45 protein-coding genes and 7 tRNA genes (2 of these 52 cut by a window edge) are annotated in these 57,671 nt (G+C 64.1%); 23 read left to right on the forward strand and 29 right to left on the reverse strand.

What is annotated here, in order from left to right; all coding sequences use genetic code 11:
* Positions 1-176, reverse strand: partial view of an Mth938-like domain-containing protein gene (locus BI347_RS10880; protein WP_071112591.1) — the start only. 193 nt of this gene lie to the left of the window's left edge; the window shows 176 of its 369 coding nt (coding positions 1-176); the start codon lies at positions 174-176; its stop codon lies beyond the left edge, outside the window.
* A gap of 236 nt (positions 177-412) precedes the next feature.
* Here BI347_RS10880 and BI347_RS10885 point away from each other — a divergent pair, with 236 nt between their 5' ends.
* From BI347_RS10885 to thrC, 4 genes are all read left to right on the forward strand, one after another.
* The gene (locus tag BI347_RS10885; RefSeq protein WP_071112592.1) at positions 413-1,645 is read left to right on the forward strand and encodes a pyridoxal phosphate-dependent aminotransferase; all 1,233 of its coding nucleotides are present in this window, start codon (positions 413-415) and stop codon (positions 1,643-1,645) included.
* A gap of 120 nt (positions 1,646-1,765) precedes the next feature.
* A complete protein-coding gene (locus BI347_RS10890; protein WP_071115875.1) occupies positions 1,766-3,076 on the forward strand; it encodes a homoserine dehydrogenase in 1,311 nt (436 codons plus the stop codon).
* Positions 3,069-3,401, forward strand: a complete 333-nt coding sequence (locus BI347_RS10895) for a hypothetical protein (protein ID WP_071112594.1) — start codon at positions 3,069-3,071, stop codon at positions 3,399-3,401. The genes BI347_RS10890 and BI347_RS10895 overlap by 8 nt, the downstream gene beginning before the upstream one ends.
* Positions 3,401-4,810: a threonine synthase gene (thrC, locus tag BI347_RS10900; protein WP_071115876.1), complete on the forward strand. Its 1,410-nt coding sequence runs from the start codon at positions 3,401-3,403 to the stop codon at positions 4,808-4,810. Before BI347_RS10895 ends, thrC begins: the two co-directional genes overlap by 1 nt.
* Before the next feature lie 81 nt (positions 4,811-4,891).
* Here the strand turns inward: thrC and BI347_RS10905 are convergent, their stop codons facing one another.
* Positions 4,892-6,997 (reverse strand): autotransporter outer membrane beta-barrel domain-containing protein, encoded by a 2,106-nt coding sequence (locus tag BI347_RS10905; protein WP_083338821.1) that lies wholly within the window; start codon positions 6,995-6,997, stop codon positions 4,892-4,894.
* A gap of 144 nt (positions 6,998-7,141) precedes the next feature.
* Here BI347_RS10905 and flgA point away from each other — a divergent pair, with 144 nt between their 5' ends.
* The 6 genes from flgA (at position 7,142) to BI347_RS10935 (ending at position 11,650) form a co-directional block, all read left to right on the forward strand.
* Positions 7,142-7,819: a flagellar basal body P-ring formation chaperone FlgA gene (gene flgA / locus BI347_RS10910; protein ID WP_239690863.1), complete on the forward strand. Its 678-nt coding sequence runs from the start codon at positions 7,142-7,144 to the stop codon at positions 7,817-7,819.
* Positions 7,820-7,895: 76 nt separating this feature from the next.
* Positions 7,896-8,195: a flagellar biosynthesis anti-sigma factor FlgM gene (gene flgM / locus BI347_RS10915; RefSeq protein WP_071112597.1), complete on the forward strand. Its 300-nt coding sequence runs from the start codon at positions 7,896-7,898 to the stop codon at positions 8,193-8,195.
* 42 nt (positions 8,196-8,237) lie between these two features.
* Entirely contained in the window at positions 8,238-8,702 is a 465-nt protein-coding gene (locus BI347_RS10920; protein ID WP_071112598.1) for a flagella synthesis protein FlgN, read from the forward strand.
* Between the two features lie 143 nt (positions 8,703-8,845).
* Entirely contained in the window at positions 8,846-9,766 is a 921-nt protein-coding gene (locus BI347_RS10925) for a CobD/CbiB family protein (protein ID WP_071112599.1), read from the forward strand.
* 122 nt (positions 9,767-9,888) lie between these two features.
* Positions 9,889-11,253, forward strand: coding sequence for a DEAD/DEAH box helicase (locus tag BI347_RS10930; RefSeq protein ID WP_071112600.1), 1,365 nt, complete (start codon positions 9,889-9,891; stop codon positions 11,251-11,253).
* A 127-nt stretch (positions 11,254-11,380) separates the two neighbouring features.
* Positions 11,381-11,650: a hypothetical protein gene (locus BI347_RS10935; protein ID WP_139166932.1), complete on the forward strand. Its 270-nt coding sequence runs from the start codon at positions 11,381-11,383 to the stop codon at positions 11,648-11,650.
* Positions 11,651-11,716: 66 nt separating this feature from the next.
* Here BI347_RS10935 and BI347_RS10940 read toward each other — a convergent pair whose 3' ends face one another.
* From BI347_RS10940 to BI347_RS10950, 3 genes are all read right to left on the reverse strand, one after another.
* On the reverse strand, positions 11,717-12,001 hold the full coding sequence (locus tag BI347_RS10940; protein ID WP_071112602.1) for a hypothetical protein: 285 nt from the start codon (positions 11,999-12,001) through the stop codon (positions 11,717-11,719).
* Positions 12,002-12,127: 126 nt separating this feature from the next.
* Complete coding sequence (locus tag BI347_RS10945; RefSeq protein WP_071112603.1) at positions 12,128-13,060, reverse strand: cation diffusion facilitator family transporter; 933 nt, start codon at positions 13,058-13,060, stop codon at positions 12,128-12,130.
* A 133-nt stretch (positions 13,061-13,193) separates the two neighbouring features.
* On the reverse strand, positions 13,194-13,454 hold the full coding sequence (locus BI347_RS10950) for a hypothetical protein (RefSeq protein WP_071112604.1): 261 nt from the start codon (positions 13,452-13,454) through the stop codon (positions 13,194-13,196).
* 113 nt (positions 13,455-13,567) lie between these two features.
* Between BI347_RS10950 and BI347_RS10955 the strand changes: the two genes are divergently transcribed.
* Complete coding sequence (locus BI347_RS10955; RefSeq protein ID WP_071115878.1) at positions 13,568-14,557, forward strand: serine/threonine protein kinase; 990 nt, start codon at positions 13,568-13,570, stop codon at positions 14,555-14,557.
* Positions 14,558-14,580: 23 nt separating this feature from the next.
* Here the strand turns inward: BI347_RS10955 and BI347_RS10960 are convergent, their stop codons facing one another.
* The 9 genes from BI347_RS10960 to BI347_RS11000 form a co-directional block, all read right to left on the reverse strand.
* Entirely contained in the window at positions 14,581-15,666 is a 1,086-nt protein-coding gene (locus BI347_RS10960; RefSeq protein WP_071112606.1) for a protein-glutamate methylesterase/protein-glutamine glutaminase, read from the reverse strand.
* Complete coding sequence (locus tag BI347_RS10965; protein ID WP_071112607.1) at positions 15,663-16,256, reverse strand: chemotaxis protein CheD; 594 nt, start codon at positions 16,254-16,256, stop codon at positions 15,663-15,665. Before BI347_RS10965 ends, BI347_RS10960 begins: the two co-directional genes overlap by 4 nt.
* 91 nt (positions 16,257-16,347) lie before the next feature.
* Positions 16,348-17,961, reverse strand: coding sequence for a methyl-accepting chemotaxis protein (locus BI347_RS23965; RefSeq protein WP_071115879.1), 1,614 nt, complete (start codon positions 17,959-17,961; stop codon positions 16,348-16,350).
* 40 nt (positions 17,962-18,001) lie between these two features.
* Complete coding sequence (locus BI347_RS10975) at positions 18,002-18,547, reverse strand: chemotaxis protein CheW (RefSeq protein ID WP_083338822.1); 546 nt, start codon at positions 18,545-18,547, stop codon at positions 18,002-18,004.
* An 18-nt stretch (positions 18,548-18,565) separates the two neighbouring features.
* Entirely contained in the window at positions 18,566-20,170 is a 1,605-nt protein-coding gene (locus BI347_RS10980; RefSeq protein ID WP_071115880.1) for a methyl-accepting chemotaxis protein, read from the reverse strand.
* Positions 20,167-22,344, reverse strand: coding sequence for a chemotaxis protein CheA (locus tag BI347_RS10985; protein WP_071115881.1), 2,178 nt, complete (start codon positions 22,342-22,344; stop codon positions 20,167-20,169). Before BI347_RS10985 ends, BI347_RS10980 begins: the two co-directional genes overlap by 4 nt.
* Positions 22,328-22,630 (reverse strand): STAS domain-containing protein, encoded by a 303-nt coding sequence (locus BI347_RS10990; protein ID WP_071112612.1) that lies wholly within the window; start codon positions 22,628-22,630, stop codon positions 22,328-22,330. Before BI347_RS10990 ends, BI347_RS10985 begins: the two co-directional genes overlap by 17 nt.
* Before the next feature lie 12 nt (positions 22,631-22,642).
* Positions 22,643-23,011, reverse strand: coding sequence for a response regulator (locus tag BI347_RS10995; RefSeq protein ID WP_071112613.1), 369 nt, complete (start codon positions 23,009-23,011; stop codon positions 22,643-22,645).
* 18 nt (positions 23,012-23,029) lie between these two features.
* The gene (locus BI347_RS11000; RefSeq protein WP_071112614.1) at positions 23,030-23,947 is read right to left on the reverse strand and encodes a hypothetical protein; all 918 of its coding nucleotides are present in this window, start codon (positions 23,945-23,947) and stop codon (positions 23,030-23,032) included.
* A gap of 231 nt (positions 23,948-24,178) precedes the next feature.
* Between BI347_RS11000 and BI347_RS11005 the strand changes: the two genes are divergently transcribed.
* The 4 genes from BI347_RS11005 to BI347_RS11020 all read left to right on the forward strand — a co-directional run bounded on the left by BI347_RS11005 (position 24,179) and on the right by BI347_RS11020 (position 25,722).
* Positions 24,179-25,405 (forward strand): aspartate kinase, encoded by a 1,227-nt coding sequence (locus tag BI347_RS11005; protein WP_071112615.1) that lies wholly within the window; start codon positions 24,179-24,181, stop codon positions 25,403-25,405.
* A gap of 61 nt (positions 25,406-25,466) precedes the next feature.
* Positions 25,467-25,560: transfer RNA gene (locus tag BI347_RS11010), tRNA-Ser, on the forward strand.
* Between the two features lie 6 nt (positions 25,561-25,566).
* Positions 25,567-25,643: transfer RNA gene (locus BI347_RS11015), tRNA-Arg, on the forward strand.
* 4 nt (positions 25,644-25,647) lie between these two features.
* Positions 25,648-25,722: transfer RNA gene (locus BI347_RS11020), tRNA-Glu, on the forward strand.
* 153 nt (positions 25,723-25,875) lie between these two features.
* Here BI347_RS11020 and BI347_RS11025 read toward each other — a convergent pair.
* The 5 genes from BI347_RS11025 to BI347_RS11045 all read right to left on the reverse strand — a co-directional run bounded on the left by BI347_RS11025 (position 25,876) and on the right by BI347_RS11045 (position 29,319).
* Positions 25,876-28,584, reverse strand: coding sequence for a TonB-dependent receptor plug domain-containing protein (locus BI347_RS11025; RefSeq protein ID WP_083338823.1), 2,709 nt, complete (start codon positions 28,582-28,584; stop codon positions 25,876-25,878).
* Positions 28,585-28,993: 409 nt separating this feature from the next.
* Positions 28,994-29,068, reverse strand: a tRNA-Glu gene (locus tag BI347_RS11030).
* 8 nt (positions 29,069-29,076) lie between these two features.
* Positions 29,077-29,153: transfer RNA gene (locus BI347_RS11035), tRNA-Arg, on the reverse strand.
* A 5-nt stretch (positions 29,154-29,158) separates the two neighbouring features.
* Positions 29,159-29,233: transfer RNA gene (locus BI347_RS11040), tRNA-Glu, on the reverse strand.
* Positions 29,234-29,242: 9 nt separating this feature from the next.
* Positions 29,243-29,319 (reverse strand) — tRNA-Arg (locus BI347_RS11045).
* Between the two features lie 193 nt (positions 29,320-29,512).
* Between BI347_RS11045 and BI347_RS11050 the strand changes: the two genes are divergently transcribed.
* Positions 29,513-30,919 carry an exonuclease domain-containing protein gene (locus BI347_RS11050; protein WP_239690864.1) on the forward strand — a complete coding sequence of 469 codons (1,407 nt, stop codon included), beginning with the start codon at positions 29,513-29,515 and terminating at the stop codon, positions 30,917-30,919.
* Between the two features lie 72 nt (positions 30,920-30,991).
* Here the strand turns inward: BI347_RS11050 and BI347_RS11055 are convergent, their stop codons facing one another.
* Genes BI347_RS11055 through flhB form a run of 6 tightly spaced genes read right to left on the reverse strand, consistent with a single transcriptional unit; the run spans position 30,992 to position 38,140 of the window.
* Positions 30,992-31,741, reverse strand: a complete 750-nt coding sequence (locus tag BI347_RS11055; RefSeq protein WP_071112616.1) for a flagellar motor protein — start codon at positions 31,739-31,741, stop codon at positions 30,992-30,994.
* 59 nt (positions 31,742-31,800) lie between these two features.
* Positions 31,801-32,547: an RNA polymerase sigma factor FliA gene (locus BI347_RS11060; protein WP_071112617.1), complete on the reverse strand. Its 747-nt coding sequence runs from the start codon at positions 32,545-32,547 to the stop codon at positions 31,801-31,803.
* Positions 32,544-33,428, reverse strand: a complete 885-nt coding sequence (locus tag BI347_RS11065; protein WP_239690865.1) for a MinD/ParA family ATP-binding protein — start codon at positions 33,426-33,428, stop codon at positions 32,544-32,546. The genes BI347_RS11060 and BI347_RS11065 overlap by 4 nt, the downstream gene beginning before the upstream one ends.
* Positions 33,419-34,879: a flagellar biosynthesis GTPase FlhF gene (gene flhF / locus BI347_RS11070; protein WP_071115882.1), complete on the reverse strand. Its 1,461-nt coding sequence runs from the start codon at positions 34,877-34,879 to the stop codon at positions 33,419-33,421. Before flhF ends, BI347_RS11065 begins: the two co-directional genes overlap by 10 nt.
* Positions 34,880-34,885: 6 nt before the next feature.
* Positions 34,886-36,967 carry a flagellar biosynthesis protein FlhA gene (gene flhA / locus BI347_RS11075; RefSeq protein WP_071112620.1) on the reverse strand — a complete coding sequence of 694 codons (2,082 nt, stop codon included), beginning with the start codon at positions 36,965-36,967 and terminating at the stop codon, positions 34,886-34,888.
* A gap of 6 nt (positions 36,968-36,973) precedes the next feature.
* The gene (flhB, locus tag BI347_RS11080; RefSeq protein ID WP_071112621.1) at positions 36,974-38,140 is read right to left on the reverse strand and encodes a flagellar biosynthesis protein FlhB; all 1,167 of its coding nucleotides are present in this window, start codon (positions 38,138-38,140) and stop codon (positions 36,974-36,976) included.
* Positions 38,141-38,278: 138 nt separating this feature from the next.
* Here flhB and BI347_RS11085 point away from each other — a divergent pair, with 138 nt between their 5' ends.
* The 5 genes from BI347_RS11085 to BI347_RS11105 all read left to right on the forward strand — a co-directional run bounded on the left by BI347_RS11085 (position 38,279) and on the right by BI347_RS11105 (position 46,476).
* Positions 38,279-39,073: a thymidylate synthase gene (locus tag BI347_RS11085; RefSeq protein WP_071116398.1), complete on the forward strand. Its 795-nt coding sequence runs from the start codon at positions 38,279-38,281 to the stop codon at positions 39,071-39,073.
* On the forward strand, positions 39,070-39,567 hold the full coding sequence (locus tag BI347_RS11090) for a dihydrofolate reductase (protein ID WP_071112622.1): 498 nt from the start codon (positions 39,070-39,072) through the stop codon (positions 39,565-39,567). The genes BI347_RS11085 and BI347_RS11090 overlap by 4 nt, the downstream gene beginning before the upstream one ends.
* A 271-nt stretch (positions 39,568-39,838) precedes the next feature.
* Entirely contained in the window at positions 39,839-43,294 is a 3,456-nt protein-coding gene (locus BI347_RS11095) for an alpha/beta fold hydrolase (protein ID WP_071115883.1), read from the forward strand.
* 76 nt (positions 43,295-43,370) lie between these two features.
* The gene (locus BI347_RS11100) at positions 43,371-45,257 is read left to right on the forward strand and encodes a c-type cytochrome (protein ID WP_071112624.1); all 1,887 of its coding nucleotides are present in this window, start codon (positions 43,371-43,373) and stop codon (positions 45,255-45,257) included.
* Positions 45,258-45,288: 31 nt separating this feature from the next.
* Positions 45,289-46,476, forward strand: coding sequence for a metallophosphoesterase family protein (locus BI347_RS11105; protein ID WP_071112625.1), 1,188 nt, complete (start codon positions 45,289-45,291; stop codon positions 46,474-46,476).
* A gap of 44 nt (positions 46,477-46,520) precedes the next feature.
* On the opposite strand, the gene BI347_RS11110 is transcribed toward BI347_RS11105, so the two are convergent.
* From BI347_RS11110 to BI347_RS11120, 3 genes are all read right to left on the reverse strand, one after another.
* Positions 46,521-47,189, reverse strand: a complete 669-nt coding sequence (locus BI347_RS11110; RefSeq protein ID WP_071112626.1) for a GntR family transcriptional regulator — start codon at positions 47,187-47,189, stop codon at positions 46,521-46,523.
* A 369-nt stretch (positions 47,190-47,558) separates the two neighbouring features.
* On the reverse strand, positions 47,559-48,260 hold the full coding sequence (gene ubiG, locus BI347_RS11115) for a bifunctional 2-polyprenyl-6-hydroxyphenol methylase/3-demethylubiquinol 3-O-methyltransferase UbiG (RefSeq protein ID WP_071112627.1): 702 nt from the start codon (positions 48,258-48,260) through the stop codon (positions 47,559-47,561).
* Positions 48,261-48,264: 4 nt separating this feature from the next.
* Positions 48,265-49,584, reverse strand: coding sequence for a TRZ/ATZ family hydrolase (locus BI347_RS11120; protein WP_071112628.1), 1,320 nt, complete (start codon positions 49,582-49,584; stop codon positions 48,265-48,267).
* A gap of 257 nt (positions 49,585-49,841) precedes the next feature.
* Here BI347_RS11120 and BI347_RS11125 point away from each other — a divergent pair, with 257 nt between their 5' ends.
* Together BI347_RS11125 and BI347_RS11130 are read left to right on the forward strand one after the other, a co-directional pair.
* A complete protein-coding gene (locus tag BI347_RS11125) occupies positions 49,842-52,652 on the forward strand; it encodes an EAL domain-containing protein (RefSeq protein ID WP_071112629.1) in 2,811 nt (936 codons plus the stop codon).
* A gap of 219 nt (positions 52,653-52,871) precedes the next feature.
* Positions 52,872-57,227 (forward strand): EAL domain-containing protein, encoded by a 4,356-nt coding sequence (locus BI347_RS11130; RefSeq protein WP_071115884.1) that lies wholly within the window; start codon positions 52,872-52,874, stop codon positions 57,225-57,227.
* Positions 57,228-57,230: 3 nt separating this feature from the next.
* Here BI347_RS11130 and BI347_RS11135 read toward each other — a convergent pair whose 3' ends face one another.
* Positions 57,231-57,671 carry the 3' end of a hypothetical protein gene (locus tag BI347_RS11135; protein WP_071115885.1) on the reverse strand. The gene runs 561 nt beyond the window's last position, so the window shows 441 of its 1,002 coding nt (coding positions 562-1,002); its start codon lies off the right edge, out of view — the gene reads right to left on this strand; it ends in the stop codon at positions 57,231-57,233.

Genomic DNA, 57,671 nt, shown 5'->3' on the forward strand with positions numbered 1-57,671 from the left:
AGCGTCTCGAAGTGCTCCGCGGCCAGGCTGGCGAAGTCCGGCGCGCTCCAGGCGGCAAGCTGATCCGAACTGACGATCAGGTTGCCGTCGTGGCGCTGGGCGTTGATCAGCACATGGCCGGCGCCGTAGCCGGTGAACAGGTTTTTGCCTTGTCCCAGCGACTGGTGCATTTTCATCGGAATGGCTCCCTTGGCAGTGGTTTGCGGCCACCGCGCGGCGCATCTGGCGGCGCTCGTGCAGTGCACCAAAGATTGGGATAGGATTATACCCAGACCCGGGGCTCAAGCGACCACGCCCTGAATGTGGCTTTAGCCGCCGGGCGGAACAAAGAGATCCCATGAAACAGCAACCACACCGCCACAAGCATGCCGTCCCGTCCGGCGGGCGGCCAGATACGGAAGTCGCCGCCGCCATGCAGCCCGTACATAAATCGCAGAAACTCGCCAACGTCTGTTACGACATCCGCGGCCCTGTGCTCGAGCATGCCAAGAAGATGGAGGACGAAGGTCACCGCATCATCAAGTTGAACATCGGCAATCCGGCGCCGTTCGGCTTTTTCGCGCCGGACGAGATCATCGAGGACGTGATCGTCAACCTGCCGGCGGCGTCGGGCTATTCCGACTCCAAGGGCCTGTTCGCCGCGCGCAAGGCCATCATGCATTACGCGCAGCAGAAGCATCTGCCGAATGTGGCGATGGACGACATCATCGTCGGCAACGGCGTGTCCGAGCTGATCGTGATGGCGATGCAGGCGCTGCTGGACAACGGCGACGAAGTGCTGGTGCCGGCGCCGGACTACCCGTTGTGGACCGCCGCGGTGAGCCTGGCCGGCGGCAAGGCGGTGCATTACCTGTGCGACGAGGAGCAGGGCTGGTTCCCCAGCATCGCCGACATCCAGGCCAAGATCACCCCATCCACCCGCGCCATCGTCATCATCAACCCCAACAACCCCACCGGCGCGGTGTATCCGCCGGCATTGTTGCAGCAGATCGTCGAAGTGGCGCGAGCGCACCAGCTGATCATCTACGCCGACGAAATCTACGACAAGGTGTTGTACGACGCGGCCAGCCATACCTCCATCGGCTCGCTGGCGCCTGACTTGTTCGTGGTGACCTTCAACGGCTTGTCCAAGAACTACCGCGCCTGCGGCTACCGCGCCGGCTGGATGGTGCTGTCCGGCGAGAAGAAGCACGCCCGGGACTATATCGAAGGCCTCAATATGCTGGCCTCGATGCGGCTGTGCGCCAATGTGCCGTCGCAGTATGCGATCCAGACCGCGCTGGGTGGTTATCAGAGCATCGAAGACCTGGTGTCGCCGGGCGGGCGGCTGGCGCGCCAGCGCGACCTGGCCTACAAGTTGCTGACGGAAATTCCGGGCGTATCCTGCGTCAAGCCGCAGGGCGCGCTGTATCTGTTCCCCAGGCTCGATCCCAAGGTCTATCCGATAGGCGACGACCAGCAGTTCATCCTGGAACTGCTGCAGCAGGAGAAGGTGCTGCTGGTGCAGGGCAGCGGCTTCAACTGGATTGCGCCGGATCACTTCCGCGTGGTATTCCTTCCCAATACGGACGATCTGGTGGAGGCCATCGGCCGCATCGCCCGTTTCCTGGAAAACTACCGCAAGCGCCACGGCAGCGCCGTGTAAGCGCCGGACGGCGGGGAGGCCGGCGGGCCTTTCCCCGCCCGAGGACCGTCCGGACAGGACGCGCCTGTCCAGACGGCCTTTGGCCGGAACAAGAATCAAGGGACTAAACGGAGACATAATATGAAACCGATCAATATCGGCCTGATGGGCGTGGGCACGGTGGGCGGCGGCACCGCCACGGTGCTCAAGCGCAACGCCGGCGAGATTTCCCGCCGCGCCGGGCGCGAAATCCGCCTGATCCAGGCGGCCAACCGCGACCGCGCCCGCGCCCAAGCGGTGCTGGGGCCGGATGTGCCGGTGGTGGCCGACGCGCTGGAAGTGGTCAACAACCCCGACGTCGACATCGTGGTCGAGCTGATCGGCGGCGACACCATCGCCAAGGAACTGGTGCTGAAGGCGATCGCCAACGGCAAGCATGTGGTCACCGCCAACAAGAAGCTCCTGGCGCTGCACGGCACCGAGATCTTCGCCCGCGCGCAGGAAAAGGGCGTGATGGTGGCGTTCGAGGCGGCGGTGGCCGGCGGCATCCCCATCATCAAGACGCTGCGCGAAGGCCTGGCGGCCAACCGCATAGAGTGGATCGCCGGCATCATCAACGGCACCTCCAACTTCATCCTGACCGAGATGCGCGACAAGGGCGCCAGCTTCGCTGACGTGCTGGCCGAGGCGCAGAAGCTGGGCTATGCCGAGGCCGATCCCACTTTCGACATCGAGGGCCACGACGCCGGCCACAAGCTGACCATCATGGCGGCGCTGGCCTTCGGCATCCCGATGCAGTTCGACCAGTGCTATCTGGAAGGCATCAGCCAGCTCGACGGCCGCGACATCCGCTACGCCGAGGAACTGGGCTACCGTGTGAAACTGCTGGGCCTGACCCGCCGCACCGACAAGGGCGTGGAGCTGCGCGTGCATCCGACGCTGATCCCGGAGAGCCGGCTGATCGCCAATGTCGACGGCGTGATGAACGCGGTGCTGGTCAAGGGCGACGCGCTGGGGCCGACGCTGTACTACGGCGCCGGCGCCGGCGCCTTGCCCACCGCCTCGGCGGTGGTGGCCGACATCGTAGACATCACCCGGCTGCTCACCTCCGACCCAGAGCACCGCGTGCCTCATCTGGCTTTCCAGCCGGATCAGCTGCAGGACCTGCCCATCCTGCCGATAGCCGAGGTGACCAGCTCGTATTACCTGCGCATCGGCGCGATAGACCGCGCCGGCGTGTTGGCCAACATCACCCGCCTGCTGGCGGAAAACGGCATCTCGATCGAGGCGCTGATCCAGAAAGGATCGGTGTCCGACGGCACCGCCGAAGTGGTGATCCTCACCCACCGGGTGCAGGAAAAAGCGATCAACCATGCCATCGCCGGCATAGAGGCGCTGGACAGCGTGGCTGGCAAGGTGGTGCGTTTGCGGATGGAAGAATTGAATGACTAGGTATTGGCAAGCCGGCCTGTGCGCCGCATTGTTCACCGGTTTCGCCGCGGCCACGCCGCTTAGCCCGGGGCAGCACCAGCTGCTGCAGGGCTTTCTGATGCGCGGTTGCGTCAAGCGCACGCCGGCCTCGGACGGTGTCGGCCTGCCCGGCAACGAGCAGGTGCAGCGCTATTGCCAGTGCGCCAGCGAAAAGCTGGCCAGCACCTTCACTTCGGAAGAGGTGATGGGGGTGGTCACCGGCCAGATCAAGAAAGACGATCCGCGCGGCAAGCAGCGGCTGAAGGAAGCCTCCGCCGCCTGCGGCCAATACCTGGAACAACATTGATGCGATATATCAGTACTCGCGGCGCGATGGCGCCGCTGCCGTTTTCCGAAACCGTGTTGCTGGGCCTGGCGCCGGATGGCGGCCTGCTGTTGCCGGAACGCTACCCGCAGATCAGCCGCGAACAGCTCGACGCCTGGCGCGGCCTGGGCTATGCCGAATTGGCGTTCGAGATCATCCGCCTGTTCGCCGACGACATCCCGGACGCCGACCTGAAGGGCATCGTCCAGCGCGCCTACCGGCCCGAGCTGTTCGGCAGCGCGGCCATCACGCCGCTCAAGCGCCTGCATGACGGCATCGCCATCCTGGAATTGTCCAACGGTCCGACGCTGGCCTTCAAGGACATGGCGATGCAGTTCCTCGGCCAGCTGTTCGAATATGTGCTGGCGCGGCGAGGCGAAACGCTGAATATCCTAGGGGCGACGTCGGGCGACACCGGTTCCGCCGCCGAATACGCGATGCGCGGCAAGGCCGGCATCAATGTGTTCATGCTGAGCCCAGATGGCAAGATGAGCGCCTTCCAGCGCGCGCAGATGTACAGCCTGCAGGACGGGAACATCCATAACATCGCCATCCAGGGCATGTTCGACGATTGCCAGGACATCGTGAAGGCTGTGCAGAATGACCATGCCTTCAAGGCGAGTCACAGGATAGGCACCGTCAACTCCATCAATTGGGCGCGCATCGTCGCCCAGGTAGTGTACTACTTCAAAGGCTATTTCCAGGCTACGGCCGGCAACGACGAGAAGGCGAGCTTCTGCGTGCCGTCCGGCAACTTCGGCAATGTCTGCGCCGGCCACGTCGCGCGGCGGATGGGCTTGCCGATCGACCGGCTGATCGTCGCCACCAACGAAAACGACGTGCTGGACGAGTTCTTCAAGAGCGGCCGCTACGCGCCGCGCGGCAGCGCCAATACCTGGGTGACCTCCAGCCCGTCCATGGACATCTCCAAGGCGTCCAATTTCGAGCGCTTTGTGTTCGATCTGCTGGGCAGCGATGGCGCGGCGGTGGCCAAACTGTGGGCCGAGGTGGACGCTGGCCGAGGTTTCCAGCTGGATGCGGAGCAGATGCGACGGGTGAGCGACGAGTTCGGCTTCGTCTCCGGCAAGAGCGCGCATGCCGACCGCCTGGCCACCATCCGCCAGTTGGACTCCGAGGACGGCGTGGTGGTGGACACCCACACCGCCGACGGCATCAAGGTGGCGCGCGAACTGCGCCGCGCCGGCGAGAATATCGTCTGCCTGGAAACCGCGCTGCCGGCCAAGTTCGCCGATACCATACGCGAGGCGCTGGACCGCGAGCCGCCGCGTCCGGCCGGCTTCGAGGGCCTGGAGACCCTGCCGCAGCGGGTGACGGTGCTGCCGGCGGAGGCCGGCTTGGTAAAGGCCTATATCGAGCAGTCGCTGGAATAATCCGCTTCCGCCGCAGCTTAAGCGGCAGATAAAAAAACAGGCTCCGAATCCGGAGCCTGTTTTGCATGGCGCAGATATGGATCAGAACGATACGGCCACGCCGATGTTGCCGCCGGTCTGGTTGCCGCCGCTGCGGCCGCTGGTGAGCGAGAATTGGCCGTAGGCGGTGACGGTTTTGTTGAAGTTGGCGCTGACCCCGGCGGTCCACTCCATCCAGTTGGCGCCCGCCTTGCCGATATCGGTAGTCCAGTCGCCGACCGTGGTGGCCAGGCCGGCGGTGATGTTGCGGTCGTCCTGCTGGAATTCGTGGGCGAAGCTCACCTTGGCGTAGGGACTGAACTTGCCGACATCGGCATCCAACTGCCAGCCGATGCGGCCCACCAGCGAGCTGGCGTTCTGTCCGCCGAAGGCCATGCTGCTGCTGTTGCCGCCCTGCTCGGTGAAGCCGGCCACCTTGACATGGGCGTAATCCAGGCCAGCGACCGGACCGGTGGTGAAGTTGCCGTACTGCAGGCGATAGCCGCCGCCGACACGCAGGCCGTACTGGGTCTGGCGGCTGCTGCCGTTGATCTGTACCTGCGTCGGTCCCAGGATGACGGCGCGGCTGGTGTCCAGATCGCCGGAACCCAGGTGAATGTCGCCGTCCACCCAGAATTTGTCCTGGTTGTAGCTGACGAGGCCGGACATCAGTGTGGTGCGATCATCCACGCTGCCCGGCGTGCCGGTGCTGGTGATGTCGGTCTTGCCCTGCTGGCGGGACATCGCCAGGCCTATGCTCAGCGCCGGGCTGGCCTGATAGTCCAGACCCAGGGTGTACAACTGGCCCTTGGGTTTTGCCGTCATGCCGCTGTAGCCGACCTTGTCGTCGCTGAAGGCGCCGTCGACAAAGGCGCTGACGGTGCCGACCGCGCGCTTTTGCGAGCGGATGGCCTGGTAGCGGCTGTCCAGCGCGCCGCCCAGCTGGCGGGCGTTGTTCAGGGCTGAGTCAGGCAGCGCCGCGGCGTAGTAAGGCGCCTGCAGCAGGCCGTAGACGTAGTCGCCGATGATCTGGTGCGCGGCCGGAGTGGGGTGTAGGCCATCAGTGAATACATAGCTTTGAGGGTAGGTGGCTTGCGAGCAGGTAATGGCGCTGGTGACGCAGGCCGAACCGAGTATGTTGGTGAAGCCGTACTTGCCCGGGTTGGCGGAGATTTCGGTCATTAAGCCGGCGATGTTGGCGCGGACTATGCCGTGTTGCTGGTTGTTGCCCAGCAAGGCGTTGTCGACCTGGGAGTTGTAGAGGCTGCTGAGAGTCTGCAGGCCGCCAAGGGCGGCATTGTAGGTGGAGGTCAGCGTTGTTATTGAGTCCGGCAAGCCCATGGAGGCATTCGCGGCGGCGATGGCTTGCTGGGTCAGTGTCGCCTGGTTGCTTTGGGTGGCGTTGCCGCTGCTCAGCACCTGCCATGCCGCGCTGACAGCGTTGTTGACATAAGTGTTTAGCGCGGCTCCGGACAAGCCTCCGACCGTGCCGGCCTTGGTGGCGACACCCTGAACGATTTGATAAAGCGTGAGCGGAGTCGATGCCAGGCTGGGCACGTTGGGTACGATGATGGTTTTGGCGCCGGCGCTTTGCAACTGGCCGATCACCGAGCTGGCGGTGGCCGCGGACGTGGCGGTGAGCCTGGCTGCAGCTGTGCCTGAGCTGTCGCTGGTCAAGGTGCCTGCGGCTGCCGCGATGTCGTTGCCGCCGATCCAGACGGAGTACAGCGCGTTCGGGTCGGCCTTGCCGCCGGTGCTGGCGAGGTAGGCGGCGGTTTGCTGCGGCAGTTCCTGAATCAGCAAGGTGCCGCCAGGGCCATATTGCTCAACCGAGCCGTTGCTGCCGGTGGTGCCGGGAAACTGGGTGATGGATTGATAGGTCTGGGCAACCGCCCCGCCTTGGGCATAATTGTTGCCGCTGTTGCTGGTGGCGCCGTTCAGCGGATTGTTGGATAGCGATTGCAGGCCATAGTGGCCGGTGAGCACATTAGTCCAGTTGGGGCCGTTGCCGGTGGTCCAGCGGGCGCCGGCCGGCAGGCCCGATTGGCCGCCGAAGGCGCCGACATCGGACAGGCTGTCGCCGAAGAAATAGATGTTGCTGTAAGCATTTGCGGCGGCCGGCAGGGCTAGGGCGGTGGCCAGGGCGAGAGCGGTCAAGCGACTACGCATTGTGTTTCTCCTCGGACGAACGATTTATGTTTTCGTCTTATTTAGTGTCAAGAGTCTAAGCTCTATTCAAACGATTATTCGAATGTTGCCGATGCTTGTCAATCGCCATCGCTCAGCCATGGCGGCTTGCGCTAAAATAAAAGCATGCGAAGATTAATTCTGTGGTTTTGCTGTCTGTTGGCTACCATGCCGGCATGGGCCGATGGCGTTCAGAACCTTGCCCAACTGGAATGGCTGGCAAACCAGTTTCTCAAACACGAACTGGAGTTGCGCGCTGCCACCTGGAAGTTGGGCCAGTTGGACAGAAGGCTGGCCTTGCCGGCCTGCAGCCGGCCCAAGGCGGATTGGGCGACGCCGGGAGTGACCACCGGCGCGACTTTTGTCGCGGTGTCCTGCCCGGATCTGGGGTGGTCGCTGCGGATTCCGGTCAGCATCAACGAGAAGCGACTGGGAGTAGTCCTGAGCCGGCCGATGGCCGCCGGCGAAATGATCAGCGCCGCCGATGTCAGGCTGGTGGATATCGCCAATCCGGCGTTGGCGAGCAATGTGCTGGTGGACTTGAATCTGGCCATCGGCCAGGTGATGAGGACCGGGGCGCCGAGCGGGGCCTGGCTGCGAAGTTTCATGGTGCGGGCGCCTTATCTGGTGCGCAGCAACCAGCAGGTGAAGGTGCAGGCGCAGGGCGATGGCTTCGCCGCCGAAGCCGAAGGCATGGCGATGGGAAACGCCGCGCAGGGCGAGCAGGTGACGGTCAGGTTGAGCAATGGCAGGGTAGTACGCGGCACGGTGCAGGCCGATGGCAGCGTGGCCGTGATTTTTTGATGAGAAAATAGTTCAAGAGATTGTTTTTTCGGTCGATAATAGGATCAGTTGAGATTAGCTACGGGAAGGCCAGGCCATGAAGATCGATAATTCGGGCAAGCTGTCGGGAACCTACAGCACCCAGAGCAAGACCACCGCCCGTGCGCCGTCCAGTTCGACCAGCAGCGCAGGCAGCAGCAGCGACAGTGTGCAGATCAATTCCGTCGCCAGCCGCCTGAGCGCCATCGGCAACGATCCCAGCTCTCAGCAGCCGGCGTTCGACGCCGCCAAGGTGGAGTCGATCAAGTCCGCCATCGCCAACGGCAGTTTCAGCATCAATCCGGACAAGATCGCCGACGGGCTGATTTCCTCGGCTCAGGAACTGTTGCAGGGTTGAGGTTGATCCGTTTACGGACAAGCAGCGCAAAGAAGCAGGAATATGTCTGTCATTGATGAGTTCGTACAGCTGTGCCGGGACGAGGCCAACTCGGTGTCCCGGCTTGTCGTCTTGCTGGAACAGGAGCAGGCGCTGCTGATCCAGGGCGAGGAGCACAAGCTGGAGGAATTGGCCGACAGCAAGAGCGGCGTGCTGGACGAGCTGGCGCAGCAGTCCGCCGCGCGCGGTCGCCTTATGTCGGCCTTGGGCGTGCTCGACCGCGACACCCTGTACATCTGGCTGGCGGACAAGCCGCCTGCCTGCGAGGCGTGGACGTGGCTGGAAGACGCCGTCAACCGCGCGCAGAGCATCAATCAGCTGAACGGCAGCTTCGTCAGCGAGAAGCTGGCCGTGATTGAGGAGTCGCTGCTGGTGCTGCGCACCGCCGCCGCCGCCACGCTGGGGTACGACCGCGGCGGCAATCAGCCGGATGTGGTTAGCGGCCGCCGCCTCCTGGGTTCCGCTTGAGACGGCGCCGCAGAGGACAAACCAAGGGCGCCTTGTCGGCGCCCTTTGTCATGGATCGGGCGCGGCGGCATCATTCGGTGGGCGGCGCCGCCGCCTTTATGGTATCTTCCTCAGCGGTCCCGTGAAAATCACCTCCAGAAACCATGACCCTGATTTCCCTGATTCTTGCTCTGGCTTTGGAGCAACTGCGACCGCTCGGCAATCGTAACCGGGTGTGGTTGTTGTTTACCCGATATGCCAACCATCTTGAGCGCAACCTGAATGCCGGCGCCGAGCGCCATGGCGTGCTGGCCTGGTTGGTCGCCATCGTGCCCGCGCTGCTGCTCAGCCTGCTACTGTTCTATTCACTGAAGGCGGTGAGCCCGCTGCTGGCGCTTGCCTTCAATGTGCTGGTGTTGTATCTCACCATGGGCTTCCGTCATTTCTCCAGCGCTTTTTCCGAGATATCGCAGGCGCTAGCCGAAGGCCGGGATCTGGATGCGAGACTGGCGCTGTCCAACTGGACCGGTTTGCCGACGGCTGAGCTGTCGGTGGAGGAGATTTCCCGTCTGGCGATCGAGCAGGGCATTCTGGACAGCTACCGTCATGTATTCGGCACCATGTTCTGGTTTGTGTTGTTGCCGGGACCGTCGGGCGCTTTGTTGTACCGCTTGTGTTCTATGCTGAATCAGAAGTGGGGCAGCCGCAACGCCGCAGAGGATCCGTTCGGTTTGTTCGCCGCCAGAGTGGCGGGTTGGCTCGATTGGATGCCCGTCAGGCTGACCGCTGCCGCTTTCGCCATCGTCGGCGATTTTGAAGACGCGATCTACTGCTGGCGTTCGCAGGCGAGGACCTGGGGCAACTACGCCAACGGCATTCTGCTGGCTTCGGCGGCAGGAGCCTTAGGAGTTAAGCTGGGCGATCCGCTGCGGCAGGATTACTCGGTGAAATACCGGCCGGAGCTGGGCCTGGGTGATGATGCCGATCCCAGCTATCTGAAAAGCGCGGTAGGCTTGGTGTGGCGTTCGGCCCTGCTGTGGCTGGCCGTCACCCTGCTGATCAGCGTGGCCAGCCGCATGGGCTGACGATGGAGTTGCCGCCCTTTGGGCGGCATTTGATTTATCTGCCGCCGGTTTACTTAATGAACATCGGGGCGCGTTGACGCATCAGGCGCAACGTGCCCTTACGTATTGCAGGAGTGTGTTACATGTTGTTTTCCGAACTCGGCCTGTCGCCGGAGATCCTGCGCGCCATCGAGGAGCAGGGCTATAGCCAGCCGACGCCGATCCAGGAGAAGGCGATCCCGCTGGTGCTGTCCGGTCGTGACTTGTTGGCCGCTGCCCAGACCGGCACCGGCAAGACCGCGGCCTTCATGCTGCCCATCCTGGAACGACTGAAGAAATTTGCCAATACCAGCGTTTCGCCGGCGATGCATCCGGTGCGCGCGCTGGTGATTTCTCCTACCCGCGAACTGGCCGACCAGATCGGCGAAAACGTAAAAAGCTACACCAAATACCTGCCTCTGCGCGCCACCACCGTCTACGGCGGCATGAATATGGACCCGCAGACCCAAGAGTTGCGCCGCGGCGTGGAAATCCTGATCGCCACGCCGGGTCGTTTGCTGGACCACATCCAGCAAAAGAACCTGCAGCTGGGCAAGGTGGAAGTGCTGGTGCTGGATGAAGCCGACCGCATGCTGGACATGGGCTTCATCCAGGATATCCGCAAGATCATGAGCATGCTGCCCAAGGAGCGCCAGACCCTGCTGTTCTCCGCGACTTTCGCGCCGGAGATCAGGCGCCTGGCCGCCGACTTCATGCGTTCGCCGCAGACGGTAGAGGTGGCGCGCCAGAACGCCACCAACGACCAGGTGGAACAGCTGGTGTTCAAGGTTGACGCGTTCAAGAAGCGCCAGGTGCTGGCGCATCTAATCCGTTCGCGCGATATGAGCCAGGTGATCGTGTTCTGCAAGACCAAGATCAGCGCCGACCAGCTGGCGCGCGATTTGAAGCGCGACGGCCTGCAGGCCGAGGCCATCCATGGCGACAAGACCCAGGGCGCGCGGCTGGAGACGCTGGCGTCGTTCAAGGATGGCGAACTGCGCGTGCTGGTGGCCACCGATGTGGCGGCGCGCGGCCTGGACATTTCCGAGCTGCCGTACGTGGTCAACTATGAAATGCCCAATTCGCCGGAAGACTATGTGCACCGCATCGGCCGCACCGGCCGCGCCGGCGCCAAGGGCGTGGCCATCTCCCTGATGAGTCCGGATGAGACCCGCCAGCACGAGGCGATCGAGAAGCTGACCCGCCAGACGCTGACCCCGCAGAATGTCGATGGTTTCATGCCGGTGCCGCAGCCGGCGCGGCCGAAGCCGGCTGCGCGCGAGCAGAGCATGCGCGAGCCCATGCGCGAACCGGTGGTGCGCGAGCGCGAAATTCCCGCCGCGCCGGCGCTGACCGGCAATGGCGAGGGTCTGAAGCAGGCTCGGCCAGCCCGCCGCAGCCGCAAGACCAGGCGTGAAATTCCGGCGCTGCTGCTGCCGCCGCGCTACAAGGTGGAAATCATCCGCTAAGCCTGTTAACAAACCCCGCCGCCAGCGGGGTTTGTTTTGGCTGCAATGGTTGCCGATAGCCCGTAGTCTTAGGTGATGAAACCGGCGTGGCATGACAGCCGATGACAAGATCAGTCAAGGAGAGTCGATGATGAAAAGAAAATGGGTTCACGCGCTTGGCGCGGGCGGCATGATGCTGGGGGCCAGTGCGGCCTGCCAAGCGGCGCCGATGCTGATGTCGGCAAGCGCGCTTTCGTTGGACAGCCACGGCAGCGCCAGCCTGATCCAGGACAAGCAGCGCGCATTGGGAGAGGCCGAGCGGCTGAGCCAGCTGCGCGCCTTGGTGCACAACAGCTCGATTCATTGCAGCAATCCGAGCTGTCCGATCTGCAATCCGCGGCCGAGTACGCCGTTGTAGCGCATGTTCGTCACTGATGAAATGCCGGCTTATGGCCGGCATTTTGCATTGTGGGGCGGTGCGCGCTCAGCTCGCGTCGGCGGGACGGAGCGGCATGGCGGCGATATCTCGCACCGGGGTGCCGGCGTCGCGCTTGGCATCGGCGTGGCGGAACTGGTCGCGCACTTCCTGCACCAGCAGGAAGGGGGTATCGGCCGGCCAATGCTCGGTCCAGGTGCTGATGGTGGTGGGCTGGGGATTGCCGTTGATCGGGGCGCGACTGACGGCGTAGTTTTCAAATTGCCACAACAGCGGCAACAACAGCAGTGCATGCAGCAGCCAGCGCGGAGAGGATTGAAATGGTATCGTCATAGTATGGGTAGACTACGACGATAGCCGAAAAGTTGCACGTAAAAACTTCGTTTACGTACAAAATGTCGTCCGCCGCGCCCGATGGCGCAGCCGGCCGCGCCCCGCTTAGGCTTGCGCCGCGCGGACCTAACCTGCGGCGGACATGCCGCCGGCGCGGTAATGCTCGGCCGGATCGATATGGGTCATCACGTCCAGCACCCGGTGCTTCTGCAACACGCGCTGCTGCGCGTCTTCGGTGATGGCATGGGCCTGGAACACATTGATGTTGCCGTCCACCTCCAGATGCACGTCCACCAGGATCAGATCGCCCATCTTGCGGGTGCGCAGGTCGTGGATGCCGATGATGCCGGGAGTGGCGAGCAGGGTGGCGCGGATGGCGGCGATATCGTCCTCGCTGGCGGCGCGGTCCATCAGATCGTGCAGCGCGTTCCAGGCGAAGCGCCAGCCCATCCGGCCGACCAGCAAGCCCACCACCAGCGCCGCCACCGGGTCCAGTATCGGATAACCCATCAGATTGCCTGCCACGCCGGCGGCCACCACCAGCGAGGAGGCTGCATCGGAGCGCGCATGCCAAGCATTGGCCACCAGCATGCTGGAGCGGACTTTTTGCGCGGCGGCCAGCATGTAGCGGAACAGGCTTTCCTTGGCGATCAGCGCCAACGCGGCAATCCACAGCGCCAGCGAGTGCACCGAGGGAATGTCGGCGGGATGGATGAATTTGTTCGCTGCGGTATACAGCATGCCGCCGCCGACCGCCAGCAGCAGCAGGCCCAGTATCATGGAGGCGGCATTTTCATAGCGCTGGTGGCCGTACTGGTGGTCGCTGTCCGGACCCTTGCCGCTGTGGCGGCCCGCCAGCAGCACCACGAAGTCGGACACCAGATCGGACAGGGAATGAATGCCGTCGGCGATCAGCGCGGAAGAGTGGGCCCAGACGCCGACAATGATCTGCAGTGCCGACAGCAGCGTATTGACCACCACGCTGACCAGGGTGCTGACGCGGGCTGTCCGCTGGCGTTCGGTGTTGTCGGCTGTTTCGGAGTGGTGCGGATGCGTCATCGCGGGCTTCCTGTCGGGGAGTCGGCCTGCATTTTCTCATTGTTTTTGCTATCGGTCATTAAAAATTGATTGCAAAAGTAAATGACAATGAGAACGAGAATGAGCCGCAGAGCCCATGGCGCGGGCAGTGGTTTTACCAGCGGGTGGAAACCAGGTACAGCAGATAGGCCAAGCCGACCAGGACCAGGCTGCCGCTCAGCCAGCAGGCGAAGCTGGCCAGCGCGCGCCGCGCGCCCAGCCGGTGTTCGCGCAAGCGCCGCCAAGCCTGTCGCCGCGCAGACCGGTCCAGCAGCATCTGCCAGCCTTGCAGCGTGATGTCGGCCCAGCGCTCGGGACCGCGCAGCAGCTGGTCGCCATCCAGGTGGAAGGAAAGATGGGGGTAATGCAGTTTCATGGTCTTTCTCCCCGGCGCGGCGGTCTCTTCTTTAGGCTTAGCAGATAGCGGCTGTCTCTGCGGGGCGGATCTGTTGTGCTGGTGGGGGCGGCGCTTGTGAGTATAATCCGCACATGGATACCACTTTGACCCCTCCCTTCGCCACGCTGACGCCGGATGCCATTCTCGATGCGGTCGAGAGTCTGGATTTGCGCGTCAGCGGCAGCTTGCTGGCGCTCAACAGCTATGAAAACCGCGTCTACCAGATAGGCATGGATGAAGGCGCGCCGCTGGTGGCCAAGTTTTACCGGCCCGAGCGCTGGAGCGACGAGGCTATTCTGGAGGAGCACGAATTTTCCTGGCAGTTGGCCGAACGGGAAATTCCGGCGGTGCCGCCGATGCGCCTGCAAGGACAAACCCTGCACCATCATGGCGGATTCCGCTTCGCGCTGTTCGAGCGCCGCGGCGGCCGGGTGCCGGAGCTGGACCGCCAGGACACGCTGCAATGGATAGGCCGCTTCCTGGGCCGCATCCACGCGCTGGGACGGACGGCAGGCTACAGCCACCGTCCGACCCTGGATCAGTTGAGCTTTGGCCGCGAGCCGGCGGATTTTCTGCTGCAGGGCAACTGGCTGCCGCCCGAGCTGGAGCATGTCTACCGCGGCGTGCTGGAGCAGGCGCTGGACGGCGTGGCGCGCTGTTTCGAGCGGGCGGGCAAGGTGGGCCAGCTGCGCCTGCACGGCGATTGCCATGTCGGTAATCTGCTGTGGACCGACGCCGGTCCGCATTTCGTCGACTTCGACGACAGCCGGATGGGGCCGGCGGTGCAGGACCTGTGGATGCTGCTGTCTGGCGAGCGCGACGAGCAGTCGCGGCAGCTGGCCGAGGTGCTGGCCGGCTACGAAGATTTCTGTGAGTTCGACCAACGCGAGCTGTATCTGCTGGAAGGCCTGCGCACGCTGCGGCTGATCCACTATAGCGCCTGGCTGGCGCGGCGCTGGCATGACCCGGCCTTCCCGGCGGCCTTCCCGTGGTTTGGCGGCCAGCGCTACTGGGAAGAGCAGATACTGGGGCTGCGCGAGCAGATCGCGCTGATGGACGAGCCGCCGCTCTGGTCTTGCTGAGCTCCTGAGCCGGCGCGCCCGGCTCAGCGGCAGATCGCCTTGGCAATCATTTCCAGCGCCATCACCTCGTCGGCTGCGCCCAGCTTGATCGCCTCCTTGGGCATGCCGAACACCACGCAGCTCTCCTCGTCCTGGGCTATGGTCTTGGCGCCGCAGTCGTGCATCTCCTTCAGGCCCTTGGCGCCATCGTCGCCCATGCCGGTCATGATGATGCCCAGCGCGTTCTTGCCGGCGAACTTGGCGGCCGAGCGGAACAGCACGTCCACCGATGGCTTGTGGCGGCTGACCAGCGGGCCGTCCACCACCTCAACCTGATAAAAGGCGCCGCTGCGCTTGACCATCATGTGCTTGCCGCCAGGGGCGATCAGCGCGCGGCCGGGCAGGATGCGGTCGCCGTTGCTGGCTTCCTTCACTTCGATCTGCGACAGGCTGTTCAGGCGCTCGGCGAAGGAGCGGGTGAATTTTTCCGGCATGTGCTGGACGATGGCCAGGCCGGGGCAGGTGCGCGGCAGCACGGTCAGCACGGTTTCCAGCGCCTGGGTGCCGCCGGTGGAGGTGCCGATGGCGATGATGCGCTCGGTGGTGGCGAAGACATTGCTGCCGGTGGGAGCGGCCAGGATGGCGTCGGCCGACAGCTTGGGGCGGGTTTCCAGCGGATTGCCCGAGCCGGCGCCGTAACTGGCCGACGGCATCACCCGCACCCGGTTCATCCGCGCGGCGGCGGCGCTGCGCACCGCCATCACCAGCTGGCTGGCGCTGTCTTCCAGGAAGCCCTTGACCCCGGAAACCGGCTTGGCGATCACCTCCACCGCGCCGGCGGCCATCGCCTGCATGCTGATGTCGGTGCCCTTTTGCGTCAGCGACGAACAGATCACCACCGGGGTGGGGCGGCTGGCCATCAGCTGTTTGAGGAAGGTGATGCCGTCCATGCGCGGCATTTCCACATCCAGCACCACCACGTCCGGCCAGTGCAGCTTCATCTTGTCCATCGCCATATAGGGGTCGTTGGCGACGTCCATCACTTCGATGCCGCTGGCTTCGGTGAACACCTGGCTCAGCACCTGCCGGACCACGGCGGAGTCGTCGACGATCAGAACCTTGATACTCATGTTCGCATCCTTGTATTTTTGGGCGGGATCGATTCCAGCTCGGTTTCTTGCGATTGCTTGATCCAGACGTTGCCGCTGGCGACATCGAACAACACCAGGCGCGGACAGTTGCCGCCCAGGTCCTCGGCCTGCAGGCGCAGGCCCAGCTGTTTCACCATGGAACGGGCTAGGCTGATGTTGCGAGCCGGCACGTCGTGGCTGAGTTTGCGCTCGCGGCTGATCAGCATCGACGCGCCGCCTATCAGCCGGGCGTGAAATTCCTGCAGCGGCAGGCCGCAGGCCAGAATCTCGCGCAGCAGCAGCAGCATGGCCTCGTCGCCGTAGCGCCCGGACAGCGCATCGCCGCCGTGGTTGTTGCGTTGGGCCAGCAGGTAGTGGCACATGCCGCCCACCCTGGCCTGCGGATGCCACAGGACGATGGAAACGCACGAGCCCAGCAGGGTGCGGATGCGGGTGCCGCTGCCGCCGAAATGCCAGTCGCCGGGATGAAGAAATACGGCGTCGCCCGCAGGCTCGGCCGCTGCGGGAACGGTTGGACGGTTGTCAGGCGCGGCGGCCGCCGCCGGGCGCGCCGGCGGAGTCTGTGCCATGGTATTGGCGCTCCTTGTCGTGGTCGGGCGGTCTGCCGGCGACTTGCACATGTTTCAATCTAGTACAGCGCCAGCGCCGAAGAGGCGGCTTTCAAAAACGGAACATGTCGTTGAACTCATCCTGAAGCGGCGGCGCGGCCTGCTGCGGCGGTGGCCGCGCGCAGGCGGGCGGGGGCGCGCCGCCGCTCTGGGCGTCCGCGGCGAGCCGGAAGAAGCTCATCGCCTGTTGCAGCCGGTCGGCCTGCAGCGTCATTTCCTCGGCGGTAGAGGCCAGTTCCTCGCTGGCTGCGGCGTTTTGCTGGGTGGAATGGTTCAGGTGCTGGATCGCCTGGTTGATCTGGCCGATGCCGCCGGCCTGCTCCTTGGTGGCGGCGGCGATTTCCTGCACCAGGTCGGCGGTGCGCCCGCTGGAACGGACGATCTCCTTCAACAGCCGCCCGGCCTGTTCGGCCACGGTGACGCTGCGCCCGGCCAGTTCGCCGATTTCCTGCGCGGCCACTTGGCTGCGCTCGGCCAGCTTGCGCACTTCGGCGGCCACCACCGCGAAGCCGGCGCCGTGCTTGCCCGCGCGGGCGGCCTCGATGGCGGCGTTCAGCGCCAAAAGATTGGTCTGGTAGGCGATTTCGTCGATGATGCCGACCCGTTCAGCGATTTGCCGCATCGCCAGCACCGTCTGTTGCACCGCCTGCCCGCCCTCGGTGGCTTCGTCGGAGGCTTTTTCGGCAATCGCCTCGGTGGTGCGGGAGTTGTCGCTAGTCTGGTTGATCGACGCCGACACCTGCTCGATCGAGGCCGAACTTTGCTGCAGGCCGGCGGCGGAGGTGCTGGCCCCCTGCGACAGCGCCAGCGCGGTGGAGCTGATCTGCTGCGCGGCGCTGGCGATGCCGTTGGAGCTGTTCTTCACTTCGCCGATGATGGCGCGCAGCTGCAGGCACATCTGCTGCATCGCCTCGCTGAGGCTGCCGGGCGGCGCCGGCCCGAGTTCGATGTCCAGCCGGCCAGCAGCCACTTCGCGGCTGAAGCGGGCGACTTCGTGCGGCTCGCCGCCCAGCCGGCGGATCAATTGGCGGTAGATCTGCAGTAGGAAGCCCGCCAGCAGCAGCACCACTGTCAGGCTGACTCCGGCCAGCCACCCGAAGGTCTGGCTGGTGATGCGCTGCGCTTCGCCTTCGGTTTGCCGCTGCATGCGTACGGTTTGCTCGATCAGAGGCTGGATCGCCTGGTGATTGAGATCGTATTGCGCGGCCAGGTGGTCGAAGGAGCGGTTGATCGCCAGTTGGTCGTGCGCGTCCAGCGCCGGCAGGAAATGGTTGTCCATTTCCTGGTAGAAGGCCTCGCCGCTTGGCTGCACCTTTTGCGCCAGGATATTGCGCATCTCCGGCGGAAGGTCGCTGGCTCCCCATTTTTTCAGGCCATCGAAAAACTTGTCGCGCTGGATTTGCAGTTGATTGAGTTGCTGCTGGCGGATGGACGGATCCTGCGAATTGCGCAGCTGGTTGACCAGCAGGAAACTGGCCTCCAGCTCCAGCGTGGGCGGGTCCAGATCGTTGATGAAGTCCTTGCCTATCACTACCTGATGGTACATGGCGCCGTTGATCATCACCGTGCGCAGCCCTTGCCAGGCGGTGGCGGTCAGGATGCCCAGACCGAGCAGCAGGCAAGCGGTCAGCGCGATGAACTGGCGCTGAATGGTGCAGTTCTTCATTTGGCCTCTCCGCGTTTCTCCGCCGGTTGCCGGGGCGCCATTATTCCTCCTCCGCCTCTTCTCGCTGGCCCAGCTCCGACAGCAGCGCCATTTCTCCCACCGACAGCACCTTGTCGACATTCAGCAGCACCACGAAGCGGTTGTCCATTCTGGCCATGCCATCGATGAAATCGACGCGGATCTTGCTGCCGAACTGCGGCGGCGGCTCGATCTCGCTGTCGGGAATCGCCAGCACTTCGTGCACGGTGTCCACCAATATCCCGACCAACTGCCATTGCTCGTCATGCTCCACTTCCATGATGACGATGCAGGTGCGGCGGTTGACCACGGTTTGGTCGCGGGCGAAGCGCAGCGACAGGTCTATTACTGGTACCACTGCGCCGCGCAGGTTCATCACGCCGCGGATGAAGGGCGGCATCAAGGGCACCGAGGTCGGCGGGATGTATTCGAGAATCTCCCGTATCCGCAGGATGCCGATGGCGAAAGTTTCCCCCGTCAGCTGGAACGTCAGGAATTGCCTGACTTCCGCCGTTTCCTCCTGGCTCGCGTCGCCGTCGGCGCGGCGCAGGATGTTCAGTGCGGCCATGTCGGTGTCTCCGCTGGTTCAGAATTGCATGAAGCCGTGCTCGGCGCGGCCCGCAGGCGCGGGCTGCGGCGCGGCCGGGGGGCGGGTCTGGGGACCGGCGTGCAGGGCGCCAAGGTGGAAGAAGCCGATCAGGTCGTGCAGGTTTTCCGCCTGGCGGTTCATTTCCTCGGCGGTGGCGGCCAGTTCCTCGCTGGCGCTGGCGTTCTGCTGGGTGGTCTGGTTTAACTGCTGCACCGCCAGACTGATCTGGCCGACGCCGCCGGATTGTTCGTTGGACGCCGCGGCGATCTCCTGCACCAGGTCCGAGGTGCGGCTGCTGGAGCGGACGATCTCCTCCAGCAGGCCGCCGGCCTCGTCCACCAGGTTGACGCTGCTGCGCGCCAGCGCGCTGATTTCCTGCGCGGCCACCTGGCTGCGCTCGGCCAGCTTCCTCACTTCCGCAGCCACCACGGCGAAGCCCTTGCCGTGTTCGCCGGCGCGCGCGGCCTCGATGGCGGCGTTCAGCGCCAAGAGGTTGGTCTGATAGGCGATGTCGTCGATGACGCCGATCCTGTCGGCGATCTCGCGCATCGCCCGTATGGTCTGCTGCACCGCCTCGCCGCCCTGCGCGGCTTCCCTGGAGGCCTTTTCCGCCATGCTTTCCGTCAGGCGGGCATTGTCGTTGGTCTGGTTGATCGAGGCCGACATCTGCTCCACCGAGGACGAGGTCTGCTCTAGGCCGGAAGCCTGCTCGCTGGCCGAGCGCGCCAGCATCTGCGAGGTGGAGTGGATGTGCTGGGATGCGATTGACAGGCTTTCCGAACCGTTTTTCACCTCGCCTATGATGGCGCCCAGGGTCTGGACGGTCTGCATGATGGAGGCCGCCAGGCTGGATTCATCGCCGGGCCGCAGCGCGATGCTGCAATGCAGGTTGCCGTTGGCGACCTCCCGCATCATGCCGGCCACCGCCTGCGGCTCGCCGCCCAGCGTGCGCAGCAGGTCGCGGCTGATGACGGCGGCGATCAGCAGGCTGCAGACGACCGCCAGCGTGGCCAGCAGCAGCATCCGGTTGCGGCTGGAAAGATAGGTGGCCTCGCTTTGCCGCGCCAGATCCTCGTTCAACTTGTCTTCCACGTCCGCCAGCGCGGAGAGCTGCTGGTTCAGCTTGCCGCCTTTGCCGACGAGCAGCGCGCGCGCGTCGCGGAGCTTCTGCTGCCCGGTTTGCGCCAGCGCTTGCTGGTAGTCCTGGTGCACGGCGCGGCTGCTGTTCTGGATGGTGGCCATCAGTTCGCGCTCGCGCGCGGTGGTGCTGGTTTCGCGCTGGAACATCAGCGCCAGCTTCTGCTCGGCTTCCTGATAGCGGCGCAACGCGTCATCGAAATCCTGGCTGGCGCGCTCCAGCGCCGGCTGGTTGCCGGCCAGCAGGGCGTTGCGGATTTCGAGGCGGAGTTGCTGGTTGAGCTCCAGCAGTTGATGGGCCAGATGGGCTTCGACATTGTTGACGCGGGTGATGTCGCGGATGGCGCCGTTGATGTTGTCGAAGCCTTGCAGCGACACGGCGATGCAAAGCAACAGCAGGAATATGATTGCTCCATAGCCCAGCGCCTGCCTGGTGGCGACGCGCATGCCTGGTTTGGCTGTCATGGCGTGTTTCCCTGTGTCTGGTGCGGAGGCCGGCCAGCGGCTGCGGCATCGGGGTGCGGGGACAGGCGCTCAGATTCCTTGCGACAGGCGTGCCGGATCAGCGAGGGCACGTCCAGAATCAGCGCCACCTCCCCGGTGCCGAGTATGGTGGAGCCGCTGATGGCCTTGAGCGTGCTGAACAGCGCGCCCAGCGGCTTGATCACGGTCTGGAATTCGCCTTGCAGCGCGTCCACCACCAGGCCGGCCTTGCGGTCGTCGTAGTGGACCACCACTACATTGCGGCGCGCCGCCGCTTGGGAGCGCAGTTCGAAAAACGACGACAGGTGCAGCAGCGGCAGCAACTCGCCGCGCAGGTTGATGCAGTCGTGCACGCCGTTGGCCGGCAAGCCGGCCGGCAGTTCTATGCATTCGACCACAGCCTCCAGCGGCAGCACGAAGGTGGAGGCGGCCACTTCCACCAGGAAGCCGTCGATGATGGCCAGCGTCAGCGGCAGGCGGATGCGGAAGGTGGTGCCGCGGCCTGGTTCGCTGTCGATGTCTATCGAGCCGTGCAGCTGTTCGATGCCGCGTTTGACCACATCCATGCCCACGCCGCGGCCGGACAGGCTGGTCACCTGCGTCGCGGTGGAGAAGCCGGCGGCGAAGATCTGCTGAAACACGATGTTGTCCGCCGGCTCGTCGCCGGGCGGCAGCAGGCCGCGTTCGCGCGCTTTGGCCAGGATGCGTTCGCGATCCAGGCCAAGGCCGTCGTCGGCCACTTCTATCACTACGCTGCCGGACTCGTGATAGGCGTTGAGCCAGATGTTGCCGGCGGCCGGCTTGCCCTGCTCCAGCCGGACCTGCGTCGATTCTATGCCGTGATCGATGGCGTTGCGCACGATGTGCAGCAGCGGATCGCCCAATTTTTCCACCATTGACTTGTCCAACTCGGTTTCCGCGCCGACGATGTGCAGCTGGATATCCTTGCCCAGTTCGCGCGACACGTCGCGCGCCACCCGCGGGAAACGGTGGAAAATCTCGCCTATCTGCACCATGCGCATCGACAGCGTGCCGGCGCGGATCTGTTCGATCAGATTGGCGATGGTCAGCGTCGCCTCCACCAGCGGCGTCTGCTGCGAGCGGCGGGCGATCAGATTGGCAGCCGCGCCGGCGATCACCAGCTCGCCTATCAGGTTGATCAGGCTGTCCAGCTTGCCGGCCTCCACCTTGATGAAGCGGCTTTCCATCGCCTTGCCGCGGGTTTCGCCGCCGCTCTGCGCGGCAGGGTCGTGCGGCGCCGGCTCGTCGCTGGCCGCCGGCTCGCTGTCTTCCCGCGGCGCCAGCTTGGGATCTTCGTCGGCAGCGCAGTCCGGCAGCGCGCCGAATCGCTGCCAGGCCTGCCGCACCGCGGCGGCCTCCTCCTCGGCCGCGCTGGCGCAGCTTTCCTGCAGATGCGGCGCGGCGGCTTCCAGCGGCCAGATGTACAGCTCGCTGTCCTCACGGACGAATTCGAAGGCTTCCTGCAGCGCGGCCTCCGCAATGTCGGCGCTGAAATCGGCGCAGTACAGCACTTCAAACCGCAAGTAGTTGCTTTCGGCATCGAAGGCGTCGCCGGGCGGCAAGCCGGCGCAGATGGCCTGGACCTGCTCGATGTGGCCTATGGTGGCCAGGTAGCGCAGGAAGGACGACGGGTCCAGGCCGTTGCGCAGCACGTCCGGGCCGAAACGCAGCGACAGCAGCCAGCGGTTGGTCTGCGACGAATGGCCTGACGATTGTGGCGGAAGGGCTGCCGGCTGCATCGGCGGCGCTTCCTCCAGATAATCCAGCAATGCCGTCAGCAGCCCTTCGTCGCGCAACGCGGCCAGGTCTTCCTTGGCCGCCAGCGCTTGCACCATCAGCTTGACATGGTCGTGGCAGCGCAGCAGCAGGCCGATCAGTTCGTCGTTTAGGCTCAGGTGGCCGTCGCGCAGCTGGTCGAGCAGGTTTTCCGCCTGGTGGGTGAAGTTGACGATCTCCTCCAGCCCGAACAGCCCGGCCGAGCCCTTGATGGTGTGCATGGTGCGGAACAGGGCGTTCAATTGCTCGGCATCGGCGTGTTCCGCCTCCGCGTCCAGCAGGATGGTTTCCATTTCGTCCAGCAATTCGCGCGACTCCTCCAGAAAGGTCTGCAGCGCCTGTTCAAGATCCATGGCCATGGTCCTCCCCTTGAGCTTCCAGCGGCAGGTCGCGCTGCAGTCCCATCAGCCGGACGAAGTCTCGCACCGCCTTGCTGGGCGCATGCAGCGATACCGGCAGCCCCAGCCGGCTACCTTCGCGCAGCAGCCAGACCAGGACCTGGGCGCCGGCGCAATCGATCTCCTCCACCGCTGACAGGTCCAGCAGGATAGCCTCTTCGCCGCGCAGCGCCTGCCGCAACTGTGCCAGCAGCTCTGCTGCCTGATAGATGGTTTGCTCGTTGCCGGCGCGGATCGAGAGCGGCATGTCGGCTCCGGTTTAGGGCAGGATCAGTTTGGAAACCGCCGTCAGCAGTACCGGGGGTTGGAAGGGCTTGATCACCCAGGCCTTGGCGCCGGCTTCCTTGCCTTCGCGTTTTTTCTCATCGGCCGACTCGGTGGTCAGCATGATCACTGGGGTGAACTTGTATTGCGGCAGCTGTTTGATGTGCTTCAGCAGGCTGATGCCATCCAGCTGCGGCATGTTGACATCGGAGATGATCAGGTGAATCTTGCGTCCATCCAGCATGTCCAGCGCTTCCTTGCCGTTTCCCGCCTCCAGCACCTCGTAGCCGGCGCCGGCCAAGGTCATCCTCACCACCTGGCGCAGGGTGGTGGAGTCATCGACTATCAATATGGTTTTGGCCATCTGCTACATTCCCGTCATTCAGAAAAAGGTGATATCGCTCGGCCCCGGCGGCCTGCTGCTGCCGTCGCGGTTGTGCAGGGAGCGCTGCTCGTGGGTGGTGTAGCTGTTTTTCAGGGCGTTGAGCCAGGCCTCTGTATCCGGGGGGGCCGGCAAGTCGTCTTCGCTGGTCAGCGCCCCGTGCAGCATGGTTTCCAGTTGCCAGATGTCGTTCTGGACATGCGCCAGTATCTGGCTGACCCGATCCTGGAACTGCAGGTGTATCAGCACGTCTTCCGCGGTGGTCTGCAGATTGAAGCCGGATGCGGCGTCGTCCCGCCTCGATGGCCGGGGAGCCTGGAGGTCCTGGCTCACTTGTTCCAGCTGCAACAGCAGCTGCCGGACCTGTCCGGCGATCTGCTCGTCGCGCGCGGACTGGCCATGGGGCGTCTCCTGCGCCAGCGCTTCCAGCCGCAGGCCCGACTGCCGCAACTGTTCCAGCACCGGCGCCAGCCGATTCCGTAGCGGCGCCTCCTCCAACGCGTTGGCGAGGCGGGTTTCGGCTGGTTCCCGGGCATGAGCCGCGTCATCCTGATCCTGTTCCTGATAGCCCAGTTGGCGCAGCATGCCGTCAAAGCGCGAAGTGAGATGGCAGGCTGCGTCGTCTATCTGTTCGCGTCCCAGTGCGATGTGTCCGGCCCACAACGGCAGCAGCGCGTAGACATGGCTGGCGACGTCGCGCCAGTAGCGTGCCTGGGTGTCGCTGTCTTGCGGCTGCGGCGGGGACGGCGCTGGCCGGACGGACGGCCACAACAGCAGCAGCAGGATCAGCAGGGTGGTCAGGCCCAGCGCGGGCCAGAAAAAGGGATGGTCGATGAACAGCGCGTACTGGATTCCCCCGTTGACGATCAGGCCGATTTCCAGCCGGATCCAGCGCCAGGGTTGAACAGGGGCAATCATGCATGGGTCCCGTCAGTCGGATGCGTAATCTTCTTTCTGTTTGTAGCCGTTGCGCTGGGGGGATGCAAACAGCCTGTCAGTTGTCTTATCCGGATGGCGGATGCCAGGCGCGGCCGGGCTCGCGCGTGGGAAATCCGCCGCGGGCTTGCCAATTCAGCCTTGCATTTATCGACATTCTGTGGTCAGAATCGAAGTTCGACATTTCAACCATTTTGAAACAAGAAGCACGTAATGGCACTCATCGTACAGAAGTACGGCGGCACCTCGGTCGGGACAACCGAGCGCATCAAGAATGTGGCCCGCCGCGTCGCCAAATGGAAGGCTCAGGGACATGATGTGGTGGTGGTGGTTTCCGCGATGAGCGGCGAAACCAATCGCCTGATCGCCCTGGCCAAGGACATTCAGGACTATCCGGACCCGCGTGAGCTGGACGTGATCGTTTCCACCGGCGAACAGGTCACCATTGGCCTGTTGGCGATGGCGCTGAAGGAAATCGGCGTGCCGGCCAAGAGCTATTGCGGCTGGCAGGTGAAGGTGGTGACCGACCAGGCGCACACCAAGGCTCGCATTCAGTCGATTGACGAAGCCGTGATGCGCGGCGATTTGAAGGACGGCCGCGTGGTTATCGTCGCCGGTTTCCAGGGGGTAGACGAGGAAGGCAACATCACCACGCTGGGACGCGGCGGCTCGGACACCTCGGCGGTGGCGCTGGCGGCGGCGTTGAAGGCCGACGAGTGCCAGATCTACACCGACGTCGACGGCGTCTACACCACCGACCCGCGCGTGGTGCCGGAAGCGCGCCGGCTGAAGACGGTCACCTTCGAAGAGATGATCGAGATGGCGTCGCTGGGCTCCAAGGTATTGCAGATACGCTCGGTGGAGTTCGCCGGCAAGTACAAGGTACGTTTGCGCGTGCTCTCCAGCTTCGAGGACGAAGGCGAGGGCACCCTGATCACGTTTGAGGAAGATGAAAGCATGGAAAAGGCGGTAGTGGCAGGCATCGCGTTCGATCGCAACGAGGCCCGCATCAATGTCAAGGGCGTGCCGGACAAGCCGGGCATCGCCTACCAGATCCTCGGACCGATCGCCGACGCCAACATCGAAGTGGACATGATCATCCAGAACGTGGGCGAGAACGGCACCACCGATTTCTCCTTCACCGTGCCGCGCGGCGAGTTCCAGCGCACGCTGACCATCCTGCGCGAAGTGCAAACCCATATCGGCGCCGCCAAGATCGACGCCGACGACAAGGTGGCCAAGATTTCCATCGTCGGCGTCGGCATGCGTTCGCACTGCGGCATCGCCTCCACCATGTTCCGCACGCTGGCGGAGGAGGGCATCAATATCCAGATGATCTCCACTTCCGAGATCAAGGTTTCGGTGCTGGTGGACGAGAAATACCTGGAGCTGGCTGTTCGCGTTTTGCATAAGGTTTTCGGCCTGGACCAGGCGGCATAAATAATTTTGCATTTATGCTTGACAGCAAGAGCAGCCATATTTAATATGGCGCTCTCTGAACGGAGAAATGGCCGAGTGGTCGAAGGCACTTCCCTGCTAAGGAAGCATACGGGCTTAAACCTGTATCGAGGGTTCGAATCCCTCTTTCTCCGCCAGAAACTGCACCCGTAGCTCAGTTGGATAGAGTATCTGGCTACGAACCAGAGGGTCGGGCGTTCGAATCGCTCCGGGTGCACCAAGACGTCCCTATAGTTTAGCGGTTAGAACACCGCCCTTTCACGGCGGTAGCCGGGGTTCGATTCCCCGTGGGGACGCCAGGATTCAGAAAAAGCCCGACATGAAAATGTCGGGCTTTTTCTATTTCCACCTTATCGGACTCAACCGAACTCCGTATGGAAAATGGCGGAAGTGTCGATTCAGCAAAAACGGGATGCTAGGCATCCCGTTTTCATTTTCCGAGCGCTACCGCTTCAGAAGTGGTGATTCAGTTCCAGCCAGACCTGGCGGCCGTAAGGCGGGTACGTGCCTACCGGGTAGAACGGCGAGCCCTCGCTGTAGTCCTTCTTGATGAAGTCCTGCAGGTTGTTGACGATCAGGCTTAGCGAAGTTTGCTTGCTCAATTGATAGCCTACGCTCAGATTGGCCAGGATGGTGGGCGTCAAGTAGCCGTTTTCGGCATTGTTCGGCACTTTGCCGTAGCGCGTCAGTTGCAGCGTGGACGACCAGTTGCCGATATTCCAGCCCAGGCTGGCGCTCAGCTTGTTGCGCCAGTCGTGATTGCTCAAGTCCTGCAGCCTATCCTGAGTGGGGTCGCCGGCGAATTGCTGATAGGTGAAGGTCAGCACCTGGGAGTAGCTGGCCTGCAGCTGGAAGCGGCCCCAGCGCGCGGTCTTCCAGCGCAGCTTGCCGTTCAGGTCTATGCCGCTGGTGCGTTCGTTGGCTGCGTTGATCGGATTGGTCAGGATCTGGTTGATGGCGCCCGGATCCAGTACGGCATTGGCCGGATTGCGCTGCACCCGCCGTAGCGCGTCCTGGCAGAGGCTGGAGTCGATGTCCAGCTTGCCGCTGCGGCAATCCGCCTCATCGTGCAGGATTTTGTCCTGGTCCAGGTCGGTCACTAGGTCGTTGATGGTGATATTCCAGTAGTCCAGCGACAGGTCGGCGTCGGTGCTGGGCGACCAGACGAAGCCGAAGCCGTAGGATTTTCCGTTTTCAGGCTTAAGGTTCGGATTGCCGCTTTTGACGAAGTTGGCCGCCAGGTCTTTGTAGTCGCAGGTGGCGTTGGGCTGGCCGGCTTGCAGGCAGCGCCAGTAGTCGGTCACGTCTGGGTAGTAGCCGCGGCTTTGCGTCAGGAATAGGTAGTTCATGTCTGGCGCACGGAAGCTGGTGGCGTAGTTGCCGCGCAGCAGCAGCGTGTCCAGCGGGCGGAATTCCAGGCCGCTGCCATAGGTGAACTTGCCGACGCTGCTGTCAGAGATGGCCAAGCGGTCATAGCGGCCCGATAGGGTGACGTTCAGGCGCGGGTGAAGCGGAATGAGCAGCTCCGCGCCGGCGGCCTGGCGCGCGCGGGTGCCGCCGGCGTGGCTGCCGGGAGAGGTGCGGTAGAACACGCCTTGCCCTAGTTGGGTGTCGGGATCGTTGCTGAAGCCCTGGCTGCCCCATTCCAGCGCGCCGGCCAGCTTCACCGCCCCTGCCGGCAGTTTGAACAGGTCGCCGCTGCCGCTGAGGCTCAGCGCCTGTAGCCAGGATTTGTCCTGCTCCACGCTTCTGCCGAGGACGCTGTTGAATTGCGCCGTCGTGATCGGGGTGGCAAAATTCGCCGCGTTGGGGGCGTAGATGCCTATGCCGTTGCTGTCGGTGCCCAGTTGCGGACCGAGGAAGAGGCTGTCGACGTTGGCCAGCAGCCGCGGTGCGGTCTGCTGGCTGGTGTAGATCGAGGCATTGTACGCGGCTTCGTAATTCCAGCTGGTGCCGGGCAGATCGCCGCGTATGCCGAAGGTGAGGTTGGCTGACAGGTCGTCCCATTTGCGGTTGTAGGTGGTGGCGCCGCCGATTTCTTCCGGCGCTAGCCGCCTGGTCCATTGTTCGTACTGCCCGGTGTTCTGGTTGAGGAAGTATTGGTTGGAGCCGCCCAGCGAGGTCCATGCCGGACCGCGGGTGTTGTTTTCGGTATGGTTGAAGCCGAGCAGGGCATCGCTGAACAGTTCGGCGTGGTCGTTGAGCTGGTAGTTGGCGCTCAGGTAGCCGTTCTGGCTTTGGTTGGCGGTCTGGATGGTCCAGTAGTCTGGATTGGCCTGGCCGCTGGCGCAAACCACGCCGTTGCCGGTCTTGGTGTGGATCGCGTAGGGCCGGACGCTGTTGTTGAACAGGCTGGCAAAGACGCCGCAATTTCCGGCGCCTATGTATTGCCCCTTGTTCGGGCCTTGCTTGACCTGTCGGGACCAGATGGTGGTGGGGGCGGAGCCATCCGAGCTGTTGTCGGCCATGAAGCCGCGTTGATTGCTCCAGATGGCGTTGCGCTGGCTCAGTTCCAGTCCGTAGATCAGGCTGAGCTGATCCCAGCTGTGGCCGCCGCTGATTTGTAGTCTGCCATTCTCGCCGCCATGGTGTTCGCTGGCGCCGACCTTGACGTTGACATCCACGCCGTCGGTTTTCTTTTTCAGGATGACGTTGACCACGCCGGCGATGGCGTCGGAGCCGTAAATGGCGGAGGCGCCGCCGTTGAGGATTTCTATCCGGTCTATCATGGCGGCCGGAATGTTGGCCAGATTGACGAAATTGACCGAGCCGTCGTACGCAGTCGGGTAATCGGCGACTCGGCGGCCGTTGATCAGCGTCAGCGTGTGATTGGGGCCCAGGCCGCGCAGGCTGATGGCATTGGCTGCTGGGGTGAAGGTGTTGCCGAAGTCCGCGCCCTGGGTGAAGCCGGTGTTCTGGGGCAGGCTGTTCAGCGCGTCATAGACATTGGTGTAGCCTTGTTTTTCGATGTCGGTGCCGGTGATTACGGTGACGCTGGTCGGTCCTTTCTGCTCCGATCGGGAGATGCGCGAGCCGGTGACGGTGACGCGTTCCAGTGCGGTGCTATTGTCGGAGCTGGCAGTGTCGGCCAGCGCAGGCCAGGCGGCTCCGCTCAGTAATGCATAAATGATATATGAGTTAAATTGTTTATGTATTTTCACGAAATGTCTCCAGGCAAGGCTGGTCCTATGGAAACTTTGAAAAATACAATGTATCACTTTGTCATTTTTGTGTATTAAACAAAATAAGCATAGTTAATGCTTTTAGAATATATTGTCTTTGCTAGAACGTCGGCGGCAGGCGGACTCCTTATTCCTGGCGGCGGGCATGGCGCACGGTGCTGCCGTTGCTGTTGATCAGTTGTCGCGCCGGTGGCGGGCCTATGCTTCAGCCTTTGGTTTTAGTGGGGTAAAACGGGGTGAATATCTGTTCTATCCGTTGCTCTGACGCGCTTGGGTCGTTGTCGGGCACTGCCAGTCCCGGGCGTCCGCCGCTGGGCGGCTTGTTTCAATGTTTGCGCGACGAATGCGAAAAAGCCCAGCATCTGCATGCTGGGCTTTTTCTTGAATCTGGCGTCCCCACGGGGAATCGAACCCCGGCTACCGCCGTGAAAGGGCGGTGTTCTAACCGCTAAACTATAGGGACTTAAACTGTGGTGCACCCGGAGCGATTCGAACGCCCGACCCTCTGGTTCGTAGCCAGATACTCTATCCAACTGAGCTACGGGTGCAGCTTTGGCGTCCCCACGGGGAATCGAACCCCGGCTACCGCCGTGAAAGGGCGGTGTTCTAACCGCTAAACTATAGGGACGCTGAATTGTGGTGCACCCGGAGCGATTCGAACGCCCGACCCTCTGGTTCGTAGCCAGATACTCTATCCAACTGAGCTACGGGTGCACTGCCTCGCTAGACGTTGTGTCTTGCGAGGAGGTGGATATTACAGATGGTGTTTTGGGCTGTCAACACCCCGTAGGATTTTTTTTGCAAAGCCGGTAAACTGGCCTGCTATTGCTGTCGCAGCGCTCCAACATGATTAGGCAAATGGCATGTTCGGCGAGCGACGCTGCACGACTGAAAGCGACTAAATAGATTGAATACCTTGTTTGAACAGCCCTGCGCCATTGTCGACCTGGAAACCACAGGCGGCAATATCAGCCGCGACCGCATCACCGAGGTGGGCATGATCCTGATCGATGGCGAGCGGGTGGAGCGCCAGTCCTGGCTGGTCAATCCCGGTCAGCCGATTCCGCCCTTCATCGAAAACATGACCGGCATCCGCAATGAGATGGTGGCCGGGGCGCCGCCGTTTGCCGCGCTGGCCGGCGAACTGCTGTCGCGGCTGCAGGGCCGCCTGCTGCTGGCGCACAACGCCCGTTTCGATTACGGTTTTTTGAAAAATGAATTCCGCCGCCATGGCCTGCGTTTCCAGACGCAGACGCTGTGCACGGTCAAGCTGTCGCGCCGGCTGTATCCGCAGCACTTCAAGCACAGCCTGGACAGCCTGATCGCGCGGCACGGCATCGAGATGCCGGAGCGGCATCGCGCGCTGGCCGATGCCGAGGCGGTGCACCGCTTCCTGCAGATAGCCGCGGCCGAGTTGGGGCAAGAGCGGCTGACGCATGAGGCGGCGCAACTGCTGTCGCAGCCGGCCGAGTTGAGCGACCTGGCGCCGCAACTGCAGCAGCAGATCGAGGAGTTGCCGGATTCGGCCGGTGTGTATGTGTTGTTCGATCTGGAGGACCGCGCGCTGTATGTCGGTCGCGCCGCCAATCTGTACCGCAAGGTGCTGGGCCACTTCTCCAGGGCCAAACCCGGCCATAAGAGCCACGAGGTGCGCATAGACGAGCCGGTGGCGAGGGTGGAGTGGCGGGAGAGCCTGGGCGAGTTCGGCGCCCATCTGCAGGAGCTGCAATGGCTGCGTTACCACCTGCCGCTGCACAATCCGCGCGCGCGGATGCTGGGCGAGGCCTGTTCGCTGCAATTGCAGACCGACGCGGACGGCTTCGTGCGGCTGCGGCCGGTATCGGCGCAGGACATGGACTTCAGCCGCACCACAGACTTGTACGGCCTGTTCCGCAACGCGCGCGAGGCGCGCAAGGCGCTGGCGCAGATCGCGCTGGCGCAAGGCTTGTGCCAGGCGGTGCTGGGGGTGGAGCAGGTGACCAGCCGCAAGGGCGCGGCCTGCAACGCCTACAGCCTGCAGCGCTGCCGCGGCGCCTGCGTCGGCAAGGAGGGCGCGGACAGCCACAATCTGCGGCTGCTGTCGGCGCTGCAGCGGCTAAAGGTCAAGCCATGGCCGTTCGAGGCCGCGGTGGCGGTGGTGGAGCGGGACGAGGTGTGCGGCGACGTGGTGCAGCACCTGTTCGACCGCTGGTGCTACCTGGGATCGCGCCGCAATGGCGGCGAGTTGACCGGCGAGCCGGCTTTCGATCTGGACTACTACAAGCTGCTGGAGAGCGAATTGCGCAGGCCGGAGCGGGAGCTGATCGAGTTGTAAGACAGCGTAGCGATGGAAAAAGGCAAGCCGCGCGGGCTTGCCTTTTTCATTGGCCGGCGGGGCTGCGCCGGTTTATTCATGCATCGCCAGGAAGCCGCGCAGCCGGCTTTCGATGATGCGCGGGTTTTCGCCGTTGGCGATGGCGACGATGCCTTCCACCACCAGCTCCTTCATCGCCAGCTCCGACGCCACCAGGTGCTTGAGTTTGTTGCCCACCGGCAGGAAAAACAGGTTGGCCGAGCCGACGCCGTAGACGGTGGCGACGAAGGCCACCGCGATGCCGCCGCCCAGCTTGGACGGGTCCGACAGGTTTTCCATCACGTGGATCAGGCCCAGCACCGCGCCCAGAATGCCCATGGTGGGCGAATAGCCGCCGGCCGATTCCCAGATGCGCGCCGCCTGTTTGCGGGCGTGCTCGAACATGCTGATCTCCACGTCCATCACCGCGCGCAGCGTGTCCGGCTCGGTGCCGTCCACCAGCATTTGCAACGCCTTCTTGGTGAACGGGTCCCTTTGCATGTTGATCACCCCTTCCAGCGCCAGCAGCCCGCCCTTGCGCGAGGTCTGGCTCCAGTTCACCACTTCGCGGATCATTTTCTCGTGGTCGAAATTGGGCGGACGAAAGATCCAGCGGACCATGCGCAGGCCGGCCATGAACTGTTTGGGCGTGCTTTGCAGCATCACCGCGCTGGCGGTGCCGCCGATGACTATCATGAAGGCGGTCAGCTGCATCAGCGAACCGAGGCTGCCCCCTTCTATGGCCTGGCCGGCGATGATGGCGGTCAGGCCCAGGATGATGGCGATTAGACTGATCTTGTCCACTAGGTGTTTCCGTTATTGAGCTGGTCTGAAGCCCGGCATCATGTCAACCGGGCCCTCCCTTACAGCCAGTCTTTCAGTTTGGCCCGCAGCCGGGCGATGGCCTGGCTGTGCAGCTGGCAGACCCGGGACTCGGTCACGCCGAGCACCGCGCCGATTTCCTTCAGGTTCAGTTCCTGTTCGTAGTACAGCGCCATCACCAGCTGGTCGCGTTCTGGCAGGAACTTGATCGCGCTGATCAGATGCTGGCGGAAGTTGTCGTCGGCGAGCGCGGCCAGCGGGTCCGGCGAATCCTCGTCGGCGACATTGGCCACCGGGTTGTGCGGGTTTTCGCCATCGTCGCCGCTGAAGTCCTCGAAGTGTAGCAGGGTGGTGCCTTTGCATTCTCCCAGCATGTCCTGGTATTGATCCAGATCGATCCCGAGTTCGGCGGCGATTTCCGATTCCAGCGGCGCCCGGCTCAGCTGCTGTTCCAGCCGGGATATCGCTTCCTCTATCTGGCGGGCGTTGCGCCTGGCCTGGCGCGGCAGCCAGTCCTCTCGCCTGAGTTCGTCCAGCATCGCGCCGCGGATGCGCTGGCTGGCGAAGGTTTCGAACATCACGCCCTGCGCCGGATCGAACTGGCGCGCGGCTTCGATCAGGCCGATCATGCCCACCTGGATCAGGTCGCCCAAGTCCACCGAGGCCGGCAAGCGGGCGATCATGATGCTGGCCAGCTTGCGTACCAGCGGGGCGTAGGCCTCCACGTCTATCTCGACGCTGGGGGCCGCGTTGGCATAGCCCGATCGGCGGAATGACGGGATACTCATAAGGGTTTGGCTCCATCTGCCTCGGCCCAGTCGCGCGAGGCGGCAATCAGCAAGTCCATGTATCCGGTACTGTCGCGCGCGGTCTCCGGCGCATCCCAGTGCAGCAGCACCGCCGCCAGTTGCGAGAACGCGGCGGCGGCTTCGCTGTCGGGGAAGGCCTCCATCAGAGGGCGGTGCAGCGTCTGGCTGCGGCGCACGGTATTGTCGTGCGGCACGAAGCCCACCCAGCGCAGCGAAACCGTCAGAAACTCGCCGGTGACCGCCGACAGCCGGGTGAACAGTTCGCGCGCCTCGTCCAGGTGGCGCGCGCGGTTGATCAACACATTGAAGCGCTGGCGGCCATACTGGCTGGCCAGCCGCTTGATGTTGGCGTAGGCGGTGGTCAGCGACTCGGCCGCTGGCGTCAGCACCAGCACCAGATTGTCGGCTACGCTGGCCGGGATGGCGTCCAGGCCGGGGTTGGGCACGTCGATCAGCAGCGCCGAGGCGTCGCGTTCCAGCGCGCCGAACTCGCTGCCCAGCCTAAGCCACAGCTGGGTGGAGAACAGCGCGCGCTGTTCCGGCCTTGCGTAAAGGTTGACCAGCTGTACCCCCTGGCGCGAGGTGATCATCATTTCATCCAGTCCGCCCACGCTGACCACCTGGCTTTCCAGGGTGGCGGTGGATGGGACGCCCAGACGGCGCGTCTGCACCTGTCCCAGGCAACAGTCTACCACCAGCGGCCGCAGCCCGGCGTAGGCCAGGCCCAGCGACAGCTCGGTCACCAGCGTGCTGGTGCCGGAGTGCTCGGAGCCGATGAAGGCGAAGCTGGGCGCGCGGTTCTGTTGCGCGGCGAGCAGGCGGAGGCTGGCGGCTTGGTCCTGCATGACGTTTACAGCCATCCGGCCTGGGCCGCCTGCATGATGGGCAGCTCGTCGGCCTGCAGCGAAAACGGCGAGCCTATCTGCTGGGCGCGCATCGCGCGGTCCACCAGGAAGGCGGCGTTGGCCGAGTGCAGGTCTTCCGGCACCCGCTGGCCGTTGGTGATGAAATAGAGCTTGAGGCGGTTGCGGATGATCACGTCCAGGCTGGGGCCCTGCGCCACCGCCTCGTCTATCTTGGACAGGATGCAGCCGGCCAGGCCGTCGCCGCGGTAGCGCCGCACCACGTCTTCCAGCGTGTGGCCGTCGGTATTGGCGGCCAACAGCAGCAGCCGTTCTATCGGCCGGCCGGCGGTGCGCAGCATGTCTATCTGCGCCAGCACGCGAGCGTCGCGCTGGCCCATGCCCACGGTGTCGATGAAAACGATGTGGCGGTTGGACAGGTCGGCCAGCGTCAGCTGCAGATCGCCCTCGTTCTGGATGGAGAACACCGGCACGCCCAGTATCTTGCCGTAGATGCGCAGCTGGTCCTGCGCGCCGATCCGGTAGCTGTCGGTGGTGATCAGCGCCACGTGCTGCGCGCCGAAGCGCATGGTGGCGCGAGCCGCCAGCTTGGCCACGGTGGTGGTCTTGCCGACGCCGGTGGGGCCGACCAGAGCGAAGATGCCGCCGCGGTCCATCACTTCCTTGTCGGCGTCCGCGCATTTCAGATTGTGCACCAGCGCCGAGCGCGCCCATTTGACGGCGACTTCGGCCTGGTACTGCGCCGGCATCTTTTCTATCAGCTGGCGGATCAGCTGGGCGGAGAATCCCATCGCCAGCAGGTGTTTGAACAGCTCGATGCGGTTTGGCGCCTTGCCTTCCATGTCCGACCAGGCGAAGCTGGCCAACTGGCTTTGCAGCAGGCTGCGCAGCAGTTTGATTTCGTCGCCTATCTGCCTGAGTTCCTGGGCCATCTGCTCCGACTCCTCGCCATTGGACGGTTGCGCCTGCGGCGGCCGGGCCGCGACCGGACGCGGCTGCGCTGTCGCCGGAGCGCTGACAGACCGGGCCGCCGCGGCGGCCGGCTGCGCGGGCAGGGGAGCCGGGGCCGGCTCCGGCGGGGAGTAGACCGGCTCCATCCGCGGCCTGGCGCTTTCCAGCCGCGGCGGCGCCGGGCTTTCCAGCGGCTCCACCGGCATCGCGTAGGTGCGGGCGATGGCGCGGTTCACCGCGCTGCCGTTGGGCGGGATGGGGGCGGGCTGCTGCGGGCGATTGACCGCCGGCGGCGCGTTGCGCGGCGGATGCTTGCTGCTGGAGGTGGACAGGGTGCTGGCCAGGTTGGCGACGTCGGCGTCGGCCACCGCCATGATTTCCACCCCGCCGCCCATGGTGGGGCGGTTGGACAAAATGAGGGCATCCGCCCCCAGTTCTTCGCGAACTTGCCTGAGTGCGTCTCGAGTGGTCTTCCCGAAGAACTTTTTCACCACCATTGTCGATTAGCCCTTGCTACCGCCGATTACCGCAATTATACGAATGGATTTATTGTCCGGGATCTCATTATGCGAAATCACACGCAGTTGCGGCAATGCCCGGCGCAGAAAGCGCGCCAGCAGGGGCCGCAGACCGGGTGCGGTCAGCAGTACCGGATTGTAACCCTGAATCTCCACCTGTTCGGTCTGTTGCGCGGCGCTCGACAGCAGGTTTTCCGCCAGGCCGGGCTCCAGGCCGCCGCCTGCCTTCGATTGCACCGCCTGCATCAAGACGTTTTCCAGCGCCGGCTCCAGCGTCATCAGCGGCAGTTCCGCCTCGCCGGGGAACAGCTGCTGCACGATCACCCGCGACAGCGCGGTGCGCACGGTGCTGGTCAATTCGTCCACATCCTGATTGGCGGGGAGGTGATCGGCCAGCGTTTCTATGATGGTGCGGAAGTCGCGGATGTGGATGCCGTCGTTCAGCAGTTGCTGCAGCACCTTTTGCAGCGTGCCCACCGGCACCACCTTGGGAACCAGGTCTTCGATCAGCTTCGGCGACTCCTTGGCCTGATGGTCGATCAGCGCCTGCACTTCCTCGCGGCCCAGCAACTCCGCCGCATGGGTTTGCAGCAAATTGGAAATATGGGTGGCGACCACGGTGCTGGCGTCCACCACGGTATAGCCCAGCGACTGCGCCTCTTCCCGCTTGCCGGCGTCTATCCACACCGCCGGCAGGCCGAAGGCCGGGTCGGTGGTGGCGTTGCCGGCGATTTCCTTGCTCACCCGGCCGGGGTTGATCGCCAGGAACTGGCCGATATAGGCCTCGCCCTTGCCCAGCTCCACGCCTTTCAGCAGGATGCGGTAGGCGTTGGGCTTGATTTCCAGGTTGTCGCGGATGTGCACTGGCGGCACCAGGAAGCCCAGATCCTGAGCGATCTTCTTGCGGATGCCGCGGATGCGGCGCAATAGTTCGCCGTCCTGGGTGCGGTCCACCAGCGGAATCAGCCGGTAGCCCACTTCCATGCCTAGCTGGTCCACGTGCTGGACATCGTTCCAGCTGACTTCCGCGCCTTGCTGTTCCGGCGCCGGCGGCGGCAGCGCCGCCTGCTGCTCGCGCGCCAGCTCGCGCTGGTGCCGCTGCTCCATCGTCCTGGCCAGCGCCAGCAGCGCGCCGGCGATCAGCAGGAAGGACAGATGGGGCATATTGGGGATCAGGCCTATCATGCCTATCACCGCCGAGGTGATGTACAGTACCTGCGGCTTGGTGAACAGCTGGGTCAGGAACTGCTCCGACATGTCCTGATCGGTGCCGACGCGCGACACCACGATGCCGGCGGCGGTGGAGATGATCAGCGCCGGAATCTGCGCCACCAAGCCATCGCCTATGGTCAGCAGCGTGTAGGTTTCGGCCGCCTGGCCCACCGGCAGGTCGTGTTGCACCACGCCGACGATCAGGCCGCCGATGATGTTTATCAGGATGATCATAATGCCGGCCATCGCGTCGCCGCGGACGAATTTGGAGGCGCCGTCCATCGCGCCGAAGAAGTTGGCTTCCTCGGCGATGGTGGAGCGGCGCTTGCGGGCCTCGTCCTCGCCGATCAGGCCGGCGTTGAGGTCGGCGTCGATCGCCATCTGCTTGCCGGGCATCGCGTCCAGGGTGAAGCGGGCCGACACTTCGGCGATGCGGCCGGCGCCCTTGGTGATCACCACGAAGTTGATGATAGTGATGATGACGAACACCACGATGCCGATGGCGACGTTGCCGCCCACCAGAAAGTGGGAGAACGATTCGATCACCTTGCCGGCGGCGTCCGGTCCGGTATGGCCTTCCAGCAGCACCACCCGGCTGGAGGCGACGTTCAGCGACAGCCGCAGCAGGGTGGTGACCAAGAGCACCGACGGGAAGGACGAGAAGTCCAGCGGCTTCCTGACGTTGATCCCAACCAAGAGCACGATCACCGACACCGCGATGTTGAAGGTGAAGAAGATGTCCAGCAGCACCGGCGGCAGCGGCAGCACCATCATCGTCAGGATCAGGATGATGAGCAGCGGCCCGGCGAGCTGGGAGATCTTGAGGCTTCTGAGGATCTGTAGGATGGAGTCCATGCTGGCTTATAGGCTTTCTTCAGGCGCCGAATCTTGCGGACGTTTGCTGTAGGGGTCAAGCTCGGCGGGCACTTCGAGCTTGTCCGGGAACACCGGCGCCATGCCGCCGACCGCCTGGTACTGCTGCAGCTGGAATATGTAGGCCAGCACCTGGGCCGCCGCCGCGTACAGCGGCGCGGGGATGTCCTCGCCGAGTTCGGCGTTGAAGTACAGCGCCCGGGCGAAGCTGGGCGAGCGCATCACCGGCACGCGGCAGTCCTTGCCGGTGTCGATGATCTTCTCCGCCAGCTTCAGCGAGCCCTTGGCGATCACCTGCGGCGCGCGCATGCCTTCGTCGTACTTGAGCGCCACCGCGAAGTGGGTCGGGTTGGTGACGATTACATTGGCCTTGGGCACTTCCTGCATCATGCGCTTTCTCGCCGCTTCGCGCTGCATCTGGCGGATGCGGCCCTTCACTTCCGGCGAGCCTTCCGCTTCCTTGTATTCCTGCTTGACCTCTTCCTTGGTCATGCGCAGCTTCTTGTAGTAGGTCCACAGCTGGTAAGGAACATCCAGCGCCACCAGCAGGATCATCGCCGAGGCGACGATGAAGAAGGTGTGGATGATCATGTCGGTCATCTTCAGTATGCCGGATTCGAGCGGCATCGCCAGCAGACCGATGATCTCGCCCCGTTCGCGCCAGATATACCAGGTGGCGATGCCGCCGATCAGCATGCTTTTCAGGATGGCCTTCAATCCCTCGGCGGCGGAGTTCAGCGAGAACAGCCGCCCGATGCCGGGCAGCGGATTGAGTTTGCCGAAATTGGGACCCACCGCTTTCAGGGTGAGGTTCCAGCCGCCGATCAGCATGGGCACGAACAGCGCCACCAGCGCCAGGCCGGCGAAGAACGGCGCCAGCTGCCACAGCGCGCCGAAGATCGCCTCCTTGAAGCGCAGCAGCACCGGCTCGGTGCTTTGCACCGTGCTCTGGTCGAATGTCAGCAAATGGCGCATGGTGTCGCCGAGAAAGCTGGCCATCTTGCCGCCCAGCACCATCAGCAACGATACGCCCGCCATGGTGACGGCGAACGTCGACAGCTCCCGCGAGCGGGGGATGTTGCCGTCTTCCCGCGCCATCGAAAGCCGTTTGGCTGACGCGGGTTCGGTGCGTTCGAGGTCGGAATCTTCTGCCATGGGCTCGCTTTAATAATGCTTTTGTCTTGATTTTAAACTGAATGGTAGCCTATGCCGGGGCGTTCCGGCCAGCATCGCCGCCTCGCCTGTCCGCGGCGCAGGCGGTACAATACAGTGATTATCGATGGGATCGCCAACATGCAACAGTACCTCGACCTGATGCGCCATGTGCTGGAACATGGCCACGACAAGGCCGACCGCACCGGCACCGGCACGCGTTCGGTGTTCGGCTACCAGATGCGCTTCAATCTGGCCGACGGTTTCCCGCTGGTCACCACCAAGAAGTGCCATCTGCGCTCCATTATCCACGAACTGCTGTGGTTTCTGTCCGGCGACACCAATATCGGCTATCTGAAGGAAAACGGCGTGTCGATCTGGGACGAGTGGGCCGACGAAAACGGCGAGCTCGGCCCGGTCTACGGCTACCAGTGGCGCAGCTGGCCGGCGCCGGACGGCCGCCATATCGACCAGATCAGCCAGCTCCTGGACATGATCAAGAAGAACCCGGACTCGCGCCGGCTGATCGTGTCGGCGTGGAACCCGGCGCTGGTGGACCAGATGGCGCTGCCGCCCTGCCACAGCCTGTTCCAGTTCTACGTGGCCGACGGCAAGCTGTCCTGTCAGTTGTACCAGCGTTCGGCCGACATCTTCCTGGGCGTGCCGTTCAATATCGCCAGTTATGCCTTGCTGACCATGATGGTGGCGCAGGTGTGCGGTTTGGAGGCCGGCGACTTCGTCCACACGCTGGGCGACGCCCACTTGTACAGCAACCATCTGGAGCAGACCCAGCTGCAATTAACGCGCCAGCCGCGTCCGCTGCCGACAATGAAGCTCAATCCGGCGGTAAGAGACCTGTTCGCCTTCCGTTTCGAGGACTTCGCGCTGGAAGGCTACGACCCGCATCCGCACATCAAGGCACCGGTGGCGGTATGACGACAAGCAAGAAACCGCGGCTGACGCTGGTGGCCGCCATGGCCGCCAACCGCACCATAGGCATAGAGAACCGCCTGCCCTGGCGTTTGCCGGAAGACCTGAAGCATTTCAAGGCGGTGACGCTGGGCAAACCGGTGGTCATGGGCCGCAAGACCTGGGATTCCATCGGCCGGCCGCTGCCAGGGCGGCGCAATATCGTGGTGACGCGGCAGCAGGGCTGGCGCGCCGAAGGCGCCGAGGCGGCGCATTCGCTGGACGAGGCGCTGGCACTGGCGGGCGACGTGGAAGAGGTGTGCCTGATAGGCGGCGCCGAGTTGTACCGCCAGGCGATGGCGCGGGCGGACAAGCTGTGCCTGACCGAGATCGCCCAGCCTTTCGATGGCGACGCGCACTTTCCGGCCTTTGCCGCCGAAGACTGGCGCGAAGCCGCGCGCGAGGCGGCGGTGGGCGCCGGCGGCTTGGCCTACGCCTTTGTCGAGTATCTGCGCCGCTGAGTGCGTTGGGCCCGTCCGGGCCTGCTGTTGCGCCAGATGCCGGGCCGGGAGCATGCGCTCCCGGCTTTTTTTGCGGCCTTGGCATGTCATGCGCCGTTTGTCGCGCATTAATTATTGATATGGGAATTTTTTTGATCTAGAGCGAATATTAGGCGTTACAAAACGATAACGCTGCCGGCCTGGCCGGCATCGCGCTCGCGCAGCCTGGCTGCGCCGCGCCTTCTGCATGGTATTCGTGGCCTGAAGTCCGATTCGGTACAGGAGCACGAAAATGGCGCGCATTGCTACCCCCATCAGCGAGATCAAGGCGCATTATGAAGTCGTGGTGATCGGTTCCGGCTACGGCGGCGGCATCGCCGCTTCCCGGATGGCGCGGGCCGGCCGCAGCGTCTGCCTGCTGGAGCGCGGACGCGAGATCATCCCCGGCGAATACCCGGCGACGCTGGCCGAGGCCACGCCGGAATTCCAGGTGCACCATCCGGACGGCCACCTGGGCTCGCGCACCGGCCTCTACGATCTGCACGTCAATCCGCAGCAGAACGTCATGGTCGGCTGCGGCCTGGGCGGCACCTCGCTGATCAACGCCAACGTCTCGCTGCAGCCTGAGCCGCAGGTGTTCGAAGACCCGCGCTGGCCGCGCCTGCTGCGGGAACACGCCGACACCCTGCTGAAAGACGGTTTCCTCCGGGCGCGGGACATGCTGCGGCCCAATCCTTACCCGGACGCCGCGCCGGCATTGCCCAAGCTGCAGGCCAGCCAGAAATCCTCGGAGCGGCTCAAGGACAAGCACAGCTTCTACCGGCCGCCGATCAACGTCACCTTCGAGCCGCTGCCGGACGGCCGCAACCACGTCGGCGTCGAGCAGCAACCGTGCAACTACTGCGGCGACTGCGTTTCCGGCTGCAACAACAAGGCCAAGAACACCACGCTGATGAACTACCTGCCCGACGCGTGCAACCACGGCGCGGAAATCTTCTGCCAAGCGTCGGTGCGCTACCTGCAACGCGACGGCGACGGCTGGATCGTGCACTACCAGTACGTCGGTACCGGGCGGGAGGCATTCGACGCGCCGACGCTGTTCGTCAAGGCCGATATCGTCATCCTGTCCGCCGGCACGCTGGGCTCCACCGAGATTCTGCTGCGCTCGCGCGATCAAGGTCTCTCGCTGTCCGGAGGGCTGGGCAGGCATATGAGCGGCAACGGCGACATCCTGAGCTTCGGCTACAACAACGACGACAGGATCAACGGCATCGGCTTCGGCAGCCATTCGGCCAGGGAGGTCGGTCCGGTGGGACCTTGTATCACCTCCATCATCGACCTGCGCGACGAGACCGACTGGCGCAAGCGCATGGTGATAGAGGAGGGCTCGATTCCCGGCGCCATCGGCGGCATGATGGCGCCGGCGATGGCCGCGGCGGCGGCCGAACTGGGCCAGGCGGCGGAGGCCGGGGCGCTGGCCAAGCTGAAATACGCCGCGCGCGAGGCCGACAGCGCGCTGCGCGGGCCCTACCACGGCGCGATGAACCGGTTGCAGACCTATCTGATCATGAGCCACGACGACGGCGCGGGGACGATGGCGCTGGACGGACATGACCAGCTGCGGCTCGACTGGCCAAACGTGGGTGAGCAGCCCAACTTCAAGATCGGCAACGACAGGCTGCAGGAGGCCACCCGGGCGCTGGGCGGCATCTATGTGCGCAACCCGATCTGGACCGATCTGTTCAAGCACAGCCTGATCACCGTGCACCCGCTGGGCGGCTGCGTGATGGGCGAGGACGCCAGCCAGGGCGTGGTCAACCACAAGGGCCAGGTGTTCAGCGGGACGAGCGGGCGCGATGTCTATTCCGGCCTGTACGTGACCGACGGCTCGGTGATTCCCACTTCGCTGGCAGTCAATCCGTTGCTCACCATTTCCGCGCTCAGCGAGCGGGCGATGGCGCTGCTGGCCGCCGACCACGGCTGGAAGATCGACTATACGCTGCCATCGGCTTCCCGCCGCGCCGAACCGCAGTCGGACAAGCCGGGCATCGAGTTCACCGAGACGATGAAGGGCTTCTTCTCCACCGCCCACCGCCAGCCGGCCGGCGCCGATCTGGCCGCCTACCAGGCCGCCTGGCAGGCTGGCAAGGACGCGGGTTCGACGATGGGCTTTACCGTCACCGTGGCGTCGGACGATCTGGACCGGCTGATTTCCGACTCCAGCCATCCGGCCGCCATCGTCGGCACGCTGGAGGCGCCGGCGCTGTCACCGTTGCCGCTGACCGTCACCCACGGCGTGTTCAACCTGTTCGAGACGTTTCCCGGGCAGGTGGGCGTGCGGCGCATGAACTACCAGATGCGGCTGACGGCCGAGGACGGCGGCGAATATTTTTTCAACGCCTTCAAGTGGGTGCCGAGCAATCACAGCGTGCTCAGCGTGTGGTCCGATACCAGCACGCTGTACGTCACGGTATGCCGCGGCGCCGACGGCGGCGGCGAGGTGGTGGGCAGCGGCGTGCTGCGCATCGCGCCGGCCGACTTCGCGCGGCAGATGGCCACGATCAAGGTGCTCAACGTCTCCAGCGAGGCGGAACGGCTGAAGCGGATGGCCCGCTTCGGCGAGTATTTCGCCGGCGCGCTGTGGGAGAGCTATGGCGGCGTGCTGGCGCCCAACATCTATTTCAACCCGGACTCAGCGCCGCGCAAGAAGCGTCCGCTCAATGTCGGCGCGCCCGAAGTGCTGTTCTTTCCGACCGACGATGGCGTCAACTTGCGCCTCACCCGCTACCAGGGCGGCGACAAGGGGCCGGTGATGCTGGTGCACGGCCTGGGCGTGGGTTCCAATATCTTCTCCACCGACACCATTTCCACCAATCTGCTGGAGTACCTGTACCAGCGCGGCTACGACGTGTGGCTGCTGGACTTCCGCGTCAGCATCCTGCTGGAGGCCAGCCGGGGGCAGTGGGACGGCGACCAGGTGGCGCGCTACGACTATCCGGCGGCGATCCGGCAGATCCGGCAGGCCACCGGCGCGGCCGATGTGCAGTGCGTGGTGCACTGCTACGGCGCTACCACCTTCTTCATGTCCCTGCTGGCCGGGCTGGAGGGGGTGAGGTCGGTGGTGTGCTCGCAGATCGCCGCCGACATCGTGGTGCCGGCGGCTACCCAGGTGAAGACCGGCCTGCATCTGCCCTCGGTGCTGGACAAGCTGGGCGTGCAATCGTTGACCGCCTACACCGCGTCCGACTCCAACTGGTTCGAGAAGCTGTACGACACCGCGCTGAAGGGCTACGCGCTGGCGGAGGCGCAAGGCTACTGCGACAACCCGGTCTGCCACCGCATCACCTTCATGTACGCGCCGCTGTACCGCCACGAAACCCTGAACGAGACGCTGCACGACAATCTGCACGAGCTGTTCGGCGTGGCGAATATGCGAACCATGGAGCACCTGGCGCGGATGTGCCGCGAGGGGAGGCTGGTGGCGTTCGACGGCGCGGACATCTACATGCCGCACTTCGACCGGTTGCAAATGCCCATTTTGTTCATCAGCGGCGGGCAGAACGAGTGCTATCTGCCGGAGAGCACCGAGCGCACGTTCAACAAGCTAGTGGAGCGTTTCGGACCGGAGCGCTACAGCCGTCTGGTGGTGCCGGGCTACGGGCACATTGACTGCATGTTCGGCAAGAACGCGGCGGCCGATGTCTACCCGGCCATCGTCGCCCATCTGGACAAGACCGCAGGCGGCTGAGGCGAAAGCGCCGGGGCCGCTGGCCGGCCCCGGTCGCGCCTAGGCCATTCGACGCCGTCTTCACAAGGACATTCCCATGGACAAGATTCGTTGCGCGGAATGTGGCGTACGCTGGTTCCAGCGCTTCATCTGGATCGGCATCGCCATCAATATGGTGTTCGCCATCCCGGCGCTGTTCTGGCCGGACTATCTGAACAGCAGTTTCGGCCTGCCCAGCCAGGCGGTGTACCCGTGGCTGCAGAACGCCGGCATGCTGCTGGTGGGCGTCAGCCTGTTCTACGCGCCCGCCGGCATCAACGCCGCGCGCTATCCGGTGTATTCCTGGCTGTGCGTGCTGTCCCGGTTGATTGCGGTGGCGTTCTGGATTTACCTGATCCAGACCTCCGGCTATCCGGACGCCTTCCAGCCGCTGTTGTACACCGACGGCGCGATGTTCGTGATTCTGGGCGTCTTGCTGTACATCGGCCTGCCGGCGGAGCAGCGGCCGTGGCCATTGATCCTCGCCGGCCTGTGCGGCTTGTGGCGCTGCCTGGCCAAGTGCTTTGCCGGCGCCTGCCGCAAGATCGCCATCGTTGTGGTGCTGGTGTTGGCCTTCGTCGGCTACGAGACGTGGGCCAATCTGCTGCGCGAGGTGCCGCAGCCTGCGCTGCAGTCGGACGTCGAGCATTTCAAATACGCCGCCATCGGCCTGGGACAGGACGCCCGCATCCCTCTGTACGTGTTCGCGGTGCTGCCGCAGGTGTGCGCGCAGCGCATGCCCAGGATGGGCAGCGGCTGGCAGACTTTCGGCTTCATCTACGAGGGCGGGCATGATTTGCCGATAGGCCTGGCCAAGCGCCAGATAGGCTATCCGTCGGTGGAGCCCAACTGCGCGCTGTGCCACACCGGCATGTATCGCAAGAGCGCCGACGACGTGCCGGTGCCGGTGCCCACCGCGCCGGCGGCGCTGCTGGATCTGGAGTCGTTCCAGTGGTTCCTGTACGACTGCGCCGGCGATCCTGACTTCAAGGGCAAGGTAATGGACGCGATCGAGCGGCATTACGATCTGGGGCCGATCGAGAAGTTGTTCTACCGCTTTCTGATCGTGCCGGCCACCCAGCAGGCCTTCCTCAAGCAGGAGAAGCAGTACGCCTGGCAGAAGCTGCGGCCGCTGCAGGGGCCGGGCCGCACCGATACCTTCAATCCGACCAAAATGGCGATCTTCGGCTTCCCGGATGACTCCACCATCGGCACGGTGGATCTGCCGCAGATCTGGAATCAGAAGCCGCGCGAATCGTTGTACCTGCACTGGGACGGCAACAACAACGACATCCATGAGCGCAACTACGCCGCGGCGATGGCGGTGGGGGCGACGCCGCAGTCGGTGCTGCCGGCCGAGTTCAAGCGCGTGACCGATTGGCTGCTGACGCACGAGCCGCCCAAGTGGCCGTTCGGCGGCCTCGACCAGGTGCGGGTGGCGCGCGGGCGGACGCTATGGGAGCAAAACTGCGCCAGTTGCCATGACTTCGGCAAGGTCGCCACCGGCCAGGTGACGGTGGGCCTGGACGAGCTGGGCACCGACCCGTACCGCGTCAATTCCTTCACCGTCGGCCTGGTGGACAAGTTCCACCAGTTCAGGAAAGCGCCGTTCGATTTCGGCGCTTACCGCAAGACGCAGAGCTACAGCAACACGCCGACCGACGGCATCTGGCTGCGCGCGCCGTATCTGCACAACGGCTCGGTGCCGACGCTATGGGACCTGCTGCAGCCGCCGGACAAGCGGCCCAAGACGTTCTACCGCGGCTCCAGCGTGTTCGACACCCGCAATGTGGGCTTTGCCAGCGGCGGACCGGACGCCAGCGGGGGCGGCTACTTCAGGTTCGATACCCGTTTGCCGGGCAACCACAATACCGGCCACGCATACGGCATCCACTTGAGCGACGGCGAAAAGTGGGACCTGATCGAGTACATGAAGACCCTGTAGCGGGTTTGGAGAGCAGCATAGGAGGTGTGCGATGAGCGTGTTTGACGACTGGAAGAGCCGGATCGAGAGCGATCTGGCCGATGCCGAGCAGAGCCTGCAGCAGAAGAAGCAGATGCTGGCGCGATTGCAGCAAGTGCACGATCAGGTGTGGGATGTGATCAACAGCGGCTCCACCTCCCCGGCCTGCATTCCGTGGGAGTTCGCCCATGGCCTGTCCATCCTGGAGGGCGTGCTGGACGGCAAGCCGCTTCCCACCACCGAGGCGGAGTTGCCCACGCGGGTGATGGACGACGGCACGCTGCTGGGCTGCCGCAAGTGGGAGTTGCTGGACCCGCTATGGGGCGAGGCGCTGGTGGCGTGGTTCGAGCGCCTGCAGAACCGCGCCCCATGGGCGGCGACGCCGGCCCGTTTGGCCATTGCGAACCAGGTCAGCTTCAACATCGCCGGCGACTGGGGCAGCGGCGACTATATCGCCGGCAAGGTGGCGGCGGCGATGGCCGGGCAGCCGGCGGATTACACCATCCATCTGGGCGACGTCTATTACGCCGGCTCCAGCCCGGACGAGGCGCGCGATTTCTCCGGCTGGCCGGCGGGCGCGAGCGGCCAGTTTTCGCTCAACTCCAACCACGAGATGTACAACGGCGCGCTGGGCTACTACCAGGAGCTGGCGCAGCGCTTTCCCCTGCAGCAGGGCACCGGCTATTTCAGCCTGTACAACGCCAACTGGCTGATCGTGGGCCTGGACACCGCTTATTGGTCGGACAAGTACGCGCTGTACATGGACGGCGCGCTGGGCGACGAGCAGGCAGCCTGGCTGAAGCAGACGGCCGCCGGCTGGAAGGGCAGGATCATGCTACTGTCGCACCATGCGGGCTATTCGATGGACGGATCGGCGACGACCGCGCTCTACGACGAGGCGGTGGCGGCGCTGGGGCGCGTGCCGGACTACTGGTACTGGGGGCATCTGCATAATGTGATCTGCTACCAGCCGCGCAACGGCATGCTGGGACGCTGCATCGGCCACGGCGCCATTCCCTACGGCCCGGCCAGCGTTCTGAACGGCAAGCCGCAGGTGGCGTGGGCGGAAACGCGCTCGGCGGACGACAGCCAGTATCCGGAGCGGGTGTTGAACGGTTTCATCCGCCTGGAGCTGAATGGCAGCGTGCTGACGGAGACCTTGTACGACGAGAACGGGCAGCGCCGCTGGCCGTCGCCCTGACTCGGCGCGCAAGATCGAGCGGCAAGGGCCTGCGGCGATGCGGCTCAGCCCTTGCCCTCCAGCGCCTCGGCCGAGGTTTGCGCCAACTGGCTGTAATCCTGGCCGAATACCGCCACCATCTGCTTGAGCCGGCTGGTGTCGCGGGCGATCAGCGTTTTCAGCAGGCTTTCCAGGAAGTGGTAGGTGCTGTTCATCTGGCTCTTGCCGGCGCGCAGTATCGCGTACAGGCAGCGCTGGGTCAGCGGCAGCATGTCGTTCAGGGTATCGGTCAGGTAGCGGTTGTCGGCGTGGCGGTACAGCGCCGACAGGAACTCTATGCCGTGCTCGTAGAAGGCCTGCAGCTCGTCGCGGCGGTTGTCCTCCTCCAGCTGCGCCATCAGCTCGATGAAGCGCGCCAGGTCGTCGTTCTGCCAACAGGCGGCCAGGTTTTGCACCACGCGGTCCAGCAGCAGGAACCACAGGTCGAAGAAGTCGCGCACGTCGCGCGCGCTGATGCTGGCCACCACCGCGCCGCGCCGCGGGAAGATGTCCACCAGGTGGCGGCGCTGCAGGATAAGCAAGGCCTCGCGCACCGAACCGCGGCTGACCTCCAGTTCGGCGGCGATGCGTAATTCCTGGATGCGTTCGCCCGGCTTCATGTCGCCCTGGATGATCTGTGTGCCTAAGTATTGAGCGATCTGCTCGGTCAGCAGGTCGTTGGCCTTGAAAGTCATGAATCATCTCCGGAAAGCGGTTTTTTCGTTTTCATAAGTATTGTACGGCATGGCAATGCCGGATTGTCCGGCAATATTCTGTTGGTCAGCCGGTTTGTATCCAAAAGCAGCGGCCATGCTTGTCCGCGACACTGCCATGTCGCCGAGCGCGCATCACGCCGCCCAGCCTTGGGGCGGCCATGATATCAACCAGATGGTTAAAACGCATGTTTTGATGTTGTGTTGACCGGTAGGGCGGCTTTTTTCTGCCGTTGAGCACGGTTTTGGCGAAAAAGACTGCCAGAGGGTGGAAAAAGCCAAGATCGGTGCGCGGGCAGGCAAAAGGCCCGGCGGACGGCCGGGCCTTGGGGGGGAGGGGCCGTCGGCGGCTCAGGCTGCCGGCAGGCGGGTGGCCATCAGGTAGTTGACGGCGGTGTCGTCGTTCAGCGAGTAGATGCGGGTGAGCGGGTTGTAGGCCATGCCGCTCAGCGTGTGCAGCTCCAGCCCGGCGTGGCGAGTCATCCGGCCCAGCTCCGACGGCTTGATGAAGCGGGCGTATTCATGCGTGCCGCGCGGCAGCATGTTGAGCACGTATTCCGCGCCCACCACCGCCAACAGATAGGCCTTGGCGTTGCGATTCAGCGTGGAGAAGAACACCCAGCCGCCGGGTTTCGCCAGCGCGGCGCAGGCGCGCACCACGCTTTGCGGATCGGGCACATGCTCCAGCATTTCCATGCAGGTGACCACGTCGAAGCTGGCCGGCATCTCGGCGGCCAGCTCCTCCACCGGCACGCAGCGGTAGTCGATGGGGACCCCGGACTCCAGGCTGTGCAGCTGCGCCACCTTCAACGACTTTTTCGCCAGGTCGATGCCGGTTACCTGAGCACCCTGCAAGGCCATGCTCTCGGCCAGGATGCCGCCGCCGCAGCCCACGTCCAGCACCTTCTTGCCGGCGATGGACGCGTGGCGGTCGATGAAGTCCAGCCGTAGCGGGTTGATCTCGTGCAGCGGCTTGAATTCGCTGTCCTTGTCCCACCACTTGTGCGCCAGCTGGCTGAATTTGTCGATTTCGAGTTCGTCTACATTGCTCATGGTGTCACTTCGCCAGGATGCGGTTGCGCCAGTCGTCGGCACGGGCTTTCAGGTTGGATTCGTCCAGTGTGGCCAGTTTGCGGCCGGCCATCAAGGCGCGGCCCTTGACCCAGACGTGGCTGACCTGCTCGCGGCCGGCGGCGTACACCACGTGCGAGATCGGGTCGAAGGCCGGGGCGGTTTCCAGCGCCGACAGGTCGATGGCGATCAGGTCGGCCTGCTTGCCCACCTTGACCGAGCCCACCTTGTCGGCGATGCCCAGCGCGCGCGCGCCGTTGAGGGTGGCCATGCGGATGGCGGTGGCGGCCGGCACCGAGGTCGGATCCAGCGAGCCCACCTTGGCCAGGAGCGCGGCCAGGCGGGTTTCCGCCAGCATGTCCAGCTTGTTGTTGGAGGCGGCGCCGTCGGTGCCTATGCCCACCGCGATGCCGGCGGCCAGCATCTTGGGGATGGGGGCGATGCCGGAGGCCAGCTTCATATTGGAGGCCGGGTTGTGCGCCACCGATACGCCGTGCCTGGCTGCCAGTTCGATTTCGGCGTCGTTCAGGTGCACCATGTGGGCGGCGATCAGCCGCGGCGACAGCAGGCCCAGCTCCTTGAGGCGGGCCAGCGGACGCTGATGGTGCTCCTTGACGCTGTTGCTCACCTCGTCCGCGGTTTCGTGGATGTGGCAGTGGATCAGCATGTCTTCTTGCTCGGCCAGCGTCACAACCTTGCGGAAGGTATCGTCCGCTACAGTGTAGGGCGCGTGCGGGGCCAGGGTGAAGGTGACCAGCTCTTCGCCCAGGAACTGGCTGCGCTCGGCCAGGCTCTTGCTGATGTAGTCGTCGGCGTTGCTGGCGTAATTGGTCGGGAATTCCAGGATGGAACAGCCGACGAAGGTGCGCATGCCGGAAGCCAGGCCGGCGCGCGCCATCGCGCCGTTGTAGAAGTACATGTCGTTGATGGTGGTGGTGCCGCCGCGGATCATTTCCGCCATCGCCAGCAGCGCGCCGTCGAAGACGAAGTCGTCGTGCACGTGTTTGCCTTCGGCCGGCCAGATGTGGTTGTTCAGCCAGTCATGCAGCACTTTGTCATCGGCCAGGCCGCGCAGCAGCGTCATCGCCGAGTGGCCGTGTAGGTTGATCAGGCCCGGCATCAGCACGTGGTCGGGCAATTCCAGCCGTTCGTCGGCGTCCAAGGCCGCAGCCTGCGCCGCTGGAACTATTGCGGCAATCCTGCCATCCTTGATCGCGATTGCGTGGTTTTCCAGGATTTCGCCGTCAGCTTCCACTGTGATGATCCAGCGGGCGGAGATAATCTTTTCATAACGTGACTGCGGCATGGCTCATATCCTGAATGCGTGGTCAAAAAGTGTCGTGGATTTTAGGCCCAGCAGGCAGGCAAGGCAATGTGCTGCTTTGATTCCTTAATATTTTCCAGGAACATGCCGCGGATATGCTTGAAAATGACGGTGATGGATGACTGGTGAATATTCCGGCCAAAAGCCCGTCTTTGCCGGTGTATACTGCTGATTGCACAACCGAATTCAACTCAGGGCATTCGATCTCCGACTCTTCGGCGAACAAAGACTAGCGCGACATGGCTCAACAAGCAGACGATAAATCCACTGCCAGCTCTGGCCTGAATCTGAGGGATGTGTTTCTCATTGCCGTGATACTCGGCTTGCTGATTCCCGCCTCCATCATCAGTTATCTCAGCTTCAACATCCAGAAGGACAATCTGACTACCCAGCTGGACACCGACCAGCGCCGTCTGCTCGACATTGTCGCGCTGGGCATGCAGGAGCCGTTGTGGAACCTCAGCCGCCAGGCCGGCAATCCGCTGATCTCGTCGGTGATGGAAGACCCGCGGGTGATTTCCATCCGGGTGACGGATACCCAGTCCAACCAGGTGTTCCTGTCGGCGGTGCGCAGCGAGCGCCGCATCGGCAGCGTGTCCTATGTGGAAAAGCCGGTGATCTACCGCGGCGAGGCCATCGGCCAGGTGACGATGGAGTTCGATAACGAGAACCTGGCCATCGCGCTGAGCAACCAGGTGAAGAACATCCTGATGATCCTGGCGGCGCAGCTGGTGCTGTCCATCATGCTGATCATGAGCATTCTGCACTCGCGCTTCCTCAGCCCGATGCGGCTGTTGACCGAGCAGGCGCGGCTGCTGGCGGAACTGAGGCTGGATGCGCCGTTCGAGTGGTCGCGCCGCGACGAGCTGGGCCGGTTGGGAACCCACCTGGAGTGGACCCGCTCCGAGCTCAAGCGCCTGGTGGACGAATTGCGCGCCAAGACGCTGGCGCTGGAAGCGGACATCGCCCGCCGCCGCGAGGTGGAGGACGCGCTGCGCCGCTCGGAGAACAAGTACCGCGAACTGTTCTGGTCCAATCTCGACGGCATCGTCATCAGCTCGCTGGACGGCCAGGTGATAGACGCCAACCCGGCCTTCCTCAACCTGATGTGCTACAGCCTGGACCAGCTCAAGCAGCAAAACTTCTGGAGCCTGGTGGCGGAGGAGAGCGAGGCGCTGGAGCGCTTCAACCTCGACAACAAGGTGCTGCGCTTCGGCTATTGCGACGAATTCGAGGCCACCTATCTCAACCGCTTCGACAACCAGGTGCCGGTCAGCGTGAAGACGGTGGCGATGCGCGACGCCTTCGGCCGCATCAACGCGGTGTGGCGCATGGTGCGCGACATCTCGGAAAAGCGCGCGGCCGAGGAGCGGGTACAACTGGCGGCCAAGGTGTTCGAGAACACCGTCGAAGGCATCATGATCACCGACGCCGACCGCCGCATCCGCAGCGTCAACCGCGCCTTCACCGAGATTACCGGCTACACCCAGCACGAGGTGCTGGGGCAGAAGACCAGCATCCTGTCCTCCGGCCGCCATGACCAGCCCTTCTACGACCAGATGTGGCAGGCCATCGCCGAATACGGCTCCTGGCAGGGAGAACTGTGGAACCGCCGCAAGAATGGCGAGGTGTACCCGGAATGGCTGGCGATCAACGCGGTGCGCAACAGCCTGGAGGAGATCACCCATTACGTGGCGATCTTCAGCGACCTGACCGAGCGCAAGGCGGCCGACGAGCGCATCCAGTTCCTGGCCCACTTCGACGTGCTCACCAGCCTGCCCAACCGCATGCACATGCAGGACCGGGTGGAGCTGGCCATCCACAACGCGGTGCGCGACGGCCAGCGGCTGGCGTTGCTGCTGCTGGACCTGGACCGCTTCAAGACCGTCAACGAATCCTTGGGCCACTCCGCCGGCGACACGCTGCTGCAGGTGGCGGCCGACCGCATCCGCACGGTGCTGGGGCCGGGCGAGATGCTGGCGCGCCAGGGCGGCGACGAATTCATCGTGCTGCTGCCGCTGATTTCCGATCCGGGCGAGGCGGCGCTGGCGGCGGAGCGGGTGCGCGAGGTGTTCGCCAATCCGATCGAGCTGCACAACCACGTGATCACCATCACCCCGTCCATCGGCATCAGCGTCTACCCGGACGACGGCCGCGATTACGAAACCCTGGTGCGCAACGCCGACGCGGCGATGTACCACGCCAAATCGTCCGGCCGCAACAGCTACAAGTTCTACACCGCCGACCTCAACGCCCGCGCCCGCGAAATCCTGGCCATCGAGAGCCAGCTGCGCTTCGCGCTGGAGCGCGACGAGTTCGTGCTGCACTACCAGCCGCAGGTGGAGATGCAAAGCGGCCGCATCATCGGCGCCGAGGCGCTGATACGCTGGAACCATCCGTCGCTGGGCTTGTTGGGGCCGGTGCGCTTCATCCAGGTGGCGGAGGAGCGCGGCTTCATCGTGCAGATAGGCAACTGGGTGATACGCGAGGCCACGCGCCAGCTGGTGGCCTGGCGCACCGCCGGCCTGCCGGAGCTGACGCTGGCGATCAACCTGTCGGCGCTGCAGTTCCGCCAGCCGGACCTCGCCGAGCAGCTGCAGCACGCGCTGGCCTCCAGCGGCCTGCCGGGCCATGCGCTGGACATCGAGGTGACCGAGAGCATCATCATGGAAGACGCCCAGGCCACCATCCAGACCATAGACAATATGAAGAACATGGGGCTGAGGTTGTCTATCGACGATTTCGGCACCGGCTACTCCAGCCTGTCCTACCTCAAGCGCTTCAAAGCCGACAAGCTGAAGATCGACCGCTCCTTCGTGCGCGACATCCCGCAGGACGCCGACGACAGCGCCATCGCCCGCGCCATCATCAATATGGCCAAGAACCTGAACATGCAGGTGGTGGCCGAAGGCGTGGAAACGATGGAGCAGTGGCAGTTTCTGGAGCAGGAGGGCTGCGACTTCGTCCAGGGTTACCTGATCGCCAAGCCGCTGGCCGCCGACGACTTCGCCGACCTGCTGACCCGCGACAGCCTGCTGCCGCAAAGCTGAGCCTGCCCGCATCCTTTCCATTCCGGCCCGCGCGCCCCGCCCGCGGGCCTTGTCTTTTAGGGAGATGGCTGCCGCCTGTCAAAATCTTGCAGCATTGCCCGGCCGACTTGCCATACTGATAAATATTTCATGGCGCCGGCCGCCGCCGTTCCGGGCGGGCAAGCCTTATTCCATCCCAAGCCTGCAGCATCGGCCTGATGGACCTCGCAAGGGGACGCGATGGCAGCCCATAAGCAGCGCCTAAACCTTATCATTGTGTTGGCCTACATCCTGATCGCGACGATCTGGGTGGTGGTGCCGGATGTGCTGGCGGGCAGGCAGGATGGCCGCGGTGTTTCTCCGGGCAGCCTGGCTTGGGACAGTTTTTTCACGTTTGTGTCCGCTTCGCTGCTGTTTTTGGGCTTGCGCGGATCGCCGCCCGGCCAGCTTGCCGCGCTGGGCCGCCTGGTCTTCTGGCCGCGGGTGTCGGCCAAATATCTCCCCATCCTGATCACGAGCTCATATGCCGCGCTGGCCTTGTTGGCGATGACGGTTCCCGATCTATTGTTTGCGGACATGGGAAGCGAGCGGCTGAAAACCTGGTTGACTGTGGCCTGGGATGCGTTGTTTGTCGGTCTTTCCTCCGCCGCGCTGATATATGGTTTGCGCCGCTTGGGCGGCGACGATGCGGTGGTGGAAGGCTTCGGCCAGCCTCTGCGGCGCGGTTTCGCCTATGGATTCGCGGTGGCCGGCGCGTTGCTGGCGGCGGCGGTGCGGCTCAGCCTGCATCCGGCCTTTGCCCAGCATCACATGACGATGCTGTTCCTGATTCCGATCAGCCTGAGCGCCCTGTTGGGAGGACTGGGGCCGGGACTGACCGCCACCGGGCTGACCAGCGCTTGCCTAGCCTACCTGTTCGTCTACACCGCCGGCTCGACCGAGCACCCTGCCGAGGCGTTCCTGCCGCTGAGCCTGCTGGTGTTGAACGGGGTGATCCTGAGCGTGCTCAGCGAACTACGCCTAAGGGTCCGAACCACGCTGCAGGCCTCGCTGCAGAAATTGCAGACGCAGTCGTGCGAGCTGCAGCAAAGCGACGAGCGCTTTCGCGCGCTGTTTGCCGGCAGTCCGGTGGCGATGGCGATTTCCCGGCAAAGCGACGGCAAGGTTGTGGAGGTCAACGATGCTTTCCTGGAAATGTTCGGCCTGGAGCGGAAGGAGGTGGTGGGGCGCACCACCCTGGAACTGGGCATCTGGAGAGCGCGGGCGGATCGAGACCAGTTGCTGGAAGAGTTGCGTGCCCGTGGCCGGGTAAGCGGCGCGCCGGTGCAACTGGCGCGCGCAGACGGCGGCATCCTGTACGGCCTGATCTCCTTCAAGAAGATAAGTTTCGCCGGAGCGGACTACATCCATGGCGTGGTGCTGGATGTCAGCGCCGGATACCTTGCGCAGAAGGCTCTGGAGAGAAGCGAATACCAGTTCCGGCTGCTGGTGGAGGCCACCACCGATTATGCGTTCTTCTGGCTGGACCCGGAAGGTAGGGTGCTCAGCTGGAGCTTGGGCTCTCAGGGCATCAAGGGTTATACCGCCGAAGAAATCATAGGCCGCCGTTTTGACTGTTTTTATACCGAAGAGGATAGGGCGGATCAGGTGCCGCAGCATTTATTGGAGCACGCGGCGCGCACTGGCCGGGATGAGCATGAAGGCTGGCGGGTGCGCCGCGACGGCAGCCGTTTCTGGGCCAAGGCCATTTTGTACGCGATACGCGGCGAGGACGGCGAGTTATTGGGCTTCACCAAGATCACCCAGAACCTGACGCAGCAAAAGGCGGTGGAGCAGGGGCTGCGCGACAGCGAGGCGCGTTATGCCGGCATGATCCACTCCGCGATGGATGGCATCATCAACATAGACCAGCAGCAGCGGATCACTCTGTTCAATCCCGCCGCCGAAGCCATGTTCGGGCTGACGCGAGAGGCCATGCTTGGCCAGCGGCTGGATCGTTTGCTGCCTGTCCAGCATCGCGAGCGGCATGGTCAACTGGTGGAGGCTTTTGGCAGAACCGGCAAGACCAGCCGGATGATGGGGGGGCAGGGCAGAGTGAAGGTGCAGGGGGTGCGGGCCAATGGCCAGGTTTTTGATCTGGAGGCCTCCATTTCCCAATTGGAAATCAAGGGGGAGATGTCGTTCAGCGTGATCTTGCGCGACGTCAGCGAGCGCGAACGGACGCTGGCGGAGCTGACGCGCCAGTTGCAGCAGTTGGAGTCGCTGAACGATCTGAGCCGGGCGATCCTGGCCGCCCACGATCCTTTCCAGATTGCGCAAGTGGGTTTGCGCCATCTGCGCAAGCTGGTGCCGTTCTGGGGCGCGACGGCGATGATCATCGACTGGGAGGAGCGTTTCGCCAAGGTGTTGGCGGTGGAGCGCTCTCCTGGCTCCAGTTACGACCCGGGGCAGCGCCTGAGCTTGCACAGCTACGGCCTGGACGATCTGGAGCTGTTGGCGAAGGGCCAGGTCTGCCGGGTGGACGACCTGGCCGCATTGCCGCGACGCTCGGTTACCTTGGAGCGGCTGCTGCAACAGGGGATGGGCTCTTATATCCGCATCCCGCTGCTGGCGGAAAACGCCTTGCTGGGCGTGCTGAACCTGGCCTCTAAGGAGCCGGGGGCCTTCAGCGCGGAACAGCAGGACATCGCCGAAGCCTATGCCCGGCAGTTGGCCATCGGGCTGCAGCAATCGCTGCTGCGGGAGCGGGTGGAGCGCCTGAACCGGGTATACGAGGTGCTGAGCCGGATCAATACCCTGATCGCGCGTTGCCACGACCTGGATGAACTGTTCAAGGGCGTCTGCCGCATCGCGGTGGAGGCCGGCGCCTACCGGATGGCCTGGGTCGGAACGATAGACCCGGACAGCCTGGAAGGCAGTGTTGTCGCCGATTGCGGCGTGGAGCGGGATTATTTCCAGAAGATAGAGCTGAGCGCCAGAGACGACTCGCCATTCCGCGACCGGCCTGGCTGCCGCGCCGCGCGGCTGGGCGAGATGGTGGTGTGCAATGATGTGCAGTCGGACGCGTCGCTTGATCCGCTGCGAGCAGATCTGGAAAAGCTCAACGTGAGGGCGGTGTGCTGTCTGCCGATTACCGTGGGCGACAGGACGGCGGCGGTGCTGGCCTTGTTCGCCGGCGACGCCGGCGCTTTCGACAAGCAAGAAATCAGCCTGTTGCGCGAGCTGGGCGGCGACATCGCTTTCGCCATGGAGCACATCCAGAATGAAAAGCGGCTGGATTATCTGGCCTATTACGACAGCCTGACCGGCCTGGCCAATCGCTCGCTGCTGGGGGAGCGCCTGGGCTTGCGGATGGCGGCGGCCGAGCGCAAGGGGGACCGGTTTGCGGTGGTCTTTTTGGACATTGAGCATTTCAAGGCGGTCAACGATGTATTTGGGCGCCAGACCGGGGACAATTTGCTCCGGCTGCTGACCGCAAGGCTGGTCCAGTATTTTGCCGACGACAGCCTGCTGGCGCGCATCGGCGCCGACCAGTTCGCGGCGATACTGCCCGATGCCGGCAATGAGGAGGAGGCCGCCAGGCGGGTGGAACAAGTGCGGCAGTCTTGCCTGGGCGCGACTATGGATGCGGTGGAGGGCAGCGATCTGAGGTTGTCCGCCAAGCTGGGCATCGCCATGTATCCGGACGACGGCCAGGATGCGGCAACCTTGCTGGAGCATGCCGAATCCGCTTTGAAGCGCGCCAAGGCGGCCGGGGAGCGCTTCCTGTTCTACCGTCAGGAAATGACGCAGCGGGCGGTGGCGGCGCTGGCGCTGGCCAACAAGCTCAGGCTGGCGATAGAGCAGGAGCAGTTTGTCCTGCATTACCAGCCCAAGGTGGATGCCGGCAGCAGCCGCGTGGTGGGCGTGGAGGCGCTGATCCGCTGGCAAAGCCCGGAGTTGGGCCTGGTGCCGCCGGCGCAGTTCATTCCTATGCTGGAAGAGCTGGGGCTGATCGTCGAGGTCGGCGCCTGGGTGCTGCGCCAGGCGGCGCGCGACTACCATGCGTGGAGGGCGGCCGGACTGGACGCGCCGAGGATTGCGGTCAATGTGTCGCCGCTGCAGCTCAGGCAGGCGGACTTCGTGTCGGTGCTGCAGGGGGCGCTGGCGCTGTATCCGGACGACATGGGCCTGGCGCTGGAAATCACCGAAAGCCAGATGATGGACGATATGGACTGCAATATCGCCAAGCTGCGCCAGGCGCGCGAGCTTGGCCTGGCGATCGCCATCGACGACTTCGGCACCGGCTACTCATCGCTGGCCTATCTGGCCCGGCTGCCGGTGCAGGCGCTGAAGATAGACTGTTCCTTTGTCCGGGACATGCAGCAGCAGCCGGAAGCGATGACGCTGGTGGAAATGATCATTTCCCTGGCCCACGCCATGGGCCTGGAGGTGATAGCCGAGGGAGTGGAGAGCCGCGAACAGGCGGATGTGCTGACCCGCCTGAGCTGCGATGTGTTGCAGGGCTTCTGGTTCAGCATGCCGTTGCCGGCCGACGAGCTGGCCGCTTATCTGCAGCGCGAGCGGCGCGAGGCCGCCAGCCTGCTGCGCGGCTGAGGCTCAGAACGAGAAGCGCGCCCCGATCGACGTGGTGTAGCGCGGCGCCAGCTGCACGCCGTTGACGTGCTGATACAGCGGCAATTGCACAAAGCCGTACAGCGAAATCTGCCGGTTCAGCGGCGCGGTGATGCCCGGGCTGAGGTAGACCAGGGTGCCGCCGGTGCTGACGGTGTCGGCGTTGTTGCCGGCATCGTGCTGGACGTAGCGGGCGTTGATCTGCAGCTGCGGCATCCAGCCGGCGAAGCCGGTGTAGCGCACGCCCAGATTGAGGTTGACTCCGGTGCCGGGGCGATACTGATCGGACGAGTCCAGCGCGCTTTGAACCGTGGCCTGGGTGAAGTAGCTCCAGCTGCGGTTGAAGTCGCCGAAGTAATAGGCGCCGACGATGGCGTCGGTGGTGCCGGTGCCGGGCTGCAGGCCACGGTCTATCGGGGCCGGCGC

The sequence above is a fragment of the Chromobacterium sphagni genome, assembly GCF_001855575.1.
Taxonomy (GTDB): Bacteria; Pseudomonadota; Gammaproteobacteria; order Burkholderiales; family Chromobacteriaceae; genus Chromobacterium; species Chromobacterium sphagni.

Excerpts from the sequence above, each read along its gene's own strand:
- BI347_RS10885 (WP_071112592.1), top strand. The coding sequence starts at position 413 with ATGCAGCCCGTACATAAATCGCAGAAACTCGCCAACGTCTGTTACGAC.
- BI347_RS10890 (WP_071115875.1), top strand. The coding sequence starts at position 1,766 with ATGAAACCGATCAATATCGGCCTGATGGGCGTGGGCACGGTGGGCGGC.
- BI347_RS10895 (WP_071112594.1), top strand. The coding sequence starts at position 3,069 with ATGACTAGGTATTGGCAAGCCGGCCTGTGCGCCGCATTGTTCACCGGT.
- thrC (WP_071115876.1), top strand. The coding sequence starts at position 3,401 with ATGCGATATATCAGTACTCGCGGCGCGATGGCGCCGCTGCCGTTTTCC.
- BI347_RS10905 (WP_083338821.1), bottom strand. The coding sequence starts at position 6,997 with ATGCGTAGTCGCTTGACCGCTCTCGCCCTGGCCACCGCCCTAGCCCTG.
- flgA (WP_239690863.1), top strand. The coding sequence starts at position 7,142 with ATGCGAAGATTAATTCTGTGGTTTTGCTGTCTGTTGGCTACCATGCCG.
- flgM (WP_071112597.1), top strand. The coding sequence starts at position 7,896 with ATGAAGATCGATAATTCGGGCAAGCTGTCGGGAACCTACAGCACCCAG.
- BI347_RS10920 (WP_071112598.1), top strand. The coding sequence starts at position 8,238 with ATGTCTGTCATTGATGAGTTCGTACAGCTGTGCCGGGACGAGGCCAAC.
- BI347_RS10925 (WP_071112599.1), top strand. The coding sequence starts at position 8,846 with ATGACCCTGATTTCCCTGATTCTTGCTCTGGCTTTGGAGCAACTGCGA.
- BI347_RS10930 (WP_071112600.1), top strand. The coding sequence starts at position 9,889 with ATGTTGTTTTCCGAACTCGGCCTGTCGCCGGAGATCCTGCGCGCCATC.
- BI347_RS10935 (WP_139166932.1), top strand. The coding sequence starts at position 11,381 with ATGATGAAAAGAAAATGGGTTCACGCGCTTGGCGCGGGCGGCATGATG.
- BI347_RS10940 (WP_071112602.1), bottom strand. The coding sequence starts at position 12,001 with ATGACGATACCATTTCAATCCTCTCCGCGCTGGCTGCTGCATGCACTG.
- BI347_RS10945 (WP_071112603.1), bottom strand. The coding sequence starts at position 13,060 with ATGACGCATCCGCACCACTCCGAAACAGCCGACAACACCGAACGCCAG.
- BI347_RS10950 (WP_071112604.1), bottom strand. The coding sequence starts at position 13,454 with ATGAAACTGCATTACCCCCATCTTTCCTTCCACCTGGATGGCGACCAG.
- BI347_RS10955 (WP_071115878.1), top strand. The coding sequence starts at position 13,568 with ATGGATACCACTTTGACCCCTCCCTTCGCCACGCTGACGCCGGATGCC.
- BI347_RS10960 (WP_071112606.1), bottom strand. The coding sequence starts at position 15,666 with ATGAGTATCAAGGTTCTGATCGTCGACGACTCCGCCGTGGTCCGGCAG.
- BI347_RS10965 (WP_071112607.1), bottom strand. The coding sequence starts at position 16,256 with ATGGCACAGACTCCGCCGGCGCGCCCGGCGGCGGCCGCCGCGCCTGAC.
- BI347_RS23965 (WP_071115879.1), bottom strand. The coding sequence starts at position 17,961 with ATGAAGAACTGCACCATTCAGCGCCAGTTCATCGCGCTGACCGCTTGC.
- BI347_RS10975 (WP_083338822.1), bottom strand. The coding sequence starts at position 18,547 with ATGGCCGCACTGAACATCCTGCGCCGCGCCGACGGCGACGCGAGCCAG.
- BI347_RS10980 (WP_071115880.1), bottom strand. The coding sequence starts at position 20,170 with ATGACAGCCAAACCAGGCATGCGCGTCGCCACCAGGCAGGCGCTGGGC.
- BI347_RS10985 (WP_071115881.1), bottom strand. The coding sequence starts at position 22,344 with ATGGCCATGGATCTTGAACAGGCGCTGCAGACCTTTCTGGAGGAGTCG.
- BI347_RS10990 (WP_071112612.1), bottom strand. The coding sequence starts at position 22,630 with ATGCCGCTCTCGATCCGCGCCGGCAACGAGCAAACCATCTATCAGGCA.
- BI347_RS10995 (WP_071112613.1), bottom strand. The coding sequence starts at position 23,011 with ATGGCCAAAACCATATTGATAGTCGATGACTCCACCACCCTGCGCCAG.
- BI347_RS11000 (WP_071112614.1), bottom strand. The coding sequence starts at position 23,947 with ATGATTGCCCCTGTTCAACCCTGGCGCTGGATCCGGCTGGAAATCGGC.
- BI347_RS11005 (WP_071112615.1), top strand. The coding sequence starts at position 24,179 with ATGGCACTCATCGTACAGAAGTACGGCGGCACCTCGGTCGGGACAACC.
- BI347_RS11060 (WP_071112617.1), bottom strand. The coding sequence starts at position 32,547 with ATGAGTATCCCGTCATTCCGCCGATCGGGCTATGCCAACGCGGCCCCC.
- BI347_RS11065 (WP_239690865.1), bottom strand. The coding sequence starts at position 33,428 with ATGGCTGTAAACGTCATGCAGGACCAAGCCGCCAGCCTCCGCCTGCTC.
- flhF (WP_071115882.1), bottom strand. The coding sequence starts at position 34,879 with ATGGTGGTGAAAAAGTTCTTCGGGAAGACCACTCGAGACGCACTCAGG.
- flhA (WP_071112620.1), bottom strand. The coding sequence starts at position 36,967 with ATGGACTCCATCCTACAGATCCTCAGAAGCCTCAAGATCTCCCAGCTC.
- flhB (WP_071112621.1), bottom strand. The coding sequence starts at position 38,140 with ATGGCAGAAGATTCCGACCTCGAACGCACCGAACCCGCGTCAGCCAAA.
- BI347_RS11085 (WP_071116398.1), top strand. The coding sequence starts at position 38,279 with ATGCAACAGTACCTCGACCTGATGCGCCATGTGCTGGAACATGGCCAC.
- BI347_RS11090 (WP_071112622.1), top strand. The coding sequence starts at position 39,070 with ATGACGACAAGCAAGAAACCGCGGCTGACGCTGGTGGCCGCCATGGCC.
- BI347_RS11095 (WP_071115883.1), top strand. The coding sequence starts at position 39,839 with ATGGCGCGCATTGCTACCCCCATCAGCGAGATCAAGGCGCATTATGAA.
- BI347_RS11100 (WP_071112624.1), top strand. The coding sequence starts at position 43,371 with ATGGACAAGATTCGTTGCGCGGAATGTGGCGTACGCTGGTTCCAGCGC.
- BI347_RS11105 (WP_071112625.1), top strand. The coding sequence starts at position 45,289 with ATGAGCGTGTTTGACGACTGGAAGAGCCGGATCGAGAGCGATCTGGCC.
- BI347_RS11110 (WP_071112626.1), bottom strand. The coding sequence starts at position 47,189 with ATGACTTTCAAGGCCAACGACCTGCTGACCGAGCAGATCGCTCAATAC.
- ubiG (WP_071112627.1), bottom strand. The coding sequence starts at position 48,260 with ATGAGCAATGTAGACGAACTCGAAATCGACAAATTCAGCCAGCTGGCG.
- BI347_RS11120 (WP_071112628.1), bottom strand. The coding sequence starts at position 49,584 with ATGCCGCAGTCACGTTATGAAAAGATTATCTCCGCCCGCTGGATCATC.
- BI347_RS11125 (WP_071112629.1), top strand. The coding sequence starts at position 49,842 with ATGGCTCAACAAGCAGACGATAAATCCACTGCCAGCTCTGGCCTGAAT.
- BI347_RS11130 (WP_071115884.1), top strand. The coding sequence starts at position 52,872 with ATGGCAGCCCATAAGCAGCGCCTAAACCTTATCATTGTGTTGGCCTAC.